The organism is Streptomyces sp. NPDC088147, assembly GCF_044741565.1.
GTDB lineage: Bacteria > Actinomycetota > Actinomycetes > Streptomycetales > Streptomycetaceae > Streptomyces.
Map to the genome: position 1 here is coordinate 1 of NZ_JBIUSY010000012.1, position 55,020 is coordinate 55,020.

At 71.0% G+C, this 55,020-nt stretch carries 54 protein-coding genes and 1 riboswitch (1 of these 55 only partly in view); of the genes, 29 read left to right on the top strand and 25 right to left on the bottom strand.

Annotated features, from left to right (window positions below; translation table 11 throughout):
* Window positions 1-118 precede the first annotated feature (118 nt).
* From ACIOGX_RS34425 to ACIOGX_RS34460, 8 genes are all read left to right on the top strand, one after another.
* Complete coding sequence (locus tag ACIOGX_RS34425; RefSeq protein ID WP_401918638.1) at window positions 119-763, top strand: HAD family hydrolase; 645 nt, start codon at window positions 119-121, stop codon at window positions 761-763.
* 99 nt (window positions 764-862) lie between these two features.
* A complete protein-coding gene (locus ACIOGX_RS34430; RefSeq protein ID WP_401918640.1) occupies window positions 863-2,089 on the top strand; it encodes an MFS transporter in 1,227 nt (408 codons plus the stop codon).
* Complete coding sequence (locus tag ACIOGX_RS34435; RefSeq protein ID WP_129773338.1) at window positions 2,058-3,230, top strand: acetoin utilization protein AcuC; 1,173 nt, start codon at window positions 2,058-2,060, stop codon at window positions 3,228-3,230. Before ACIOGX_RS34430 ends, ACIOGX_RS34435 begins: the two co-directional genes overlap by 32 nt.
* An 82-nt stretch (window positions 3,231-3,312) precedes the next feature.
* Window positions 3,313-4,128 (top strand): phosphatase, encoded by an 816-nt coding sequence (locus tag ACIOGX_RS34440; RefSeq protein ID WP_356516871.1) that lies wholly within the window; start codon window positions 3,313-3,315, stop codon window positions 4,126-4,128.
* A gap of 128 nt (window positions 4,129-4,256) precedes the next feature.
* Entirely contained in the window at window positions 4,257-4,469 is a 213-nt protein-coding gene (locus ACIOGX_RS34445) for a helix-turn-helix domain-containing protein (protein WP_014046653.1), read from the top strand.
* A 187-nt stretch (window positions 4,470-4,656) separates the two neighbouring features.
* Window positions 4,657-4,755, top strand: coding sequence for a 30S ribosomal protein bS22 (locus ACIOGX_RS34450; RefSeq protein ID WP_003948845.1), 99 nt, complete (start codon window positions 4,657-4,659; stop codon window positions 4,753-4,755).
* Window positions 4,756-4,916: 161 nt separating this feature from the next.
* Window positions 4,917-5,954, top strand: a complete 1,038-nt coding sequence (locus tag ACIOGX_RS34455) for an NAD-dependent epimerase/dehydratase family protein (protein WP_401918642.1) — start codon at window positions 4,917-4,919, stop codon at window positions 5,952-5,954.
* Window position 5,955: 1 nt separating this feature from the next.
* Window positions 5,956-7,059 carry a lysophospholipid acyltransferase family protein gene (locus ACIOGX_RS34460; RefSeq protein ID WP_401918644.1) on the top strand — a complete coding sequence of 368 codons (1,104 nt, stop codon included), beginning with the start codon at window positions 5,956-5,958 and terminating at the stop codon, window positions 7,057-7,059.
* Between the two features lie 86 nt (window positions 7,060-7,145).
* Here ACIOGX_RS34460 and ACIOGX_RS34465 read toward each other — a convergent pair whose 3' ends face one another.
* The 3 genes from ACIOGX_RS34465 to ACIOGX_RS34475 form a co-directional block, all read right to left on the bottom strand.
* Window positions 7,146-8,366 (bottom strand): DUF5667 domain-containing protein, encoded by a 1,221-nt coding sequence (locus ACIOGX_RS34465; protein ID WP_356516865.1) that lies wholly within the window; start codon window positions 8,364-8,366, stop codon window positions 7,146-7,148.
* 288 nt (window positions 8,367-8,654) lie between these two features.
* Complete coding sequence (locus ACIOGX_RS34470) at window positions 8,655-9,449, bottom strand: ECF subfamily RNA polymerase sigma factor, BldN family (RefSeq protein ID WP_356516863.1); 795 nt, start codon at window positions 9,447-9,449, stop codon at window positions 8,655-8,657.
* 376 nt (window positions 9,450-9,825) lie between these two features.
* On the bottom strand, window positions 9,826-10,767 hold the full coding sequence (locus ACIOGX_RS34475; protein ID WP_356516861.1) for an HAD-IB family hydrolase: 942 nt from the start codon (window positions 10,765-10,767) through the stop codon (window positions 9,826-9,828).
* Window positions 10,768-10,926: 159 nt separating this feature from the next.
* Here ACIOGX_RS34475 and ACIOGX_RS34480 point away from each other — a divergent pair, with 159 nt between their 5' ends.
* The 8 genes from ACIOGX_RS34480 to ACIOGX_RS34515 all read left to right on the top strand — a co-directional run bounded on the left by ACIOGX_RS34480 (window position 10,927) and on the right by ACIOGX_RS34515 (window position 20,132).
* Window positions 10,927-11,205: a glutaredoxin family protein gene (locus tag ACIOGX_RS34480; RefSeq protein ID WP_356516859.1), complete on the top strand. Its 279-nt coding sequence runs from the start codon at window positions 10,927-10,929 to the stop codon at window positions 11,203-11,205.
* Between the two features lie 367 nt (window positions 11,206-11,572).
* Complete coding sequence (locus ACIOGX_RS34485) at window positions 11,573-12,421, top strand: redox-sensing transcriptional repressor Rex (protein WP_383973345.1); 849 nt, start codon at window positions 11,573-11,575, stop codon at window positions 12,419-12,421.
* Entirely contained in the window at window positions 12,418-13,773 is a 1,356-nt protein-coding gene (locus tag ACIOGX_RS34490; protein ID WP_356516855.1) for a glutamyl-tRNA reductase, read from the top strand. The genes ACIOGX_RS34485 and ACIOGX_RS34490 overlap by 4 nt, the downstream gene beginning before the upstream one ends.
* The gene (gene hemC, locus ACIOGX_RS34495) at window positions 13,770-14,747 is read left to right on the top strand and encodes a hydroxymethylbilane synthase (protein WP_356516853.1); all 978 of its coding nucleotides are present in this window, start codon (window positions 13,770-13,772) and stop codon (window positions 14,745-14,747) included. Before ACIOGX_RS34490 ends, hemC begins: the two co-directional genes overlap by 4 nt.
* Window positions 14,744-16,402: a uroporphyrinogen-III synthase gene (locus ACIOGX_RS34500; protein WP_383973340.1), complete on the top strand. Its 1,659-nt coding sequence runs from the start codon at window positions 14,744-14,746 to the stop codon at window positions 16,400-16,402. Before hemC ends, ACIOGX_RS34500 begins: the two co-directional genes overlap by 4 nt.
* 396 nt (window positions 16,403-16,798) lie before the next feature.
* Window positions 16,799-17,788, top strand: coding sequence for a porphobilinogen synthase (gene hemB / locus ACIOGX_RS34505; protein WP_356516849.1), 990 nt, complete (start codon window positions 16,799-16,801; stop codon window positions 17,786-17,788).
* A 91-nt stretch (window positions 17,789-17,879) separates the two neighbouring features.
* Window positions 17,880-18,821, top strand: a complete 942-nt coding sequence (locus ACIOGX_RS34510; protein ID WP_356516899.1) for an STM4015 family protein — start codon at window positions 17,880-17,882, stop codon at window positions 18,819-18,821.
* 111 nt (window positions 18,822-18,932) lie between these two features.
* Window positions 18,933-20,132 carry a hypothetical protein gene (locus ACIOGX_RS34515; protein WP_401918649.1) on the top strand — a complete coding sequence of 400 codons (1,200 nt, stop codon included), beginning with the start codon at window positions 18,933-18,935 and terminating at the stop codon, window positions 20,130-20,132.
* 136 nt (window positions 20,133-20,268) lie between these two features.
* Here ACIOGX_RS34515 and ACIOGX_RS34520 read toward each other — a convergent pair whose 3' ends face one another.
* Window positions 20,269-21,009: a DUF4232 domain-containing protein gene (locus ACIOGX_RS34520; RefSeq protein ID WP_401918651.1), complete on the bottom strand. Its 741-nt coding sequence runs from the start codon at window positions 21,007-21,009 to the stop codon at window positions 20,269-20,271.
* A gap of 80 nt (window positions 21,010-21,089) precedes the next feature.
* On the bottom strand, window positions 21,090-21,221 hold the full coding sequence (locus ACIOGX_RS34525) for a hypothetical protein (RefSeq protein ID WP_401769048.1): 132 nt from the start codon (window positions 21,219-21,221) through the stop codon (window positions 21,090-21,092).
* 146 nt (window positions 21,222-21,367) lie between these two features.
* Between ACIOGX_RS34525 and ACIOGX_RS34530 the strand changes: the two genes are divergently transcribed.
* Complete coding sequence (locus tag ACIOGX_RS34530; RefSeq protein WP_401918653.1) at window positions 21,368-22,789, top strand: helix-turn-helix domain-containing protein; 1,422 nt, start codon at window positions 21,368-21,370, stop codon at window positions 22,787-22,789.
* A 28-nt stretch (window positions 22,790-22,817) separates the two neighbouring features.
* Here ACIOGX_RS34530 and ACIOGX_RS34535 read toward each other — a convergent pair whose 3' ends face one another.
* The 4 genes from ACIOGX_RS34535 to ACIOGX_RS34550 all read right to left on the bottom strand — a co-directional run bounded on the left by ACIOGX_RS34535 (window position 22,818) and on the right by ACIOGX_RS34550 (window position 25,603).
* A complete protein-coding gene (locus ACIOGX_RS34535) occupies window positions 22,818-23,612 on the bottom strand; it encodes an alpha/beta fold hydrolase (protein WP_401918655.1) in 795 nt (264 codons plus the stop codon).
* Window positions 23,613-23,652: 40 nt separating this feature from the next.
* Complete coding sequence (locus tag ACIOGX_RS34540; RefSeq protein ID WP_401918657.1) at window positions 23,653-24,453, bottom strand: rhamnogalacturonan acetylesterase; 801 nt, start codon at window positions 24,451-24,453, stop codon at window positions 23,653-23,655.
* Between the two features lie 86 nt (window positions 24,454-24,539).
* On the bottom strand, window positions 24,540-24,779 hold the full coding sequence (locus ACIOGX_RS34545; protein ID WP_382874900.1) for a DUF397 domain-containing protein: 240 nt from the start codon (window positions 24,777-24,779) through the stop codon (window positions 24,540-24,542).
* Window positions 24,776-25,603, bottom strand: a complete 828-nt coding sequence (locus ACIOGX_RS34550; protein ID WP_356516835.1) for a helix-turn-helix transcriptional regulator — start codon at window positions 25,601-25,603, stop codon at window positions 24,776-24,778. Before ACIOGX_RS34550 ends, ACIOGX_RS34545 begins: the two co-directional genes overlap by 4 nt.
* Before the next feature lie 113 nt (window positions 25,604-25,716).
* On the opposite strand from ACIOGX_RS34550, the gene ACIOGX_RS34555 reads away from it, so the two are divergent.
* Window positions 25,717-26,199 (top strand): ATP-binding protein, encoded by a 483-nt coding sequence (locus ACIOGX_RS34555; protein ID WP_401918659.1) that lies wholly within the window; start codon window positions 25,717-25,719, stop codon window positions 26,197-26,199.
* Window positions 26,200-26,373: 174 nt separating this feature from the next.
* On the opposite strand, the gene ACIOGX_RS34560 is transcribed toward ACIOGX_RS34555, so the two are convergent.
* The 4 genes from ACIOGX_RS34560 to ACIOGX_RS34575 form a co-directional block, all read right to left on the bottom strand.
* The gene (locus tag ACIOGX_RS34560) at window positions 26,374-27,456 is read right to left on the bottom strand and encodes a hypothetical protein (protein ID WP_356516831.1); all 1,083 of its coding nucleotides are present in this window, start codon (window positions 27,454-27,456) and stop codon (window positions 26,374-26,376) included.
* 208 nt (window positions 27,457-27,664) lie between these two features.
* Window positions 27,665-28,033, bottom strand: a complete 369-nt coding sequence (locus ACIOGX_RS34565; RefSeq protein WP_401918661.1) for a DUF952 domain-containing protein — start codon at window positions 28,031-28,033, stop codon at window positions 27,665-27,667.
* 332 nt (window positions 28,034-28,365) lie between these two features.
* Window positions 28,366-29,340 (bottom strand): helix-turn-helix domain-containing protein, encoded by a 975-nt coding sequence (locus ACIOGX_RS34570; protein ID WP_401918764.1) that lies wholly within the window; start codon window positions 29,338-29,340, stop codon window positions 28,366-28,368.
* Window positions 29,341-29,435: 95 nt separating this feature from the next.
* Window positions 29,436-30,374, bottom strand: a complete 939-nt coding sequence (locus ACIOGX_RS34575; protein ID WP_401918663.1) for an AraC family transcriptional regulator — start codon at window positions 30,372-30,374, stop codon at window positions 29,436-29,438.
* A 92-nt stretch (window positions 30,375-30,466) separates the two neighbouring features.
* Between ACIOGX_RS34575 and ACIOGX_RS34580 the strand changes: the two genes are divergently transcribed.
* From ACIOGX_RS34580 to ACIOGX_RS34595, 4 genes are all read left to right on the top strand, one after another.
* The gene (locus ACIOGX_RS34580; RefSeq protein ID WP_401918665.1) at window positions 30,467-31,318 is read left to right on the top strand and encodes an NAD(P)H-binding protein; all 852 of its coding nucleotides are present in this window, start codon (window positions 30,467-30,469) and stop codon (window positions 31,316-31,318) included.
* A 91-nt stretch (window positions 31,319-31,409) separates the two neighbouring features.
* Window positions 31,410-31,838 carry a pyridoxamine 5'-phosphate oxidase family protein gene (locus tag ACIOGX_RS34585; protein ID WP_356516822.1) on the top strand — a complete coding sequence of 143 codons (429 nt, stop codon included), beginning with the start codon at window positions 31,410-31,412 and terminating at the stop codon, window positions 31,836-31,838.
* 190 nt (window positions 31,839-32,028) lie between these two features.
* Window positions 32,029-32,535 (top strand): Dps family protein, encoded by a 507-nt coding sequence (locus tag ACIOGX_RS34590; RefSeq protein WP_401769024.1) that lies wholly within the window; start codon window positions 32,029-32,031, stop codon window positions 32,533-32,535.
* Window positions 32,536-32,774: 239 nt separating this feature from the next.
* Window positions 32,775-33,932, top strand: coding sequence for a lactonase family protein (locus ACIOGX_RS34595; RefSeq protein WP_401918667.1), 1,158 nt, complete (start codon window positions 32,775-32,777; stop codon window positions 33,930-33,932).
* 110 nt (window positions 33,933-34,042) lie between these two features.
* Here the strand turns inward: ACIOGX_RS34595 and ACIOGX_RS34600 are convergent, their stop codons facing one another.
* The gene (locus ACIOGX_RS34600) at window positions 34,043-35,179 is read right to left on the bottom strand and encodes a methyltransferase domain-containing protein (protein ID WP_401918669.1); all 1,137 of its coding nucleotides are present in this window, start codon (window positions 35,177-35,179) and stop codon (window positions 34,043-34,045) included.
* Between the two features lie 229 nt (window positions 35,180-35,408).
* Window positions 35,409-37,178: an arginine--tRNA ligase gene (argS, locus tag ACIOGX_RS34605; RefSeq protein WP_383973305.1), complete on the bottom strand. Its 1,770-nt coding sequence runs from the start codon at window positions 37,176-37,178 to the stop codon at window positions 35,409-35,411.
* Window positions 37,179-37,320: 142 nt separating this feature from the next.
* On the opposite strand from argS, the gene lysS reads away from it, so the two are divergent.
* Window positions 37,321-39,084, top strand: coding sequence for a lysine--tRNA ligase (gene lysS / locus ACIOGX_RS34610; RefSeq protein WP_387016013.1), 1,764 nt, complete (start codon window positions 37,321-37,323; stop codon window positions 39,082-39,084).
* A gap of 106 nt (window positions 39,085-39,190) precedes the next feature.
* Here the strand turns inward: lysS and ACIOGX_RS34615 are convergent, their stop codons facing one another.
* The 3 genes from ACIOGX_RS34615 to ACIOGX_RS34625 all read right to left on the bottom strand — a co-directional run bounded on the left by ACIOGX_RS34615 (window position 39,191) and on the right by ACIOGX_RS34625 (window position 42,606).
* Window positions 39,191-40,666 carry a DUF2637 domain-containing protein gene (locus ACIOGX_RS34615; RefSeq protein WP_401918672.1) on the bottom strand — a complete coding sequence of 492 codons (1,476 nt, stop codon included), beginning with the start codon at window positions 40,664-40,666 and terminating at the stop codon, window positions 39,191-39,193.
* Window positions 40,667-40,801: 135 nt separating this feature from the next.
* A complete protein-coding gene (locus ACIOGX_RS34620) occupies window positions 40,802-41,569 on the bottom strand; it encodes a DUF3558 domain-containing protein (RefSeq protein ID WP_401769011.1) in 768 nt (255 codons plus the stop codon).
* Window positions 41,570-41,697: 128 nt separating this feature from the next.
* On the bottom strand, window positions 41,698-42,606 hold the full coding sequence (locus ACIOGX_RS34625; protein WP_401918674.1) for a DUF3558 domain-containing protein: 909 nt from the start codon (window positions 42,604-42,606) through the stop codon (window positions 41,698-41,700).
* A 186-nt stretch (window positions 42,607-42,792) separates the two neighbouring features.
* Between ACIOGX_RS34625 and ACIOGX_RS34630 the strand changes: the two genes are divergently transcribed.
* A complete protein-coding gene (locus ACIOGX_RS34630; protein WP_383973295.1) occupies window positions 42,793-43,986 on the top strand; it encodes an RtcB family protein in 1,194 nt (397 codons plus the stop codon).
* A gap of 178 nt (window positions 43,987-44,164) precedes the next feature.
* On the opposite strand, the gene ACIOGX_RS34635 is transcribed toward ACIOGX_RS34630, so the two are convergent.
* Complete coding sequence (locus ACIOGX_RS34635) at window positions 44,165-44,938, bottom strand: SDR family NAD(P)-dependent oxidoreductase (RefSeq protein WP_356516897.1); 774 nt, start codon at window positions 44,936-44,938, stop codon at window positions 44,165-44,167.
* 204 nt (window positions 44,939-45,142) lie between these two features.
* On the opposite strand from ACIOGX_RS34635, the gene ACIOGX_RS34640 reads away from it, so the two are divergent.
* Entirely contained in the window at window positions 45,143-45,712 is a 570-nt protein-coding gene (locus ACIOGX_RS34640; protein WP_356516802.1) for a hypothetical protein, read from the top strand.
* Between the two features lie 129 nt (window positions 45,713-45,841).
* Here the strand turns inward: ACIOGX_RS34640 and ACIOGX_RS34645 are convergent, their stop codons facing one another.
* The 3 genes from ACIOGX_RS34645 to ACIOGX_RS34655 are packed head-to-tail and all read right to left on the bottom strand — an operon-like array spanning window position 45,842 to window position 48,130.
* Window positions 45,842-46,576 carry a Mut7-C RNAse domain-containing protein gene (locus tag ACIOGX_RS34645; protein ID WP_384765969.1) on the bottom strand — a complete coding sequence of 245 codons (735 nt, stop codon included), beginning with the start codon at window positions 46,574-46,576 and terminating at the stop codon, window positions 45,842-45,844.
* Complete coding sequence (locus ACIOGX_RS34650) at window positions 46,573-47,172, bottom strand: GNAT family N-acetyltransferase (RefSeq protein ID WP_401918677.1); 600 nt, start codon at window positions 47,170-47,172, stop codon at window positions 46,573-46,575. The genes ACIOGX_RS34645 and ACIOGX_RS34650 overlap by 4 nt, the downstream gene beginning before the upstream one ends.
* A 1-nt stretch (window position 47,173) precedes the next feature.
* On the bottom strand, window positions 47,174-48,130 hold the full coding sequence (locus ACIOGX_RS34655; RefSeq protein WP_401918679.1) for a DUF6597 domain-containing transcriptional factor: 957 nt from the start codon (window positions 48,128-48,130) through the stop codon (window positions 47,174-47,176).
* Window positions 48,131-48,192: 62 nt separating this feature from the next.
* On the opposite strand from ACIOGX_RS34655, the gene ACIOGX_RS34660 reads away from it, so the two are divergent.
* Complete coding sequence (locus ACIOGX_RS34660; RefSeq protein WP_356516794.1) at window positions 48,193-48,762, top strand: TIGR03086 family metal-binding protein; 570 nt, start codon at window positions 48,193-48,195, stop codon at window positions 48,760-48,762.
* Between the two features lie 78 nt (window positions 48,763-48,840).
* Here the strand turns inward: ACIOGX_RS34660 and ACIOGX_RS34665 are convergent, their stop codons facing one another.
* A complete protein-coding gene (locus ACIOGX_RS34665) occupies window positions 48,841-51,651 on the bottom strand; it encodes a SpoIIE family protein phosphatase (RefSeq protein ID WP_401768997.1) in 2,811 nt (936 codons plus the stop codon).
* 147 nt (window positions 51,652-51,798) lie between these two features.
* A complete protein-coding gene (locus ACIOGX_RS34670; protein ID WP_401918681.1) occupies window positions 51,799-52,557 on the bottom strand; it encodes a histidine phosphatase family protein in 759 nt (252 codons plus the stop codon).
* Window positions 52,558-52,682: 125 nt separating this feature from the next.
* Window positions 52,683-52,771, top strand: a riboswitch (cobalamin riboswitch).
* A gap of 61 nt (window positions 52,772-52,832) precedes the next feature.
* Here ACIOGX_RS34670 and ACIOGX_RS34675 point away from each other — a divergent pair.
* Window positions 52,833-53,066: a CbtB-domain containing protein gene (locus ACIOGX_RS34675; RefSeq protein ID WP_129773254.1), complete on the top strand. Its 234-nt coding sequence runs from the start codon at window positions 52,833-52,835 to the stop codon at window positions 53,064-53,066.
* A 21-nt stretch (window positions 53,067-53,087) separates the two neighbouring features.
* Window positions 53,088-53,909: a CbtA family protein gene (locus ACIOGX_RS34680; protein ID WP_401918683.1), complete on the top strand. Its 822-nt coding sequence runs from the start codon at window positions 53,088-53,090 to the stop codon at window positions 53,907-53,909.
* A gap of 280 nt (window positions 53,910-54,189) precedes the next feature.
* Here the strand turns inward: ACIOGX_RS34680 and ACIOGX_RS34685 are convergent, their stop codons facing one another.
* Entirely contained in the window at window positions 54,190-54,825 is a 636-nt protein-coding gene (locus ACIOGX_RS34685; RefSeq protein WP_401918685.1) for an NAD(P)-dependent oxidoreductase, read from the bottom strand.
* A gap of 79 nt (window positions 54,826-54,904) precedes the next feature.
* Between ACIOGX_RS34685 and ACIOGX_RS34690 the strand changes: the two genes are divergently transcribed.
* A protein-coding gene (locus ACIOGX_RS34690) for a TetR/AcrR family transcriptional regulator (RefSeq protein WP_401918687.1) crosses the window boundary here: on the top strand, window positions 54,905-55,020 show its start. 553 nt of this gene lie beyond the right edge of the window; 116 of the gene's 669 nt are visible here — the first part of the coding sequence; its start codon is at window positions 54,905-54,907; its stop codon lies beyond the right edge, outside the window.

The following is a 55,020-nucleotide window of genomic DNA, read 5'->3' on the forward strand; positions in this document are numbered from 1 at the left end:
GTACTGCAGGGGGGACCCTGTGGGAGAGTAGGACGCCGCCGAACAATTTTTGATGGGAATGCCCCGCACCTTTGGTGCGGGGCATTTCTGCGTTCCGGGGCCGGATTAGGCTGAGCGCATGCGCTATGAACTGGTCATTTTCGACAATGACGGTGTCCTGGTCGACAGCGAGCCGCTCTCCAACACCATCCTGGCCGCCTATCTCACCGAACTGGGCCATCCCACCTCCTACGAGGACTCCCTCCGGGACTACATGGGAGCCGCCGTTCATCGCGTCCACGACCTGGTGAAGGAGCGGACCGGTCAGCTTCTGCCCACGGACTTCGACGACACCCTGCACGCCCGTGTCTTCGCCGCCTTCGAGCGGGAGTTGGAGCCCGTCGACGGGGTGACCGAGGCGCTGGAGAAGCTGGCCGGTGACGGGGTGTCCTACTGTGTCGCCTCCTCCGGAAGCCATGAGCGGATCCGCGTCGGGCACCGGAAGACCGGGCTGAGCCGGTGGTTCGACGACAGCGTCATCTTCAGCGCGCAGGATGTCGGACGGGGCAAGCCGGCGCCCGACCTCTTCCTTCACGCCGCCGAACGCATGGGCGTGGCACCGGGCCGCTGTGCCGTCGTGGAGGACAGCCCCCTCGGGGTCCGGGCCGCCAGGGCCGCGGGCATGGACGTGTTCGCGTTCACGGCCATGACACCCGCCGACCAGCTCCCCGGCGCCACCGGTTACTTCGGCAGGATGGCGGAACTGCCGGGGTTGCTCGCCTGATCCGCTCCCTGGACCGGATCCGCCGGGGGATGCGTGGGGCGGGATCCATTGTGTGATCCGCCTACCCATGGGTAGAGGAGCGTCCTACGCTGTCCGGCCATGACAGACGCGCGGTTGCGGCACGGTCGGCTCTCCCTGGCGCTGAGCTTCTTCGTCCAGGGGGTGACCTTCGCCCTGCTCGTGACGCGTATCCCCGCCATCCAGGACCGGTACGGGATATCCGACGCGCTCCTCCCTGTGTTCCTCGCCGCTGTGCCGGTGCTCGCCGGCGTCGGCAGTGTCGTCACCGAGAAGCTGGTCGCGCGGGTACGGCCCGGGGTGGTGTTGCGCTGGGCGCAGCCCGTCGTACTGCTGGCGCTCCTCGGTGCCGGGGCCGGTGGCGAGGTGTGGCAGCTGGGCATCGCACTGGCGGCGTTCGGGCTGTCGGTCGGCGCGCTGGACGCGTCGATGAACATGCTCGGGGTGAGTCTTCAACGGGCGTACGGCCGGAGCATCATGCTCGGCTTCCATGCCGCGTACAGCCTCGGCGGAATCGCCGGGGCCTCGCTGGCCTGGGCCGGCGCGCACTGGGATCTGTCGCTGCTGGTGTCGTATCTCCCGGTGGTGGCCCTGCTGTTGCCGGCCGCGCTGATCGGCAGCCGTTGGTACGCCGACGCCGATTCCACCCCTTGCGGCGACCGTACGGACGCGGGCACGGAGGGGGCGGCGGGCGCCGCGGGCAGGCCGCCGGTCGCGTTCAAGCTGCTCCTGCCGCTCTGCCTCGTGATGGCCTTCGCGTACATCGGTGACTCCACCGTGTCGAACTGGAGCGCCAAGTACCTCCAGGACGTCCTCGGCAGCTCGGAGGAGCTGGCGACCGTTCCGTACAACGCCTATATGGTCACCACGCTGCTGGGGCGAGCGGTCGGGGATCTGGGGGTGCGGCGGTTCGGTCCCGTGGCCGTCGTGCGGTGCGGGTCGCTGCTCGCGGGGGCCGGGTTCGCGGTGGTGGCGCTGGCGTCCGGCGCCTGGGTGGGGATCCTCGGGTTCACGATGCTCGGGCTCGGGCTGTGCGTGATCGTTCCGCAGACTTTCGCGGCTGCCGGACGACTGTTTCCCGCCTCCAGCGACACGGCCGTGGCCCGGCTCAATATCTTCAACTACGTGGGGTTTCTGATCGGATCGCCGCTGGTGGGAGCACTTGGGGACCTGTGGAGCTACCGGGGCGCGATGCTCGTACCGATGGTGATGGTTTTGGTGACGCTCGCGTACGCCCACTCGTTCGGGACGGATCAGGACCGATACGGTGGCGGGCATGAGCGGCCGCGCACGGTTGATGTGGGATGACGCAGTAACGGGATACGACTTCGGGCCGAGCCATCCGATGGATCCCGTACGGCTCGTGCTGACCATGGGGTTGGTGCGGGCGTACGGACTGGACCGGGCGGCGGACGTGGTGGCCGCGCCGGCCGCCGGGGATTCGACGCTGCGCCTCGTCCACCAGCAGGAGTATGTGGACGCGGTACGGCGGGCTTCGCTGGATCCGCGCGCCGCCGACGGTTCGTACGGGCTCGGCACGCCGGACGATCCGGCCTTCGCGGGCATGCATGAGACGTCGGCGTTGATCGCCGGGCAGTCGGTCGGTGCGGCCGAGGCGGTGTGGCGCGGGGAGACCGCGCACGCCGTGAACTTCGCGGGCGGGCTGCACCACGCGATGCCCGGGGCGGCGTCCGGGTTCTGTATCTACAACGACGCGGCCCTGGCGATCGCGCGGCTCCTGGAGCTGGGCGCCGAGCGGGTCGCGTACATCGATGTGGACGTGCATCACGGGGACGGTGTCCAGACGGCGTTCTGGGAGGACCCCCGGGTGCTGACGGTGTCGCTGCACGAGCATCCGCGGACGCTCTTCCCGCAGACCGGCTGGGCGGAGGAGACCGGCGGGGGCGCGGGCGAGGGCAGTGCGGTGAATGTGGCGCTGCCCGCGGGGACGGGGGACGAGGGCTGGCTGCGGGCGTTCCACTCGGTGGTGCCCGAGCTGCTGGCGGACTTCCGGCCGCAGGTGCTGGTGACCCAGCACGGCGCGGACACGCATTTCGAGGATCCGCTGGCGCATCTCGCGGTGTCCCTCGACGCGCAGCGTGCGGTGCAGGCGTCCTGCCATGACCTGGTGCACGAGTACGTGGACGGCGGGCGGTGGGTCGCGCTGGGCGGCGGCGGTTACGCGGTCGTCGATGTGGTGCCCCGGTCCTGGACCCATCTGGTGGGGATCGCCGCGCACGCGCCGATCGATCCGCTGTCGGAGGTGCCGGAGTCCTGGCGGGACGAGGTGTACGCGCGGACGCGGCAGCTGGGTCCCGGGCGGATGACGGACGGGCGGACGCCGGCCTGGCAGCCGTGGGAGGCCGGGTACGATCCGGCGGACCGGCTGGACCAGGCGGTGCTGGCGACGCGCAAGGCGGTGTTCCCGCTGCGGGGGCTGCTGGCGTAGCGCCCGGCGGCTGTTACGCCAACTGTGCGGTGAATCAGGGGTTCCGGCCCGCGGGAGTGCCGTAAGCGGCAGGATCGGCCGGGTGTTGAGCACCGGAGCGCTGCGGGCGCATCTGCTGGCGGCCAGGCTGGCCGGACCCGTGGCCACCTCGCGGGAGGCGAGCCTGCGCAGCTACCGTCTCTTCGCCATACGCGATCCACGCGTGACGCTCGGACTCGATCCGGAATGGGCATGGAATGAGCAGGACTTGCTCAAGCTCATGGCCGACAAGTGTGGAGTTTCCGCCGATTCCGATCATGTGTCGGGTCCTGATGTCATCGATCCCGAGCGGACGCTGAGCGCGCTGGACGCGTTCGCCGGCCGGCTGGGCGCCGTGGCGGAGCGGCGGGCTCCGGTGCTGCTCGGGACGGGGCATCCGCATCGGCTGCTCGGTTTCTACGCGGAGCTGGCAGACGCTTTGTCGGCGGCGGGATGTCTCGTTCTCACTCCCGCGCAGGGGCGATGTGTCGACATAACGACCCGGTTCGGGGTACGTACGTACAACCTTGACTACGTACGGGGAGTCGCGCTGATGCGGGAGTCCGGCGTGCGATGCGCCGGGCGTGAGACCGGCGCGCACACCCATTCACCACTGCCGGTCCGGGTGGCTCTGGAGGGCGTGGCGGAGTCCGGCGGCCCGCTGCCCGAGCTGGTCGTGGGAGACCACGGATGGGTCTGCGGGGCAGGTCAGCTGGGGATTGAGGCCATCGGTCTCGCCGATACGGACGACCCCGCGCTGTTCGTCGGGGAAGCGGAGGGACGGGTGTCCGTGGCCGTTCCCCTCGATGACGCCGTGCGGTCTGATTACTACCGGCCGCTTACGCGCTATGTACTCAATCGAGCGTGTCTGTCACAGTAGGCGGCCGAAGGCTGCTCCTCTTCCCCACTCGCATCACCCGCCCCTAGTCTGGTGAGTGAGCGCACAGCGACGAAGAGTTACCGGAGGGGAAGCCGGTGGCCGTCGCGTGCGGAAGGTACAGGTGGGTCATGGCTGCTGGCAGCGAGAGGCCTCTCAACGAGGTCAAGTTCCTTACCGTGGCGGAAGTCGCCTCAGTGATGCGAGTGTCGAAGATGACCGTGTACCGCTTGGTGCACAGCGGTCATCTGCCGGCGATCCGGGTGGGCAGGTCATTCCGGGTTCCGGAGCAAGCGGTTCACGAGTACCTCCGCGAGTCATTTGTGGGGGTCGAGTCTGCGTGATGCCGAGACCGGTACGGCTCGTTCCCCGTCGCGGCGAGCGTCGTGGCGGGGTGCGTGGCGCCGGGAGAATCACCTCGGGTGTCCCTCGGATTACGTCCCTCACTCGGCGGCGGGTAGGCTAGGCCGACGTAGGTCGTGTGGGCCCAGACGCCCCGCACCGAGTAAAGAGAAGTGAGCGAGGGTAGTCGTGGGCTCTGTTATCAAGAAGCGGCGTAAGCGGATGGCCAAGAAGAAGCACCGCAAGCTGCTCAAGCGCACCCGCGTTCAGCGTCGCAACAAGAAGTAGCGGCAGCTGTTCGTGCATTCGCGGCCCTCCCACCGACATGGTGGGAGGGCCGCGGTGTTTGGCGGACAAAGAAATGGTGTGGCGCGCCGTACGGTCACCATCGCGCGATACCGACCGGATACGGTGGCGCCCACGCAGACTTTCAGGGGAAGGCGCTGATCTTGGGCAAGGTCGTGCTCGTGACAGGAGCGGCCCGTCAGCTCGGAGGCCGTTTCGTACGGCGCGTTCAGCGTGATTCCGAGGTGGACCGGGTCATCGCCGTGGACGCGGTCCCGCCCGCGCATCAGTTGGGCGAGGCGCGATTCGTCCGGGCGGATATCCGGCAGCCGGTGATCGCGCGGATCCTGGCCGAGCACGGAGTCGACACCGTCGTCCATCTGGATGTGACGGGCACTCCGCTGGGCTCCGGCGGGCGTACCGCCGTCAAGGAGACCAACGTCATCGGCACGATGCAGCTGCTCGGCGCCTGCCAGAAATCGCCGACGGTGAAGCGGCTGGTGGTCAAGTCCAGTACGAGTGTGTACGGTTCCGCGCCCCGCGATCCGGCGATCTTCACGGAGACCACGCCGCCCAAATCGCTGCCGAGCGGCGGCTTCGCCAAGGACGCGGTGGAGGTCGAGGGATATGTACGCGGCTTCGCGCGCCGCAGACCGGATGTGGCGGTCTGTGTGCTGCGCTTCGCGAACATCCTGGGGCCCGCGGCGGACACACCGCTCGCCGAGTATCTGTCGCTGCCCGTGCTGCCGACGGTCTTCGGCTATGACCCGCGGCTCCAGTTCGTGCACGAGGACGATGTGATCGACGTCCTGCTGATCGCCTCCGACGAGCCGCGGCGCGGGACGCTCAACAGCGGGACCTTCAATGTCGCCGGTGAGGGCGTGCTGCTGCTCTCGCAGTGCTCACGGCGGCTGGGGCGGCCCACGGTGCCCGTTCCGCTGCCCGCCGTGACCTGGGTCGGTACGGCGCTGCGCACGGTCGGGATGACGGACTTCGCGCCCGAACAGATCAGGCTGTTGACCCACGGCCGAGTGGTCAGCACGGACCAGCTGCGCGAGACACTGGGCTTTGTGCCCCGCTACACGACCGCGGAGGCCTTCGCGGACTTCGCGCGCGGCCGGGGTGCCGGGCTGCTGCCGCCGGAGACGGTGGCCCGTACCGTCGACCGGCTCTCCACTCTCGTCAGCAAGGAGCGCATCTGACATGGCCGATGCCAAGGTCATCCCCTTCGGTGATGAACCGAGGTCGAGGCGTGGATCCGCCGGCGGCCGGCGGCAGCACGCCAAGGACGGCGCCCCGAAGCGCTCGCAGGGAGCGGGGGCGGCGGCGGAACCGGGGCCGGAGGCGGGACCCGGCCCTGTACGCAAGCCGGGACCGCTGACGTCCGTACCGGAACTGGAGCTGGAACCGGAGGCGGAAGCGGAAGCGGAAGCGGAACGGGGATCGGAGCCGGAGCCGGAGCCCGCGGGCGGCTGGGAGCGGCGCCTCGCGGGCGGGCTGGCGTTTCTGCGCCGACGGGTCACCGGCGAGTACGACATCGACGAGTTCGGGTACGACCAGGAGCTCACCGACCAGGTCCTGATGTCGTTGATCCGGCCGCTGTACGAGAACTACTTCCGGGTCGAGGTGAAGGGCATCGAGAACATCCCGTCGGACGGCGGGGCGCTCGTGGTGGCCAATCACTCGGGGACGCTGCCGCTGGACGGGCTGATGATGCAGGTCGCCGTCCGGGACAACCATCCGGCGGACCGGCATCTGCGGCTGCTGGCGGCCGATCTGGTCTTCATGCTGCCCGTGGTCAACGAGCTGGCGCGGAAGGCCGGGCACACCCTGGCATGCGCGGAGGACGCCGAGATACTGCTCCAGCGCGGTGAGGTCGTCGGGGTGATGCCGGAGGGCTTCAAGGGGCTCGGCAAGCCGTTCGGCGACCGGTACAAGCTTCAGCGGTTCGGCCGGGGCGGGTTCGTGTCGACGGCGCTGCGCGCGGGCGTGCCGATCGTGCCGTGCTCGATCGTGGGCGCCGAGGAGATCTATCCGATGATCGGCAACTCGCGGACGCTGGCGCGGCTGCTGGGCGTGCCGTACTTCCCGATCACGCCGACGTTCCCGTGGCTGGGGCCGCTGGGCATGCTGCCGCTGCCGACGAAATGGACGATCCGGTTCGGTGAGCCGATCCCGACGGACGGCTATCCGCCGGAGGCGGCGGAGGATCCGATGCTGATGTTCAATCTGACGGATCAGGTGCGCGAGCAGATCCAGCACTCGCTCTACAAACTGCTGGTGCAGCGGCGGTCGGTGTTCTTCTGAGTGCCGTACAGGCACCCGAGGGCTCGCACGTATGAGGGGCGGTGCTCCGGTGGAGCACCGCCCCTCATCTGTACTGCCGCTGACGGTTACTGATCCGTGTCCTCGGCCTTGAAGCCGAGTCCGGGCAGCAGATCCGGCAGCAGCGGCGGGATCGTGACATCCGGTCCCGGACGGTCGGAGCTGTCCTGGTTCTCGGACGGGGACGGGGTGACGCTGCTCTGTGGCGGGTCGAGCAGGCCGCCCGTGCCGCCGAGCAGGCCCTCCTCGGGCGCGCTGTCCGAGTCCTGTCCCGACGGGTTGGGCTGGTCACTGGTGTGCGAGCCGCTTCCGCCGCCCTCGCTCGGTGCGGAGGGCGAGGGATGGCTCTGATGACCGGAGCCCGGGGAGTCGGGTGTGGAGCCGGGCCGGGTGGTTCCCGCGTGCTTCTCCGGCGGGCGCGGCAGCAGCGACTGGAGCGGAGCGACCTCTTCGTCTATGGCGTCGAAGACCGAACTGACCTCGTTGCCGACGTCCGTCAGCTGGACGGGCAGCCGTTCACGCAGCCCGTTCCAGGCCTGGCGGTGCGAGGAGGAGAACGACGAGAGGGTGGCGATCGGGCCGAGTGAGCCGTCCCGTTCGTATGCCTGATGGAGCAGGCGGTGGCCCTCGGTGACGTCGTGCTTCATCCCGCTCAGCGTGCGCCGGATCTCGGCCATGGATTCGTGGTCGAGCCGGCCGGAGCGGCCCCGCTCCATCAGTCGGCGGGTCTCGCTGAGCCTGGTCGAGGCGTGGTCCAGATACAGCTCGCCGCGGTCGGACTCGTCGTCCGCCAGATTGAGCTTGAAGTCCTCCATTCCTCGTTTCAGTCCGTACAGCGAGTCACCGGGCAGGGCGTCGGAGCTGGCGGCGGCGACACCACTGAAGGCGCCCGCCGCCACACCGACCGTGAGCCCGCCCGCCGCAAGGCCTTTGGACCAGCGGGATCTGGGGCGCAATCTCCGGAGGCGGGAAGCCCGGTGGGCACCCCGTCCGGACTTGCGCTGCTCCGGCACCGTAGGGCCCGGAGTCGCCCCCCCGGCGGCTGTGCCCTCCAGCAGCATGGCCTCCATGGCTGCCACGAGCTGTGCTCGTTGCACCACTTTGACCTCGGGGTCCAGCGTCGGTTTCGGCAGTTCACCGAGACCACTCGCCAGGGCCAACAGCCGCCCCTGTTCGGCCGGTTCGGCCGACTCGGCGGGCTGTTCGGCCGCCGCGCCCTGGACCGTCTGGTCTTCCAGGGCCTGGGCGAAGGCGTTCGCCCGCCGGTGTGCCGAAACGTTCGCGATCACTGGCGGCACCTCCTCTCGTCATGACGATCGACTCCCCTGGGGGTCCGGAAGGTTGCACGCCTTGAGCACATCCACACGATTGAGTGAGTGGCTGCGGGCATGGCGTGACCGCAGGGAGCCTGCATCCCGCACAACGAGCGTCGCGGCACATGGGTTACGCGCGAAGGATGATCGGACCAGCCCGTCATCGAGGCGTCACCGACTGTGAGTTGGGTCCGAGGTGGGGGGCGGACAGAGGGTGAACGGCGGCCGGCGAGAGGTGGGGGGCGGGTGGGGGGACAGCGACGGTCAGCGGGCGTCTTCGGGCAGGAGCCGGGCCAGTGTTCGTACGGCTCGGTACTGCAAGGTTTTGATCGCTCCTTCGTTCTTGCCCATGACGCGGGCCGTCTCGGCGACCGAGAGACCTTGCAGGAAGCGCAGTGTGACGCACTCCTGCTGCTGCGGGTTGAGTTTGCGTACGGCTTCGAGCAGCGCCGCGTTCGAGAGGGACTCCAGGACGGAGTCCTCCGGGCTGCGCTCCACCTCGTTGGCATCGAGCATTTCGCCCGTGGTCACTTCGAGACGGAAACGGCTCGATTTGAAGTGGTCCGCGACCAGGTTCCGGGCGATCGTGACCAGCCAGGCACCGAAATCGCGCCCTTGCCAGGTGAAGGTGGAGATCCGGCGCAGGGCGCGCAGGAACGTCTCGCTGGTGAGATCCTCGGCGGTCGCCTTTCCGCCCACGCGGTAGTAGATATAGCGATAGACGGTGTCGCTGTACTGGTCGTACAGCCGGCCGAAGGCCTCGGCCTCACCGGCCTGGGCGCGCTCGACGAGTTCCATCATGCGGGCGCTGTCGCTGTCGGCGGTGGGCCGACGGGCGGTGGTCGAGGCGGCGGCGCTGCTTCGGCTCCCCCGTCTGCCGACCGCCGCACCACCGCTCGCCAGGGCATAACAAGGACCGATAGGGCCGCTCACGGCAGGGGCCGGTGCGGCGAAGGCGGGGACGGCGTACGCGGTGGGGACGAAGCCGCGCAAGTGGTCGAGGACCGTTGCGCGCAGCGTAGCCAGGCCCGAGGCGTCAACCCCGACGTGTGGGTACACGGGACTCCCAGAGGCAGAGCTTCCATCACGTGCAGTGCGGGACCGTTCACTCGTCGTGGCGACGTGTGGGGTCCGGTATGCGTCTGAGGAGAATAACGCTTCGTACAGGCAGTGCTACACCCAGTTGCTCAAATCATCGATTACGTCGCTTCCATGACGCCTATGCGGCGTATCTAGTCGCACATCGTGACCATTTACTGATCGGATTGCGTCAAGATCTGTGTGCTCTCGTGATGGGTTGTGCCTGCGTGACGGATGTACGTACGGCCCCGCGGGGACTTCCGCAGGGCCGTACGTGTCGATTTGTCACCCGGCGGCGTGTCTCCGGGGCGTGTCTCTCGTTGCGGCCGGGTCGGACCGGGCCGGCGACGCAGAGTCAGCGGCGGCGGCGGTGCAGGGCGACCGCGGCCGCCGTGCCGCCCGCGAGGGCGCCCACTCCGGCCGCCGCCGGGATGCCGACCTTGGCCGCCTTGCGGCCGGTCCGGTAGTCGCGCAGCCGCCAGTCCAGCCGGCGCGCGTGCTTGCGGAGCTTGGTGTCCGGGTTGATGGCGTACGGGTGTCCGACCAGCGAGAGCATCGGGATGTCGTTGTGCGAGTCGCTGTACGCCGCGCAGCGGTCCAGGTCGAAGCCCTCGGCCGCGGCCAGGGCGCGGACGGCCTCGGCCTTCGCGGGGCCGTGCAGGGGTTCGCCGACGAGTTTGCCGGTGTAGACGCCGTCGATCGATTCGGCGACCGTGCCGAGGGCGCCGGTCAGGCCGAGCCGCCTGGCGATGATCGTCGCGGTCTCGACGGGCGCCGCCGTCACCAGCCAGACCTGCTGGCCCGCGTCCAGGTGGGCCTGGGCGAGGGCGCGGGTGCCGGGCCAGATCCGGTCGGCCATGTACTCGTCGTAGACCTCTTCGCCGATGGACATCAGCTCGGCGACCCGGTGGCCCTTGACGATGGACAGGGCGCTGTCGCGGGCGTCCTGCATGTGCTCGGGGTCCTCGACCCCGGCCAGCCGGAACCAGGTCTGCTGCCAGGCGAACCGGGCGAGCTCACGGCGCTGGAAGAACTTCCGCTTGTACAGGCCGCGGCCCAGATGGAAGATCGCGGCGCCCTGCATCACGGTGTTGTCGAGATCGAAGAAGGCGGCGGCGCGGTTGTCGCCGAAGACGGGGAAGTCGGGCACCTCGTCGGCCTTGGCGGCCTCGGCCTCCGACGCCGCGTGCGACTCCTGTGTGGACCTGAGTCCTGCCTCGGCTGCGGCCTCGCCTGCGAGCACGCTCCGTGCGGTGGCGGAGCGCTTACGGGGGGTGAGCCATCCCAGTGCGGCCATAGCGTGAGCATAGCCAGTCTGTTCGGTACTTCCCGACGTGTGGGGGTGCCGTGGAGTGAACTCTCCGCGGCCGGTGCGTTAATCCGCTGATCTTGTGATCCGGCCCCGGCTGTGGATGACCCGCGCCCCCGTCGGCGGCGCGGGCGGAGAATGGCCCGCATGAGTCCTCTGCTGCGACGTACGACAAAGAAGAAGGCGGCCGAGCGGATGGTGACGCTCGTCTCGAAACCCGGATGTCATCTCTGTGACGATGCCCGCTCCGTGATCGAAACGGTGTGCGCGGAGACCGGGGCATCATGGGAGGAAAAGGATATTACGCAGGACGAGGCGCTGCATCGCGCGTACTGGGAGCAGATTCCGGTGGTCCTGGTGGACGGGGAGCAGCACACGTTCTGGCGCGTCGACGCCGATCGGCTCCGTCGTGAACTGGGGGGCTGAAGGGAAAGACGGTTACCATCGTGGGCGCTTTGCTGGGTTTTCTCTGGTGATCATGCTCCGGGCCGCGAGGGTGGCCCCGAGGTGTTGCCGGGCGTCCGGGGATCGGTCCCGGGAGGGTTCAAGGGGAGCGGTCTCGGGGGCGTATTCGTGAGGAGTGTGTGCGGTTTTGCCCCCTTCGTGTGTGCAACGGGTTGACGCGGTGTGCGGTTCCACTCCCATGGGATCGACGCGCGTGACCCCGGTCACTTTGCTCGGACAAAGCGGACACAATCTTTGTGCACGCGTTCACAAAGACATAACCTGCATTCGACGGGGCGGTCCAGGGACATACGGCCGCCTGCAGCCTCGCTCATCCCGCAGGAGCACCGTGGCAACTGGCCGAACTCACCGACCGGCGACTCGTAGCCGAGGAATCCCCGAGGCCACCGTCGCCAGGCTTCCGCTGTATCTGCGGGCGCTGACCGCTCTGTCCGAGCGCTCGGTACCCACGGTCTCCTCCGAAGAGCTCGCGACCGCGGCCGGGGTCAACTCCGCCAAGCTGCGGAAGGACTTCTCCTACCTCGGCTCCTACGGGACCAGGGGTGTGGGCTACGACGTCGAGTATCTCGTCTACCAGATCTCCCGTGAGCTGGGGCTGACGCAGGACTGGCCGGTCGTCATCGTCGGTATCGGTAACCTCGGCGCCGCGCTCGCCAACTACGGCGGGTTCGCCTCCCGTGGGTTCCGGGTCGCCGCGCTGATAGACGCCGACCCCGCGATGGCGGGCAAGCCGGTCGCCGGGATGCCGGTCCAGCACACGGACGAGCTGGAGAAGATCATCACCGACAACGGCGTCTCGATCGGGGTCATCGCGACCCCCGCGGGCGCCGCCCAGCAGGTCTGCGAGCGGCTGGTCGCCGCCGGCGTGACCTCGATCCTCAACTTCGCGCCGACCGTGCTCTCCGTGCCGGAGGGCGTGGACGTGCGCAAGGTCGACCTCTCCATCGAGCTCCAGATCCTCGCCTTCCACGAGCAGCGCAAGGCCGGTGAGGGGGCCGCCGCCGAAGCGGCCCTGGCCGCCGAGCGCGGCAGCGCGGTGCGAGCGGTGGACGCGGTGGAGGCGGCCGCCGCGGAGACGAACGCCGCGGACGCGGACGTGGACGCTCCGGAGGCGGACAGCGCCGCCGCGAGCCGGAAGGGACCCGACGGGGACGTTCCCGCGGTGATGCCGGCATGAGTCTCCTGGTCGTCGGAGTGAGCCACCGCAGCGCACCCGTGAGTGTGCTGGAGCGGGCGTCCCTCACCACCGCCACACAGATCGAGCTGTTGCAGGACTCGCTCGCCGCCGAGCCCGCGACCGAGGCCGCGGTCCTCGCCACCTGCAACCGCATCGAGCTGTACGCCGACGTCGACAAGTTCCACGCCGGGGTCGCCGAGCTGTCCACGCTCCTCGCCCGGCACAGCGGCGTCGGCCTGGAGGAGCTCACTCCCTATCTCTATGTGCACTACGAGGACCGGGCCGTCCACCATCTCTTCTCGGTGGCCTGCGGGCTCGACTCGATGGTCGTCGGCGAGGGCCAGATCCTCGGCCAGATCAAGGACGCGCTGGCGCTGGGGCAGGAGCTGCACACCGCTGGCCGACTGCTCAACGACCTCTTCCAGCAGGCCCTGCGGGTCGGCAAGCGCGCCCACAGCGAGACCGGGATCGACCGGGCCGGGCAGTCCCTGGTCACCTTCGGCCTGGAGCAGCTCGCCGCCGGAGCCGCCGTGGACGCCTGGGCCAAGAAGAAGCGCGCGCTGGTGATCGGCGCGGGCTCGATGTCCTCGCTGGCGGCCGCGACGCTCGCGCGCGTCGGCATCGACGAGATAGTCATCGCCAACCGCACGGCCGCGCGCGCCGACCGACTCGTACAGATCCTGACCGAGCCCGGCTCGACGGGCGTCCTCGCCCGCGCGGTGGACATGAGCGCCCTCGCCGACGAGCTGCCCCACGCCGACGTGGTCGTGTCCTGCACGGGCGCGACCGGTCTGGTGCTGACCGCCGGCGCCGTCGAGGCGGCGCTGCACGGCCGCACCGGCCGGCTGGACCTGCTCGACCTCGCCATGCCCCGGGACATCGACGCCGCCGTGCACCGCCTCGGCGGGGTCCGGTTCGTGGACATCGAGTCGCTGGCCGAGGCGTCCGCCGACGCCCCCATGGCCGCCGACGTCGATCAGGTACGCACCATCGTCTCCGACGAGGTGGCGGCCTTCGGCGCCGCCCAGCGCGCCGCTCACATCACGCCGACCGTGGTCGCGCTGCGCGCCATGGCCGCCGACGTGGTGAGCAGCGAGGTCGCGCGCCTCGAAGGCAGGCTCCCCGGGCTGGACGACAAGCAGCGCGCCGAGATCACCAGGACCGTGCGCCGCGTCGTCGACAAACTCCTGCACGCGCCCACCGTGCGGGTCAAGCAGCTGGCAGGCGAGCCCGGCGGCGCCGGGTACGCGGACGCGCTGCGTGAACTCTTCGACCTCGACCCGCAGACGGTCGCCGCCGTCAGCCGGGCCGACCTGAATGACACCGACGGTGTAGGCAGAGGGCGAGTATGACCGAGAAGGTACTGAGGCCCGAGAAGCCGCTGAGGCTCGGAACCAGGCGCAGCAAGCTCGCCATGGCACAGTCCGGCCAGGTGGCGGACGCCGTGCGTGAGCTGAGCGGCCGGCCGGTGGAGCTGGTCGAGATCACCACGTACGGCGACACCTCCCGCGAACATCTCGCGCAGATCGGCGGCACGGGCGTCTTCGTCACCGCGCTGCGCGACGCGCTGCTGGCGGGCGAGGTCGACTTCGCCGTGCACTCCCTCAAGGATCTGCCGACGACCCAGCCCGACGATCTGACGCTGGCGGCCGTGCCGCGCCGCGAGGACCCCCGGGACGTGCTGATCGCGCGCGACGGACTGGCCTTCGGGGACCTGCCTGCGGGCGCCCGGGTCGGTACGGGGTCGCCGCGCCGCATGGCGCAGCTCAACGCGTACGCGCGCAATCACGGCCGCACCATCGAAACCGTACCGATCCGCGGGAACATCGACACGCGGATCGGCTATGTCAGCGGAGGGGAGCTCGACGCGGTCGTGCTCGCCGCCGCCGGGCTTCACCGCATCGGCCGGATCGGCGAGGTGACCGAGTTCCTGTCGGTCGACACGGTCCTGCCCGCCCCCGGCCAGGGGGCCCTTGCTGTCGAGTGCGCCGCGGTCAACGTGGACCTCGCCGCAGTGCTCGCCGAGCTCGACGACCCGTACACCCGGGCCGCCGTGACCGCCGAGCGTTCCCTGCTCGCCGCCCTGGAGGCCGGCTGTAGCGCACCCGTGGGTGCGTTGGCCGACCTGCTGGCCGACGGACAGGTTGTCAACGAAATGCGCCTGCGCGGCGTCGTCGGCACGACCGACGGCTCGACGCTGGTGCAGCTGTCCACCACCGGTCCCGTACCCACGTCGCACGGCGACGCCATCGCGCTCGGTCGCGAACTCGCGTCCGAGATGCTCGCCAAGGGTGCGGCCGGTCTTATGGGGGAGCGAGCACTTTGAGCCCCACCACCTCTGACCTTCCAGCCTGCTCCGCATCGGGGCACGTCACCTTCCTCGGTGCCGGACCCGGAGATCCGGGTCTGCTGACACTCCGCGCCGTCGAGGCGCTCGCGGGGGCGGATGTACTGATTGCCGAGCCTGATGTGCTCGAAGTCGTACGCGGCCACGCCAGGGCGGGTGTGCACACCCCTGCGCTGACGGTTGTTGACGATGTGTCAGCAGCCGCCGGGATCCCCGCGATCCGGGATGCGGCCAATCTTGTCATGGAGGCCGCGCGGGGCGGCAAGCGGGTCGTGCGTGCGGTCTCCGGTGACCCGGGGCTGGACGGCGACGCGGGCACGGAGATGCTCGCCTGTGCCACCGCGGGCATTCCCTTCGAAGTCGTCCCGGGCATCGCCGCCGCGGTCGGTGTGCCGGCGTACGCCGGGGTACCGCTGCGCGACGCACAGGGCACGGACGTACGGCTCGTGGACGCCAGGACCGCCAGCGAGCGGTGCTGGACCGAGGTCGGCGCGAGCGACGGCACGGTCGTCGTCTCCACCACCCTGGAGACGGTCGCGGGCGCCGCCGGTGAGCTGGTCGCGGCCGGCCGTAAGCCGGACACCCCGATGACGGTCACCGTCGCCGGTACGACGACCCGTCAGCGCACCTGGAACGCCACGCTCGGCACCATCGCGCAGGTCCTGAAGCAGGCGAAGGTGCTGCCCTCCCCGGAGGGGCACCAGCCGGTCATAGCCGTGGTCGGTGAGCGCAGTGCCGCCGCGCAGCGCGACCAGCTCGCGTGGTTCGAGTCCAAGCCCCTGTTCGGCTGGAAGGTGCTCGTTCCGCGGACGAAGGAGCAGGCCGCGTCGCTCTCCGACCAGCTCAGGTCGTACGGCGCGGTCCCGCACGAGGTCCCGACCATCGCGGTCGAGCCGCCCCGCACGCCCCAGCAGATGGAGCGCGCGGTCAAGGGCCTGGTCACCGGCCGCTACGAGTGGATCGCGTTCACCTCCGTCAACGCGGTGAAGGCGGTACGGGAGAAGTTCGAGGAGTACGGGCTCGACGCCCGTGCCTTCGCCGGGATCAAGGTCGCCGCGGTGGGCGAGCAGACCGCCGCGTCGCTCGTGGACTTCGGGGTGAAGCCCGATCTGGTGCCGTCCGGCGAGCAGTCGGCGGCCGGGCTGCTGGAGGACTGGCCGCCGTACGACCCGGTCTTCGACCCGATCGACCGGGTGTTCCTGCCGCGCGCGGACATCGCCACCGAGACGCTGGTGGCCGGGCTGATCGAGCTGGGCTGGGAGGTGGACGACGTCACCGCGTACCGCACGGTGCGCGCGTCGCCGCCGCCGGCCGAGACCCGCGAGGCGATCAAGGGCGGCGGCTTCGACGCGGTGCTCTTCACCTCGTCCTCGACCGTGCGGAACCTGGTCGGTATCGCGGGCAAGCCGCACAACGTGACGGTGATCGCGTGCATCGGCCCCGCGACGGCGAAGACCGCCGAGGAGCACGGGCTGCGCGTCGACGTCCTCTCGCCCGAGCCGTCGGTGCACAAGCTGGCCGAGGCGCTCGCCGCGTTCGGCACGCAGCGCCGCGAGGCGGCGAAGGAGGCGGGCGAAACGGTCACGCGGCCGAGCGAGCGCCGGCCGGGCAGCCGCAGGCGCCGTACGACCTGAGGGCCGTAGGACCTGAGGGGCGTACGGACCGGTGGAGTGTGGGGCCGGGTCGCCGAGGCGGCCGGGCCCCGCGGTCGTTCCCGGGCGCACATCGCCGGGCCTGCCTCTCCGGCGCCCTCGGTTGTCTGGGGCCTTCGGTTTCCGGCGCCCGTGGTTTCCGGGACCCTCGGTTTCCGGGACCGTCGGTTGTGCGGGTCTGCTTCCCGGCCCCGGCTCCGGCCCCTGCCCCGGCTCCGTGGCTGGTCCGGCCTGTCGGCGGGCTGTTCCGGCCGGGAGGCGGGGCGGTTTCCCGGTCGCCGTGTCGGTAAAGGGGCGGGGATGCCGGGTTTATGGTCGAAGGTGGTCCGACGGCCGGCCGGGCCCCGACGAAGCAGCAGACCCAAGAGGCGACTGACGATGACTGTGCACGGATCCTTCCCCGGCTCGCGGCCCCGGCGGCTGCGGGTGAACCCGGTGATGCGACGGATGGTGGCCGAGACCCGGCTGCACCCGGCGGATTTCATCCTTCCCGCGTTCGTACGCGAGGGCATCAGCCGGCCCGTTCCCATCTCCGCGATGCCCGGCGTCGTCCAGCACACGCTGGACACGCTGCGCAAGACGGCCGTGGAGGCGGCCTCGGCCGGTGTCTCCGGGATCATGCTCTTCGGCGTCCCCGAGGAGGAGAAGAAGGACGCGGCGGGTACGGCGGGCACGGACCCGGACGGCATCCTCCAGGCCGCTATCCGCGCGGTGCGCGAAGAGGTCGGGGACGACCTGGTGGTCATGTCCGACCTGTGCCTGGACGAGTTCACCGACCACGGCCACTGCGGGGTACTGGACGACCAGGGGCGGGTCGACAACGACGCGACCCTGGAGCGGTACGCCGAGATGGCCCAGGTCCAGGCCGACGCGGGCGCCCATGTGGTGGGCCCCAGCGGCATGATGGACGGCCAGATCGGTGTCGTGCGCGACGCGCTCGACACGATCGGCAGGGAGGACGTGTCGATCCTCGCGTACACCGTGAAGTACTCGTCGGCGTATTTCGGCCCCTTCCGGGAGGCCGTCGGCTCCTCGCTGAAGGGCGACCGCAAGACCTACCAGCAGGACCCGGCGAACGTCCGGGACTCCCTGCGCGAGCTGGCGCTCGACCTCCAAGAGGGCGCCGACATGGTGATGGTCAAGCCGGCGCTGCCGTATCTGGACATCCTGGCGCGCGTCGCGGCGGAGACGGACGTGCCGGTCGCCGCGTACCAGATCTCGGGCGAGTACTCGATGGTCGAGGCGGCGGCGGAGAAGGGCTGGATCGACCGTGACGCGGCGATCCTGGAGGCCCTGACCGGAATCAAGCGCGCGGGCGCGAACATGATCCTCACGTACTGGGCGACGGAGGTCGCGGGGAAGCTCTGATGTCGGAGGCTGCTGGTAGAACAAGGCGCACCGAAGCCGGACCCGAACACGGCTTCGGACCCATGAACTTCGGGAGCCCCCCTTGTCCTACGTGCGACACGTCGAGCATTTCCATGGCCTGCCCGTACTGACCGTCCCGCCGTACACCCCGGCCACGGAGCTGCCGGACGCGGACTCCGTCGCCTGGCGTCTCCACACCGGGCCGTACTCGTCCGACGAGGACTACGAGGACTACTGGGACCGCTTCACCAGCACGGTGGAGCTGGAGAAGGTACGGGCGCTGGTCCTCGGCCATGGCGCGCACTACCTGCCCGACCAGGCGCTCATCGACCTGAGTTCCCGGCTGTCCGGACTCGAAGCGCTCTTCCTCAACGACCTTGAGGACGACGAGGAGATGATCTCCTCGATCGGACAGCCGGATCTCGCTCCGCTCCTGGCGGCGTTCCCCGGGCTGCGGGAGCTGGCCGTCCGCGGCGGGGACGGGATGGACTTCCCCGTGACGGGGCACGCGGGGCTGCGGTCGCTGCGTATCGAGTCCGGCGGGCTGCCGCCCGAGGCGGCGGAGCACATCGCCGCCGCCGACCTGCCCTCGCTGGAGCGGATCGAGCTGTGGCTCGGCGACGACGGCTACGGGGGCGGCACCACCGTCGAGCAGCTCGCCCCGCTCCTCGCGGGTGAACGCAAGCCCGCGCTGCGTCACTTGGGCCTCCAGAACAGCCCCATCCAGGACGAGCTGGCCGCCGCGATCGCCTCCGCGCCGGTCGTGCCGCGGCTCACCTCGCTGAGCCTGTCCATGGGCACGCTCTCCGACGAGGGCGCGGAGGCGCTGCTCCACGGGCAGCCGCTCACCCATCTCAAGGAACTCGATCTTTCGCACCACTTCCTCAGCGAGGCCATGATGCTGCGGATATGGACGGCGCTGGAGCCCGCGGGGGTCCGGGTGAACCTGTACGGGAGGAACGACCGGTTCGACGACTGGGACGACGACGAGGAGTCCGGGGACGGCGGCCGGTACATCGCGGTGGCCGAATGACCGCCGCCACGGCCGATTCCCGCCGTACGGGGGCCTGTCGTCAACGCCCCGCGCACCCGAGCCCCTCCCGCTTGGGTTCCCGTTTCCGTTTCCGTTTCCGAAAGGTCCACGATGCCGAGCAGCCCTGAATCCCAGGACCCGGAGTACCTCCGGCTCACCCGTATCCCGATGGGGCGCGAGACCGCGTGGGTGAAGCCCGACCGGCAGGTGTCGTACGGACATGTCCTGTACGCGGCAGGCACGTTGGAGTGCTCGCCCGCCGCCATCGTGTCGAGGCTGACCGCGTTCGGGTTCGCGGACATCGAGCTTCCCGACGGCCCGCTGCCCCTCACCGCCGACCCGGTCGACGCTCTGCTGATCAAGGAGGAGGCGTACAACCTGTCGTGGCTCGGGCTCGGCGAGCCCGTGTCGCTGCGGCACATACTCGCGGCGGCGGGGCGGACGGGCCGGAGCCCCGCCCACGCCGCACGTCGGCTGACCGACTTCGGCTACGCGGTCCCGGCCGGCCATCCGCTGCCCGAAACCCCGGACACCCGCGACATCGTGCTGATCCGCAGGGAGCGCGGGAGCAAGGGAGAGTGGCTGGAGTGGGGCGCGCAGGTGCCCGCGCACCATGTGCTCAGCGCGGCGGGGGAGTTGGGATACAGCCCGCACGTGGCCGCCGAGCGTCTGGCCGGGCTCGGTATCCGGCTGCCCTACACCCCTGAGCCCGGGGACGAGCGGATCCTCAGGTACGGGGTCGGCCACCTGGCCTGGCCGTCCCGGTACTCCTCGGTGCCCAGCGGGCACATCCTCGACGTCGCACGGGAGACGGGCCGGCCGCAGGCGGCCATCGTCGCCCGGCTGGCGGAACTGGGCTGCGGAGTGGACGCGCCCGTGCCCGACGCCCCGGAGGCGGACGACTTCCTTCTCCTCAGCCAGGAACTCGACGGCCGCGCGCCCTGGCTGCCGGTGAACCGTGCCGTCGGGGTGCAGTTGCGGCACATCCTGCGCGCGTCCCTCGTGACGGGACGGACCCCGGCGGACATCACCGAGCGGCTGGCCACGCTGGGGCACGGGCTGCACGCCAACGCGAAGGTGCCCGCCGTCGCGGATCCGGAGGACATCCGGCTGCTGGAGACGGTCGACCGCTCGTTCCTCGACAACGTCCACCTCGAACACGTCCTGCGCAGCGCGAGTCTGACGGGGAGGAGCCCGGCGGACGTCGCGGCGCGGCTGACCGGCCTCGGCTACCGGCTGCCGGACGAGGTGGAGTACCCCGAGGTACGGAGTGCGCGTACGGGTACGGGTACGGGCGCGGTCGCGGCCTGACCTGGGCCTGACGCGTGGCCTGGCCTGGGGCCTGACGCGTGGCCTGACACATGGCCTGACGTGGGGCCTGGCCTGGGGCCCGTACCGCGCCGACAGGGCCCCTACCGTCGGGTAGGGGCCCTGTGGCATCAAGGGGTTACCAGGTGAGGGCGTCGGCCATCTCGTACTGCCAGTACGTCACGGACGTGTCGTCGGCGATGCGCGTCCCCGTGGGGAGCTTGAGCGGGCCGGCGGGGGAGCCCACCGAGCCCTGGTTGGCGCGTCCGATGAAGTGGACGGTCAGCTCCTTCGCCGGGATGTTCGGGTTTCCGTCACCGTTCAGGGAGATCGAGGCGTAGGCCGACTCTCCCGGGGCGAGCGTGACGACGGCCTGCGGCTTGCTCTCCTCGATGATCTGCGTGGCGGCCTGGGCCTCGTCGAAGCGCAGGGCGGGGGCGTAGTAGGCGTCGCAGTTCTTGCTGCCGGTGTTGGTGACCGTCAGGAGGAGGTGGTTGATCGGGCGGGTCACCTGACTGACCTTGACCTTGGTGTTGGCGCCGGTGCAGGTCGTGCGCTTGGCGGTGGTGCCGCTGCTGCTCTGGCTCTTGCTCTTGCTGCCGACGCTGCTGGCGTCGGCCTCGATCTTGCCGCCGGCCGTGGTGTTCGTGCCGTCGCCGGTCCCGTTGTCGCCGCCCGTGGTGCTGAGCTGGTTGGCGGGCGTCTGCTGCTTGTCGTCGCCCTGCGCCTGCTGCTTGGCCGACGGCGTGCTGAGCAACGCGGCGGCGGAGTCCTTCACGGCGCCGGAGGAGTTGTCGCCGCTCCCGCAGGCGGTGAGGGCGAGGGAGGCGACGAGAGCGGTGGCGGCGGCTGCGGCGGCGCGGTGGCGGATGTTACGCATGAGGTTGATCCCCGTTTCCATGAGATGAGGTGAAGTGAAGTGAGGCGAAGTGATGCGAAGTGAGGTGTCGACGGGTGTGGTCAGTGGCGATTGATGAGCATGAGCACGATCGCTGTCGAGGTGATCAGCACGACGACCGCCAACGCGTCGACCACGCTGATACGGAGTCGGATTCTGATGGCTGCTCCCCGTTCGGCTGGTGCTGCACTCACCTTGCGGGGTGGCCGGAAGCGGCCGCAATCGGCAAGGGAGAATGGGGGAAGCTGGAACGCTCACGCATACTCTGACCTGGGGGGACGAGGTTTCCCTGGAACGCGTTCCTGGAACGGACCAGCAGGAACGAGGAGGGGAACAGCGAGTGGCGACCACCGAGGCCGAGGCTTTCGCGGAACTGCTCAGGGGGTTGAAGGACCGCTCGGGGCGCAGTTACGGCGTCCTCGCCGGGAAGCTCCATGTGAGTACGTCCACGCTGCACCGCTACTGCAACGGGGACGCCGTGCCGACCGACTACGCGTCGGTGGAGCGGCTCGCGCGGCTGTGCGCGGCGAACGCCGAGGAAATGGTCGAGCTGCACCGGCGGTGGATCCTCGCGGACGAGGCGAGACGGCGGGGGCGATCGGCTCCGTCGGCTCCGTTGGCTCCGGCTCCGGCTCCGGCTCCGTCGGCCGAGGCCCCGTCGGCCGAGGCCCCGTCGGCCGAGGCTCCGGCCGAGTCCGCCCCGGCCGAGACCCCGGCCGAGGCCGCCCCCGGGCCTGAGCGCGGATCCGCACCCAGACCCGCACCCGCACCCGCCCCCGCTCCCGGACCGGAGCCGGCGCCTGGACTCGTGTCCGCACGCGAACCCGTGCCCGTCGCCGGGTCCCGTATCGCCCGGCTCCCCCGTACCAAACGCCTGCGTCTTCTTCTCGCCGCCGTGGCGGTCGTAGCGGTCGCCGTTCCCGCCATCGCCTACGGCAGCGGGGCCGTCGATTCGCCCGATGGCCATTCCGCCGCGTCCGAGGTGTCGGAGGCTCCGGGCCGGGGACTGGGGGAGAGCGTGTCGCCCTCCGCCTCCCCGGACGCCAAGGACAAGGAAAAGCCGCCCGCCTCGCCCTCCGTCTCCGCCTCCCGGAGCGCGAGCCCGTCCGACGCGCCCAGCGCGCCTACGAAGTCCACGGCGCCCGGCCCTGCCTCCGTCGGCGGGGTGCCGGTGTCGGTGGACACCCGGCCGTACGCCTTCGAGGACCCGTGCAGTCAGCACTACCTCATCGACAGCCCACCGGAGCAGGTCCCTCCGCCCCCCACCGAGCAGGACGCGCCCGGCTGGGTCAACGCGCTCGGAGGGGTGGCGAGCGGCGGTCAGTTCATCGAACTGACCGTGCAGGGCAAGAGCAGCGACACGGTCGTCCTGAACGCGCTGCGCGTGAAGATCGTGAAGACCGACGCCCCGCTCCCCTGGACCGACTACGCGATGGGCGTCGGCTGCGGCGGCAACGTCGGCACGAAGTCCTTCGCCGTCAACCTGGACGCGGCCCGGCCCAGCACCGTGCCCAAGGCCGGCCAGCGGGACTTCCCGTACAAGGTCAGCGAGTCGGACCCCGAGGTCTACTACGTCTCCGCCACCGCGACCGCGCGGGACGTCAGCTGGTACCTGGAGCTGGAGTGGACCAGCGGCGACCGGCGCGGCACGCTCCGCGTGGACGACAACGGAAAGCCCTTCCGTACGAGCGGGTCGGAGGGGCGTCCGTCGTACGACTACCCGCTGGGCGGCACCGAGTGGGGTGTGGCCGCGAAGGGCTGAGACGGGCCCTGGCCCTGGCCCCGCCCGGTTACCGCTCGGGCCCGGCCAGTGCCGCCGCGATCACCGCCGCCGGGTTGTCGCGGTAGACCGAGTGGCTCGCCCCCTCCACCGCCGTCCAGTGGAAGTCCGCCTTCGAAGAGCCGATGCGGTCGCCCTGGTCGGCGGTGAAGGCCGGGTTGTGGGCCGGATCGGCGGCGAGCACGGTCACGGGACCGGCGTACTCCGTCAGCTCCTTCTCGTACGACCACGGCGTGTTGTGCCGCAGAAAGCTCTCGGCGACGTACGGGCTGGTCCGGTGGGCCGCCTGGACCTTGAGGAAGATGTCCTCGGGGTGCCACTCCGGGTTCTTGCGGAGCAGTGACTCCTCGGTCGCCTTCAGCTCGGTGAGCGTGCCGCTCACGAACTCCTCGACCCTGCCCGAGACCGCGATGACGGGGTCGAGCAGGAGGAGACGCGACGCCCAGCCGGGCTCGGCGCTCGCCGCCGCGGTCGCCACGACACCGCCGAGGGAGTGCCCGACGACGAGATCCCACGCGCCGCCGCCCTCCGGGGTGAGCGCCAGTACGTCGGCGGCGAACGCCTCGATGTCGTACCGCCGCGTACGGGGCGCGAGGCCGTGACCGCGCTGATCGGGGGCGGTGACCGACCAGCCGGCCTCGGCCAGTTCGTCCGCCACACGCCACCAGCAGGCCGCCGCCGAGGTCAGCCCGTGGAGCAACAGGGCGCGCCGCGTCGCGTCGGGCCGTCCCCAGCGCATGAGGGGGAGCTGAACGACGGTGCGCGTGGCCAGGGCCGTTACAGGAGGGGTCTCTCGCTGATCCATTCCTCGATCTTCGCAGGGAACTCCGGGCTTCGGGCCGGATTCACACCGCGGTCGGCCTGACCTCGCCGGAGAGCGGCAGTCCGAGCCGGGCCACCCCCTGGGCCACCAGACGGGACATCTGGGTGGCGCCGTTCCGCTGGAAGTGGGTGTTGTCCTGGATGCCGTTCGGGAAGTTGGGGTACTGGCCCGGGTTCAGCCACAGGAAGACGTTCTTGGACGCCTCGATCCCGATCCCGTTCAGGTAGGTACGGCTGAGCGCGGACAGATCGACCAGGGGAACTCGCTCCTCCGCGGCCACGGCCTTGGCGGCGTTCACGTACTGGGGGAACGACAGGTTGAACTGCCCGGTGGACTCGTTGTACGAGCGCCGTGAGACGGGCGTGACCACGACGGGCGTCGCGCCCCGGGAGCGGGTCGCGCGGATGTAGTCGTTGCGCAGGTATTCCTTGTAGTCGGCGGGTGAGGTGTAGCGCTCGGGGTTGCCGGTGGTGGCGTCGTTGTGGCCGAACTGTACGAAGAGGTAGTCGCTCGGCTTGATGACGTCGTGGATGGCGGCGAGCCTGCCCTGCTCGATGAACGAACGTGAACTGCGACCGCCGATCGCGCGGTTGGCGACCGTGATGTTCGGCGTGAAGAAGCCGGGAAGCGTCTGACCCCAGCCCGCCTGCGGGTCATAGCCGGAGGTGTATGTCTGCGCCGTTGAGTCGCCGGCGATGTAGAGCGTGGCGACCGCGCGGGGCGCGGCGGACGCGGTGCCGGGGAGGCCGAGGGTGGCGGCGGTGCCGGCGCCGAGCGCGGCGGTGGTGCCGAGGAGGAAGCGCCTGCGGCTGGTGGGGGGCATCCGGGACTCCTGACGGGGGTGGGGGTGGTGCCGTCGTCAGCCGGAGGTCGCCGCAGAGAGCCGGAAGGTTGCCGGGGTGTGTGTGGTCAGTTGGCCGCGTACGCGGTGAAGGCGGCCCAGGCGGTGGGGGCGAGGGTGAGGGTGGGGCCTGTGGGGTTCTTGGAGTCGCGGATGTGGACGGCGTGGGGGCATGAGGCGACTTCGAGGCAGTCGCCGCCCTGTTCGGTGCTGTAGCTGGACTTGCGCCAGTCGTAGGCGACTTCGAGGCAATTGCCGCCCTGTTCGGTGCTGTAACTCGACTTGAACCACTGAAGCGCGGTGTTCATTGCTCTCCTAGAAGCTCGTCCAGCAGGTCCCGGGACTCCTCGGGGGTGAGGGCCTGCGATCGCAGCATCGCATATTTGCGGGACATGATGGACACGCTGTCTGGGTCGGAGACCCAGTGGCTGCCCTGCTGTGACTCGGCGTAGGCGAGATGCTGGTGGTCGGGGGTCTCCAGCAGTACGAAGGGGCCGCTGATCCCGGCGTGGTTCGTGCGGGCCAGAGGCAGGAACTGGATGGAAAGGCCGGGGAGTTCGGTGCATGTGCGCAGATGGTTCAGCTGGTCGCTGAAGACCTTTCGACCGCCGAGGGGGAAGCGGAGGACGGGTTCCCAGAGAACGAAGCTGAGTGTCGGAGGGACCTTGCGCTGAAGGATCTCCTGGCGCTCCATGCGAGCGGCGGTCTTGGTCTCGATCTCGTCCTCGTCGAACGCGGGAACGCGGGTGCCGAAGATTTCCCGTGTGTATGCCTCGGTCTGGAGCAGACCAGGGACCACTTGGTTCTCGAACGACGAGTGCGAGATCGCCTCGCGTTCGTGGTCCACGAACTGCTCCGCCCACAGCGGGAACTGGTCGATTGCCGGCATGTTGTCCACCCCGACCGACAACGCCCCCTTGGTGTCGAGGAGTTCGTCCAACATCGCCGCGAAGTCCGCCTTCAGCGGTCGCCTGCCCTGCTCGATCGACGCGATCGTCTCCTCGTCGGCGACGACCCGTTCACCGAGGGATCGCTGCGTATAGCCCGCCGCCCGGCGGAAGGTCGCCACTTGGGCGCCCAGCATCTTCATCGCCGAGGCGTTCTTCTTCCTCGGATGTTTCCTGGGATTCATGCCGGGCCAACTCCCCACGTGCGCGCGTACTTGATCCTGGGACAGCCCGTACAGAAGATCTGTACGGGGTCACCTGGTGCACGAGTTTAGTTACTCTCCGCGACTATCGCTCCATGAATGCGACAACTCGCCACTTTGTGCTCAGGGAGAGGTTCTTCCGCCGTGACCGGCGGTCCGTCCCCGCCGCCAGGAAGTTCACCCAACAAGCCCTCGTCGACTGGGACTTGACCGAAGGTTTCTCCGCCGACGACGTGTTGCTGTGCGTGAGTGAGCTGGCCACCAACGCGCTTCTGCACGGCGTACCGCCCGGCCGTGGGTTCCGGCTGTACCTCCAGTACACCGGTGACGTGCTCCGTATCGAGGTGCACGACAGCGGCCCCGGCGTTCCCCGGATCGTGGACTCGGCGGACGGCGAGGGCGGGCGGGGGCTGCTGCTCGTCGCGGCCTTCACCGACAGGTGGGGCGTGGGGGAGCGGAGCCCCGGCAAGGTGGTGTGGTGCGAGTTCGAGGTGCGGCGGGAGGAGGCCGACGAGACGACGCCCCCGGCGGTCACCCACCACGCCGAGGGCTGGCTCGGTCTTCTGCTGACCCGGTGATGACCTGACCTTGGCCATCTCCGCCGGTCAGAGCCTCGGCCTGTCGTGATCGGCGCGACGTCGGCAGTCGCCCGCACGACACCGCCGGGTGTCCCGTGACGTCGGGCATCCAGCGGTGTCGTGCGTGCGCCCCGGAGGCTTGGTCGAGCTTCGCGGTGTCCCGGGGGCGGCGTGTCAGTACGTGATGACTACGGCTCCGTTGCTGCCGCTCTTGCCGGCTGTGCCGTTTCCGCCGTCGTCACCGTACGCGCCTTCCGCGCCCGAGACGTCGGCTCCCCGGCCGCCGTCGCCGCCCTTGCCGCCGCTGCCGCCGTGTCCGCCGCGGCCGTAGCCGTGGTCGTTGGGGGTCTGGCCGCCCGCACCGCCTGCTCCGCCCTTGCCGCCCAGCTCGCCGATGCCGGCCTCGGCGTTGCCGGTCCTGCCGGTGGAACCCGCGCCGCCGCTCTTGCCCTTGGCGGCGTGTCCCTTGCCAGGAGCGGGCGGCTGCCCGGTGCATGACGCGTCCAAGCCGGCGAAGCCTCCTTGGCCGACGGAGCCGCTGACGCTCCCGCCGGATCCGTTACCCCCGCCGATCCCCAGGGCTTTGCCGCCGCCGCCCCACTCGCCGCCGTCAGCGGTGCCTGTCGTGCCCTCGCCCGGGGTTCCTCCCGAGGCGATGGACCTCGGGGAAAGGGCGGGGCCGGCGCCCGGTGAAGCGATGGGGGCGATGCCCGGGGGCAGTTCGACGAGAGTGTCCCCGCCGACGCCGCCTTTGGCGGTGCGGGTCCTGGCGTCGGTGCCGCTGGTGCCGCCGGATCCGGCGAGCAGACCGTACTCGCCGCCCTTGCCGCCGGAAGTACCGGCGGTGCCCGAGGTGCCCGCGCCGCCCTTGCCGACGATGATGCGCAACGGAAGGCCGGGATGGACCGCGATCTTGCAGGTGATGTGAACGCCCGCGCCGCCTCCACCGCCGCCCGCGCCGCCGCCTCCACCGCCGCCGGTGCCCCCGTGGCCCAGGCCGGTGGCATCCTGCCCGCCGGCCCCTCCGCCGCCTCCGCCACCGGCACCACCCGTGCCGCCGGACCCGCCGCCGCCCGCACCCCACATGTCGACGGTGAGCGTGTGGACTCCCTTCGGCACCCTCCACTCCTGGGCGCTTCCCGGCTTGGTGAAGGTGGCTGTGCCGCCTTGCGCGGCGGCCTGCGCGCCCGGTCCCAGAGCGAGGGAGGCGGCGAAGGGGATGACGGCGGCGGCGAGGGCCAGCCTCTGGTCGAGCATGGGTCTCCTTCTCAGAGCGAATAACGCGACTACCCTATGCACCTCCTCGGTTGCAGTACGTGATGGCGGTCGGTGTGCGAGTGGTGTACGGCGGATAAACCACTCGCAGGCGGGACGGTCGATTCCATGACGAGGACCACCGCGCGTCACAGATCGCAGGCCGTGTCCGGGCCGCGCGCGCGGCGGTGCGGTGGTGCGGTGGTGCCGGTCAGATCTCCACGTCCGTGTCCGTGAGCGCCACCGCCTCGCCGGTCTCGTCCCACGTGACCTGTTGTATCCCCGTCACCGCCGAGCGGTTGAGCGGGCCGTACACATGCGGGAACCGGGTGTCGTCCGGGACCCCGGGTGGCGCCTTCTCGGCCTGCTGCCAGACCAGCCGTGGCGTCAGCGACTCCTCGTCGATGAGCAGCGCCAGCAGGGGGCGGGGCGTGTCGCGGTAGAAGGCGTTGGCGATGGCCAGGGTGACCGGCTCGTCGGGGGAGCAGTGGATGAAGCCGTCGGTGGCGAGCGACGCGGGCGTATACGGCTGGTCCGGCTCGCGTCGCCAGTCGTCCAGCGGAAGCAGATGCATGATCATGCCCCCAGCCGTACCCGGTGGCCCGCCCGCACACGCTCGTCGCCCGGTGCTCTGGGGGTCGTAGGGGGCGTAGGGGTTTCTGAGAAGTCGGTGTCGGTGCGGGAGTCATCTGGGGCTCGGAGTCGAACAGCTGGCAAGGTCACACGGTGAAGCGGCTGGTGAATGTCGCCACCGGTGCCTGCCTGACCACGGACGACAAGTCCGAGTGGAATGCCGTCTGACTGTCAACACCGCGCCCCCTGCCCGGCCTTCACGGGCTGTGCGGGGGGTCTCGGTGTTCCGGCCTCCGTGGCCGCCGTCCACAGGGGAGACGGCGGCCACGCGAAAGCCGGCTACGCCGGGGAGTCGAGGGCCTGGCGGCGGTAGTCCCGGGGCGGGAGGTCGTAGGCGGCGCGGAAGGCGCGGGTGAAGGTGGCGTGGTCCGGGAAGCCCCAGCGGGCCGCGATCCGGTGGACGGCTACGGTCCGTAGCGCACGGTCGGCGAGGTCACGGCGGGCGCGTTCGAGGCGCTGCCCGCGGATCCAGGCCGTGACGGTGTCGTCGCGCGCGCGGAAGAGACGGTGCAGGTAGCTGACGGAGATGTGGTGGGCGGCGGCGATGGCGGCCGGCGACAGCTCGGGGTCGTGCAGATGCTGCTGTACGAACGCCTCGATGCGCAGGAGCAGGGCGCGCTGCCGGGAGCCGTCCGGCACGCGCGCGTCGGCGTCGAGGTGGTGGGCGAGTACCGCGGTCAGCAGGTCGAGGGCGACCGTACCCAGCCGGGGGGCGTCGGCCGGCCGGTAGGCGGCGGAGTCGGTGGTCAGGCTGGTGAGGAACTGGGTGAGGAGCGACCCCACGCCCTCGCGGCCCGGGAGCGGCACGGCGATCAGCCCCGCGCTCCGGTCCGCGGGCAGGGGCAGCAGCGCGCGCGGTACGAGGGCGTGTACGAGCGCGGCCGTCCCGCGGTCGGCGGCGATCCTCACGTCGAAGGGGCGGGAGCTGTCGTACAGCGCGAAGTCGTACGGTCCCAACTCCACCTCGTGGGCGCCCTGGACGACGCCGAGCCCGCCGCGCTGGGCGAAGACGACCGAGTACAGCTCGGGGTCGCACCGCCGGATCAGCCGCGGTGTGCGCTGTACGTCCGAGGGGGAGCAGGTCAGCTCGACGACGTTCACGGCCGCGAGGTCCAGCGCCCGCGCCGTGGCACTGAACCGCGCCCGTTCTCCGCTCTCCACCCGCATCGGGTACGGACTGCCGACCTGAAACGCGTTGAAGCGGGCCAGCCGCTCCGCCGGTGGAAGGTCATCGCTGTGAAAGACCGTCTGCATCATGGTGCCCCCCTCCCCTGGCGTCACCGTATCGGCTCGGGACGGCGCGCGGGCGGGACGAAGCATCCCCTTCCGCCTGGTGTGTGTCCCGCCGGCTACCGTGCGGCGCCCGCGCGCCGGAACTCGCTCGGGCTGACGCCCCGGGTCCGTTTGAACGCCACGCTGAACGCGAACGCGTCGGTGTAGCCCACGGTGCGGGCGATCTCGGCGACGGTCGCCGACTCGCGCTCGGTCAGCAGGTCCGCCGCGAGCGTCATGCGCCAGCGGGTGAGGTAGGTCAGCGGCGGTTCGCCGACCAGGCCGGCGAACCGCTTCGCCAGCGTGGAACGCGACACCCCGGTCCGGCCGGCCAGTGAGGAGACCGTCCAGGGGGCGGCCGGTTCGTCGTGCAGCAGGCGCAGCGCGTCGCCGACCACGGGGTCCCGCTGGGCGGCGTACCAGGCCGGGGGCTCGCCGCCGGGCCGGTCGAAGTACTCACGTACCGCGCAGACCAGCAACCAGTCCAGCAGCCGGTCCAGGACCACCTGCTGGCCCGGGGTGTCGGTGGCGACCTCGGCGGCGAGGTGGTCCAGTACGGCGTCGGCCCCGCCGTCGGAAGCGACGCGCAGCACGACGGGCAGCGCGTCCAGCAGCCTGCGGCTGATCTCGCCGCGCACCGGGTAGGCGCCGACGATCAGCGTGGTCGCGCCGTCGGCGGAGGCGCCGCAGCTGTCGTTCCAGCCGAGCCGGTGCCGGGTCCCGCCCTGTTCGGGCGTCGTGCAGTGCTCCCCGCACGGGATCGGGTCGGCCCGGGTGCCGACCTCGTCGACGAAGGTGAACGATCCGGGGCCGCGCACGATGAGCGTCTCCCCGGCGCGGAGGTGTTCGGGCGGGCGGTGCTCCGGCACGATCCAGCCCGACCCGCCGAGGACGGTGCACAGCGTCAGCGGCGCGCCGTCCACGAAGTGCAGCGCCCAGGGCGGGGACAGGGTCGAGCTGGCGAACAACGAGCCCTGGGCCCGCATCCCGCGGAAGAGGTCACCGAACGCGTCCATCCGACCGAGGTTAACCGAGGTGAGACGATGACAAAGGTGATCCGGCTTCTCGCCTATGGATTCGTCCAGGCGGGTGGCGTTGACTCGCTGCTATGAGCAACGACACCACCCTCGACACCACCCTCGTCCTCGGCGCCACCGGCAAGACCGGGCGGCGGGTCGCCGCCCGGTTGCGGCTGCACGGCACCACGCGGGTGCGCGCCGCCTCCCGGTCGAGCCGGACCCGCTTCGACTGGTCCGAGCCCGACGGCTGGGACGCGGTCCTGAAGGGCGTCACCGCCGTCTATGTGGTTCCGCCGTCCGTGCCGGGACCGGTGCATGAGTTCGTGGCGCGGGCCGAGGCCGCCGGTGTGCGGCGCCTGGTCCTGCTCTCCGGGCACGGCGTCGACGCCTGGGGCGAGTCCGCGTTCGGGCTGGACATGCGCTCGGCCGAGGACGCCGTACGCGGCTCGGCGCTGGAGTGGACCGTTCTGCGGCCGTCGAACTTCAACCAGAACTTCGACGAGGACCTGTTCCACGCCCCGCTGGTCGCGGGAGAGCTGGCGCTTCCGGCCGGTGCGGTCCCCGAGCCGTTCATCGACGTGGAGGACGTCGCCGACGCCGTGGCCGCGGTGCTGGCCGAGCCCGGCCGGCACGCCGGGCGGGTCTACGAGCTGACCGGGCCGCGCGCGCTGACCTTCGCCGAGGCCGTCGAACTGATCTCCCGGGCGTCCGGGCGGCCCATCGCCTACAAGCAGGTCTCCCCGGCCGAGTACAGCGCGGCGCTGGTCGAGGAGGGCTGGGGCGAGGACGACGCCCAACATCTCGCCGAGATGTTCGTGCTGATGGAGCGTGGGGTGGGCGCCGGTGCGACGGACGGCATCGCCACCGTGCTGGGGCGCGCGCCACGGACGTTCGAGGAGTACGTCGTGCGGGCCGCGGCGGCGGGGGCCTGGGGGTCCTGACCCTCACCACGGTCCTCCACCGTCATCGTCATCCTCCACCGTCATCGTCAGCCTCCGCCCTCCACCGTCACCGTCCTCTGAAAGGGCCGCCATGAGCACCGGCACCAGCTTCCTGACCGCCGAGGACCTGGAGTTCCTCGGACGTCCCCTGCACGGGTTCCTGTCCGTGGCCGGGGGGACGCAGCCGCCACAGCCCCGGCCCGTGTGGTTCGAGGCCACCGCGGAGGGGACGGTCCAGTTCTTCACGGAGCCGGACTCGCTGAAGGTACGGCGCCTGCGCCACGACCCCCGCGCCTCGATCGTCGTCGCGGCCCCGGTGGGTGAGCGCGAGCGCTGGGTGTCCGTCGCCGGACGCGTCACGGTGGAGGCCGACGGAGCGCGCGACCTGTGCTCCCGGCTCGCCGCCCGCTACTGGGACCTCGACGACCCGGCCCGCGCCGACGCCCTCGCCACGATGCTGGCCACCGAGCATCTGCGCGTCGTCATCCACCCGGAGACCGTGCGCCGCCTCACGTACTGACCGACCGGGCCCCGGGCGGGGACAGGGGGCGGGGGCAGGGACAGGGGGGCGGGGACAGGGCGGGGGCAGACGGACTAATGCCCGGTGGCGGCGGAATGGGACCTTCGTAAGGCTTGAGGACGTAGATCGACGGGCTTCCTGTTCCTCGTCGCAGGGGTCTGTCCTCCGGTGCTCTCGAAGGAGATACGTCATGCCCGCTTCCTCCGCCCCCGGGGGTTCCCGGCGTTCGGAGTCCGATGTGCCGGAGTTCACGGCCTCGGCGCAGCTTGCCCGAGCGTTGCAGCAGATCGTGGTGGATCTCGTCGAGCTGCATCTCCAGGGGAAGCAGGCGCACTGGAACGTGGTCGGGCACAACTTCCGTGACCTGCACCTCCAACTGGACGAGGTGGTCGACGACGCCCGGGAGTCGGCCGACACCATCGCCGAACGCATGCGCGCGCTGGAGGCCTGGCCGGACGGCCGCTCCGACACGGTGTCAGCGACCACCACGCTCCCGGCGTTCCCGCAGGGCGTGCAGAGCGTGCAGGCCGTCGTCGACCTCGTCACCGCGCGTCTGCGGGCCACCGTCGATACGCTGCGCACCCTCCATGACCAGGTCGACAGCGAGGATCCGTCCACGGCCGACCTGCTGCACTCGATCATCGACTCCCTGGAGAAGCACGCCTGGATGGTCAGCGCGGAGAACCGTTCCGCCTGACGCCGTTCCCGCCCGCCGCGGGTGCCGGACCGCGTGCCCGCTCGCCTGCCTGCCACCCTGCCTGCCTGCCACCGTTCGCCACCCTCGATCCATCCGGACGGGTTACCCGTTGGGCCACGGTCCGTCGGCGCGAGCCGCTCTTCCCCCACGATGACGGCGGAATGACGCTCTGCGCCGACCGTGGTGTACGCCTTCCTCACCGAAGTCGTGCCCGGCCGGCCCGACTCAGGAAAAGGCAGATGCCGACAACTACCCGCAGGTTCGCTCGTATCGTCAAGGTCGCCGTGACCGTGGCCCTCTCGACGGCCGCCTTCGCCGTGCCCGCCACCGCCGCCCCCACCAGCACCGCACCGCCCGCCGACCACCACGGCAAGGCGGTGTTCGTCCAGAACGACCGCGTCGAAGGCAACCAGGTGATCGCCTACAGCCGCGAGGCCGACGGTTCCCTGCACAAGCGTGCGGTGTACGGCACCGGCGGCAAGGGCGGCGTGCTCGGCGGCTCCGTCGTCGACCACCTCGCCTCGCAGGGATCGCTGACGTACGACTCTCAGCACAAGCTGCTGTACGCGGTCAACGCGGGCAGCAACACGGTCACGGTGTTCTCGGTCGACGGCGACCGGCTCCACCGTCAGCAGGTCATCGAGTCCGGGGGCGTGTTCCCGGTCAGCGTCACCGCGCACGGCGACCGTGTCTTCGTGCTCAACGCGCGCGAGGGCGGCTCCATCCAGGGCTTCCGGCTCAAGGAGGGCAAGCTGCACCGGGTCGCGGCCTGGCACCGCGCACTGCGCCTGAACACCGGCGCCGCGCCCGAGTTCACCCACACCCCGGGCCAGGTGGCCTTCACCCCCGAGGGATCGCAGCTCGTCGTCACCACCAAGCTGGGTGGCAACAGCATCGAGATCTTCCATCTCGACCGTGAGGGCGTGCTGTCGCACAAGCCCGTCGTGGACAGCAAGCCGGGCGCGCAGCCGTTCGGGCTGACCTTCGACGCGCAGAACCGGCTCGTCGTCGCCGACGGCGTGGAGGACGCCCTCCTGACGTTCCGTATCCACAAGGACGGCCGTACCACCCTGGTCGACGCGGCACCGACCGGCCAGCAGGCCAGCTGCTGGGTCTCCCGCACGGGCAGCCACTTCTTCGCGTCCAACGCGGGCAGCAACACCGTCACCCGCTTCCTCCAGAACCGCGAGGCGCGCCTCGAACGCCTGGGCAACACCCCCACGGGCACGGGCACGGTGGACTCGTCCATCACTCCCGACGGCCGCTTCCTCTACGTCCAGACCGGCGGCGCGGGCGCCGTGGACGCCTTCCGTATCCACGCGGACGGCTCGCTGACCAAGATCAGTACCACGAAGGTCCCGGACGGCGTCGGCGGCGAGGGCATCGTCGCGCTCTGACCCGGTAGTCGCGTACGACGTGTGACACACCGCCCGTTCCCGTTCACGCGGCCTCCCCTCGTGAACGGGAACGGGAACGGGCACGGGTGGCCGCCGCCGCAGGCGCGCCCCTACCGCCTCTCCGGGACCAGAGTGTCCGAGCTGTCGAGCCAGAGGCGCTGACCGGCAGCGTTCACGGTGAGGCCGTACCGGGTGCGGTCCGGCGATCCGGCGCTCCGCCACCAGGCGTACGCGGCCTCCACCTCACTCCAGAGCCCGCGGGGACCGTACTGACGACAGTCGTACTCCGCCGTATCGGGTACGTAGTCGACGCTGGCCCAGGAGCCGGTGGCATGGTCGGCGAGCCAGAGCGTGAACTCGCCGTCGGGTCCGTGCCCGACGCTGTACCGGCAGTCGGGGACCAGAATTCCCGCGGTGAAGGCGGCGTTCTCGTCGCCGAGTACGAGCCGGGGGTCGAGGCAGGTGCGCGTGGCCGTGGCCCGGTCCTGTTCTTTGACGGTGGCCATGACGTTCCGGTGGGGGCTCTCGCTCCTGTTCCACATGAAGGCGGAGTCGCCGATGACGGGGCCGCTCGCGGTGCGGTCACCGCCTGCGACGAGGCGCAGGAGGACGCCGTTGTACAGGCCGGTTCCCCATGGCAGCACGATCACCCCGCCGGGAGCGGTCTGCTCCACCAGGGGATACGGCACGGTATGGAGGGCGCAGGTGACGATGACACGGTCGTAGGGCGCGTACGAGGGACAGCCGAGCCCGCCGTCGCCCGTGATGACCGTGGGGGCGTAGCCGGCGGTCTTCAGGTTCGCGCGGGCGGTGTCCGCGACGCGGGGGTCCACCTCGATGGAGACCACGTGCCGGCCGCCGAGCCGTTCGCTGAGGAGAGCGGCGTTGTAGCCGGTGCCCGTGCCGATCTCCAGTGCCGTCTGCCCGTCGGTCACGGCGAGGGCGTCGAGCATGGTGGCGACGACGCGCGGCATGCTCGCAGAGCTGGAGGGGATGAGCGCCGTGTCATGGCCGTTGTCCTCGACTTGGGTGACGAGCGCCTGATCGTCGTGGACGAGCGCGTGCCAGCGGTCGGGGTCGGTGGCGCGGTCGAGCGGGTGATAGCCGTCGTCGCCGCGGATCCAGATCCGGTCCGGGATGAACGGCTCGCGGTCGACCCGGGTGAAGGCGGCGCGCCACGCGGGGGAGAGGTAGCCCCCTCGGGTCAGCTCCTCGATGAGGCCGACCCGAGGGCCTTCTCCGCTCATCAACTCTTCGGTGTCTCAGGTCGTTTCGGATCGGCCGGCGGAATCGGCTTGTCGGGTTTGTGTCCGTCGCTCTCGGCGGTGTCGGGCTTTCCGCTGTGGCTGCCGCCCATCGTCGTCTCCTTCGCTCGATGACATAACGTGCTGTCATCGGAAGCTACCGGAGCGCCAGGGGGCGAAGAAAGGGGCGCCATCGCTGTTCGCGATGGCGCCCCGTAGTGCGTACTGAGGGTTACAGGCGCTCGGGGGCGCGGATGCCCAGGAGTGCCAGGCCCTGCCGGAGCGTGCGGGCCGTGATGTCGCAGAGGAAGAGGCGGTTCTCGACCAGCTCCGCCGGGTTCTCGTCGCTCAGTACGTGGCACTGGTCGTAGAACGTCGTGAAGTGCGAGGCCAGTTGGTACAGGTACGCGGCGAGCTTGTGCGGTTCGTACGCCGACGCGACCTCCGCCAGCACCTCGCCGAACTGGTCCACGTGCAGGCCCAGCGCCCGCTCGGCCGGGGCCAGTGCCAGCTCCGGGTGGGCGGCCGGCTTCGCGTCGCCCGCCCGGCGCAGGATCGACTGGATACGGGCGTACGCGTACTGGATGTAGACGGACGTGTCGCCGTTCAGCGAGACCATCTGGTCCAGGTCGAACTTGTAGTCCCGGGCCGCGGACGTGGACAGGTCGGCGTACTTCACCGCGCCGATGCCCACCTGCCGGCCGCGCTCGGCGATCTCCTCCTCGCTGAGGTCCTTCGCCTTCTCCCGTACGACCGCCGTCGCCCGCTCGACCGCCTCCTCCAGCAGGTCCACCAGCCGTACCGTCTCGCCCTCGCGGGTCTTGAACGGCTTGCCGTCCTTGCCGAGGACCGTGCCGAACGCCAGCTGGACGGCGTCGACCTCGTCGTTCAGCCAGCCGGCCCGGCGGGCGGTCTCGAAGACCATCTTGAAGTGCAGCGACTGGCGCGCGTCGACCACGTACAGCAGGGTCGTCGCCGACAGGTTCCGCACCCGGTCGCGGATCGCGGAGAGGTCGGTGGCCGCGTAGCCGTAACCGCCGTTGGACTTCTGGACGATGAGCGGGACCCTGTTGCCGTCCGGGCCCTTCACGTCGTCGAAGAACACGCAGAGCGCGCCCTCGGAGCGGACCGCGACCCCGGACTCCTCCAGGAGCCGGCAGGTCTCCTCCAGCATGTCGTTGTAGCCGGACTCGCCGACGATGTCGGGGTCGCGGATCTCCATGTCCAGCTGGTTGAAGACCGAGTAGAAGTAGATCTTCGACTCGTCCACGAACCGCTGCCACAGGGCCAGCGTCTCCTTGTCACCGGCCTGGAGGTCCACCACCCGGTCCCGCGCGCGTGCCTTGAACTCCTCGTCGGAGTCGAAGAGCGTCCGCGACGCCTTGTAGAGCCGGTTGAGGGAGGACATCGCCTCCTCGCCGGAGGTGGCGGCGTCCGCGGAGCCCCTGTGGTCCAACTCGTGCGGGTGCTCGATCAGATACTGGATGAGCATGCCGAACTGGGTGCCCCAGTCGCCGATGTGATGGCGCCGGACCACCTTCTCGCCGGTGAACTCCAGGATCTCCACCATCGCCGCGCCGATCACGGCGGAGCGCAGATGTCCGACGTGCATCTCCTTGGCCACGTTCGGCTGCGCGTAGTCGATGACCGTCGTGCCCGGCTCCGGCTCGTACGGGACGCCGAGCCGGGTGTCCGCCGCGCGGGCCGCGAGGGTCTCGATGATCGCCCGGTCCGCGATCGTGATGTTGAGGAAGCCGGGTCCTGAGACCTCGATGTCCTTGATCACGCCATCGGCGGGGAGCGACGCGACGACCCGCGTCGCCAGCTCGCGCGGGTTGCCCTTGAGCCGCTTGGCGAGCGCCAGGAGACCATTGGCCTGGAAATCGGCCCGGTCGCTTCGGCGCAGCAGCGGGTTCGCGGGACCGGCCTCCGGCAGGGCTGCCGAGAGGGCGTCCGCGATGCGCTGATCGACGGTCGAAGCGAGGGAAGTGACCGAGGCCATGGGCTGGTGCCGTTCCTGTCGGGTACGGAGGGAAGTCCTGCCCAGTATCCCATGGTGTAACAAGCCATTTTCGCTCTCCCGGGGGGACCTGGGAGAATGGCAGCCGCCGGAATGTTTGGGCGTACGAGAAAGAAGTAAGGACGTGCCGATCGTGGCTCAGAGCACCGAGACCGACTGGGTCTCCCGTTTCGCGGACGATGTCATCGCCGAGTCGGAGCGACGTGCGCCTGGCAAACCGGTCGTCGTCGCGTCCGGACTCTCCCCCTCCGGCCCCATCCACCTGGGGAACCTCCGCGAGGTCATGACCCCGCACCTGGTCGCGGACGAGATCCGCAGGCGCGGTCACGAGGTCAGGCATCTGATCTCCTGGGACGACTACGACCGCTATCGCAAGGTTCCGGCCGGCGTTCCCGGTACGGACCCGTCCTGGGCCGAGCACATCGGCAAGCCGCTGACGTCCGTGCCCGCCCCGGCGGGGTCCGCGTACCCGAACTGGGCCGAGCACTTCAAGGCGGCGATGACCGAGGCGCTGGCCGAGCTGGGCGTCGAGTACGACGGCATCAGCCAGACCGAGCAGTACACCGCCGGGGCGTACCGCGCGCAGATCCTGCACGCGATGAAGCACCGCGCGGACATCGACGCGATCCTCGACCGCTACCGGACGAAGGACAAGCCGAAGAACAACGCTTCTCAGGGCCAGAAGCAGGGGCAGAAGCAGGGGCAGAAGCAGCCCGAGGAAGCCGAGCTGGAGGCCGCCGAGGGCTCGGGCGCGGCGGCCGAGGACGACGGCAGCGGCGGGGCCGCCGGCTACTTCCCGTACAAGCCCTTCTGCGGCGGCTGCGGCAAGGACCTCACCACCGTCACCGCGTACGACGACGAGACGACCGCGCTCACGTACACCTGCGCGGAGTGCGGCTTCTCCGAGACCGTCCTGCTCAGCGAGTTCAACCGCGGCAAGCTGGTCTGGAAGGTCGACTGGCCGATGCGCTGGGCGTACGAGGGCGTGATCTTCGAGCCGTCCGGGGTCGACCACTCCTCGCCCGGGTCCTCGTTCGTCGTCGGCGGGCAGATCGTGCGCGAGATCTTCGACGGCGTCCAGCCGATCGGCCCGATGTACGCCTTCGTCGGGATCTCCGGGATGGCGAAGATGTCGTCCAGCAAGGGCGGCGTGCCGACCCCGGCCGACGCGCTGAAGATCATGGAGGCGCCCCTGCTGCGCTGGCTCTACGCGCGCCGCAGGCCCAACCAGTCGTTCAAGATCGCCTTCGACCAGGAGATCCAGCGGCTCTACGACGAGTGGGACGCGCTGGAGCGCAAGGTCGCCGACGGCTCCGTCCTGCCGGCCGACGCCGCCGCGTACTCCCGCGCCACGAGCACGGCGGCCGGTGCGCTGCCGCGTACGCCGCACCCGCTGCCGTACCGCACGCTGGCCTCGGTCGTGGACATCACGGCCGGTGCCGAGGAGCAGACCCTGCGGATCCTCAGCGAACTGGACCCGGCCCGTCCGCTGGCCTCGCTGGACGAGGCGCGTCCCCGGCTGGACCGCGCACAGAACTGGATCACCAGCCAGGTCCCGGCCGAGGCGCGGACGATCGTGCGCGCCGAGCCCGACCGGGAGCTGCTCGACTCGCTCGACGCGCGCGGGCACGAGTCGCTGCGGCTGCTGCTGGAGGGCCTGGACAGCCACTGGTCGCTGGACGGGCTGACCACGCTCGTCTACGGCGTGCCCAAGGTCATGGAGGGGCTGGCCCCCGACGCCAAGCCCACGGCGGAACTGAAGACCGCCCAGCGGTCGTTCTTCGCGCTGCTCTACCGGCTGCTGGTCGGCCGGGACACCGGGCCGCGGCTGCCCACGCTGCTGCTGGCGGTGGGCGCCGACCGGGTGAGGAAGCTGCTCGGCGGCTGAGCCGGTGCGCGATCGCGGCCGGTGCCGCGTTCAGGGAGTCCGCTCGTTGCTCCGTGAACGCGGCGGCCGGGCCGTGGGGCGCGGGCGCGTGCTCGCCGGACAGGGCTCAGGCGATGTACTCGTCGTCCAGTTCCGACTGGTACCGGGAGCGGAAGTCCTTCAGATACGGGCGGAGCGAACTCTCGCTCAGCGGGCCGCCGGTGCGGCCGGTGATCCCGTACAGATCGACCAAGTACAGCCCGAACTGGCGGCCGTTGGGGTAGTCGCCGTGCTCGCTGATGTACTTGCGGAAGGCGTTGAAGTACGCCTCCTCGCGTGAGATGTCGTCGGGGAGCGCGGGAACGGGAAGTTCCTCGGGCTGCTCCTGGACGGGGGCGGCCTCGGCGTACTGGCGCTGTTCCGGGGCCTGTTGGGGGACCGGCTCCGGCTCCGGGGTCGCGTACGGACCCTCCACGCGCTGATTGGGCACCCCGCCGAGCGGGCGGCTGCGGCCGGGGCCGGCGGGGATCATCACCGGGGCGGCGGGGTCCGGGCCTTCGGCGTACGCGGGGTTGTACGCGCCCTCGTAGGCCGCCTCCTGCACCTGCGGGGCCGCGAACCAGGGGCTCGGCTGGGGTTGGGGCTGAGGCTCGGGCTGGGGCTGCTGCTGGGGGTGCGGCTGCTGTTGTTGCTGGGGGTCCTGCTCCTGCTTCCGCAGCTGCGGCGGGATCGGCTGCTGCTGTTGCGGCTGCTGTTGCGGCTGGGACTGGGGCTGGGACTGCTGAGGCTGCTGGGGCTGCGGTTCCGCCGTCTGCTCCGGGGACGGGGACAGGGACGGGGACGGGCTCGCCGCGGGTATCTCGGCCCGGCCCTGCGGGAGTTCGGCCACCGGGGGCGGAGGCGGCAGCAGCACCGGTTCGATCCCGGCGGCGGCCAGCCCCGACGGCGCGGTGTCGGCGAGCGGTACGCCGTACTTCGCGAGCCGGAGCGGCATCAGCGCCTCGACCGGCGCCTTCCGGCGCCAGTTGCGGCCGTACCGCGCCTGAAGACGCGACTGGTAGATGAGCCTGTCCTGTTCGAGCTTGATGACCTGCTCGTACGAACGCAGCTCCCACAGCTTCATCCGGCGCCACAGCTTGAAGGTGGGCACCGGCGAGAGCAGCCAGCGGGTGAGCCGTACGCCCTCCATGTGCTTGTCGGCGGTGATGTCCGCGATCCGGCCGACCGCGTGGCGCGCCGCCTCGACGGAGACGATGAAGAGGAGCGGGATCACGGCGTGCATCCCGACGCCCAGCGGGTCCGGCCAGGCGGCGGCGCCGTTGAAGGCGATCGTCGCGGTCGTCAGCAGCCACGCCGACTGGCGCAGCAGCGGGAACGGGATCCGCATCCAGGTCAGGAGGAGGTCGAGCGCCAGCAGGACGCAGATGCCCGCGTCGATACCGATCGGGAAGACCAGGGAGAAACGCCCGAAGCCCTTGGCCTCGGCGAGTTCGCGCACGGCGGCGTAGGACCCCGCGAATCCGATCGCGGCGATGATCACCGCTCCGAACACCACGATCCCGATGAGAATCCGGTGCGTGCGTGTGAGCTGCATCGCGGCCACCCGCGATCTCCTCCCGTATTCGGCCTCTATGGGGCGTCAGGTACTCGACAACAATCACTCGACGCCCCGACACCCGGCGGGCACAGCCTGGCACATGTGTGCGGAGGGCGTTGCGCGGGGAGCGGAAGCAGGCCCTCAGGACGCGGCTTTGGAGCTCTCCCCGGCGGCCGGCGCGTCACCGGAACCGGCCGGCGCGTCCTCGGAACCGGCGGTGACGGCCGCCACGGCTTCCCTGGCCGCCTTCTCCGCGTTCTTCGTCAGATCGGCGGGGCTGGGCGACTTCGCGCCCGCGTACCCCGCGCCGTTGTAGGTGAGGGTGACGACGACGTTCTCCGCGCGGGCCACGACGGTCGCGTACGCGAAGTCCTCGTCGGTCTTCTTGAGGGTGTACGTGACCAGCGTCGCCTGGTCGCCGACGCCGGCCGTGGCGACGGACTTGAGGCTCTTGGCGCCCGCCGTGCCCTGGGCCCCGGCGACCTCCTTCGCGTAGTACTCGCCGGCGCGCTTGGCGCCGCTGCCGAGCGTGGCGTCGGAGTCGTACCGCATGAGGGAGACGTCGAGCCAGCGGTACTGCGAGCCCTTGACGCCCTTGTCCTCCAGACCGTTCCAGGAGCAGCTGCCGCGGGTGTCGATGTCGCTGGACTTGCCCGACGTACCGCCCTTGGTCTTGACCTTGGGAACGAGCGAGCCGACCGTCTTCGCGCCGATCGTGGCGCAGGCGTCGGGGAGCCCGCTGTACTTGGCCGGCGTGACCGTCGGGGACGGCGCGGTGCTCGGGCTCGACGAGGAGCCGTCGGCGTCGGTCTTGTCGCCGGAGTCGGACGAGCAGCCGGCGACGACGAGCATCACCGGAACGGCTGCGCAGGCGAGTATGCGGGTGAGTCGCGAGGCTGAACGGTGCATGGTTCCTTCAGTCGGTCGGTTGTCGTACGGTCCGATCGGCCACGGTAACCGCCGAGCCGGGTCCGCGGGCTCCCGGAGCGGGAGTCCGGGCCCCGCGCGCCCGGGGCGGGCGGCGGGGACGGGGGCGGCTACTCGTTGAGCTGCTCGGCGAGCGTCCGGGCCAGTTCCCGCGCCTTGTCCTGTAGTTCTCTGCTGTCGGGGACCACGGTGGGGTGGGCCGGCTGCTCGGTGTACCGGACGGTCACGATCACGTTCGATGTGCGGAACACCACGCTCACCGTGCGCTGCTGAGCAGCCGCGCCGGAGCGGGCGAGGACATCGTCCAGGAAGGCGGCGTCACCGAGATTCTCCAGGACGCGGGGTTCGAGGCCGTCGGGGGTCGTGCCGTCGGAGGGCGTGCCGTCGGGGGTGGTCGTGCCCGAGCCGGAGGCGGAGCCGGACGGGGTACCCGAAGGGGAGCCGGTCTCTCCGGTCTGTGTGCTCGTACCGGAGTCCGAGCCCGTACCCGCGTCCGTACCCGCGTCCGTACCCGCGCCGGAACCCGTCGCGGAGGGCATGCCGCCCGGCGCACCGGGAGCCGTGGCCGCGGGCAGCCCCGCGGCCGTCTCCGCCTTCGCGTAGACCTCCTGCGCCCGGTCGGCGTCGCTCACGGCCGGGTCGTACGACACGACGCGTTCGAGGTCGATCATCAGCTGGTTCGACGCGTCGGGGGAGGCGGCCTTCCAGGCGCACCCGACGCGGCGGTCGGTGTCGTATGTCACAGCGGCCGTGCCCTCGTACACCTTCGCCCGCTGGTCCTCGGGGAGCGAGGCGACGCCGGGCAGCAGATCCTTGAGCATGGAGCGCGGCACGGAGCCGCAGGGCTCGCGGAGCGTGCGGTACTTGCCGGGCTGGGCGGCGGTGGCGGTGGTGGGGCCGCCCGGCTTGGTGTCGGTGGTGGTGCCGTCCGCGCCACCGCCCCCCGAGCAGCCGGCGACGACCGCCACGAGGAGCGCCGCCAGGCCGGGTACGTACGCCTTGCGCGCCTTTGGCTGCACGGTCCCGGGCTCCCTTCTGTACGGGGTTCCGCGCGGGGCTCCGCGCGAAAACTGCTTGCCGCCGTATGACGGTCGATGGACACAATGTCTATCGCACGCAACGCCGTCGATGCTGGTCGGCCGTCTCTTTTGACGGCCCTGGTTCCGGCTTTTGCGTTATAGGACTTTCGGGGGAATTGAGGGGTTATGTCGTATGTAGAGATGCCTGGTGCGAAGGTACCGATCCGGATGTGGGCGGATCCCGCGACGGTCGAGGAGGGCGCCATGCAGCAGCTCCGGAATGTCGCCACCCTGCCCTGGATCAAGGGCCTCGCCGTGATGCCGGACGTGCACTACGGCAAGGGCGCGACGGTCGGCTCGGTGATCGCGATGCACGGTGCGGTCTGCCCGGCGGCGGTGGGGGTGGACATCGGGTGCGGGATGTCGGCGGTGAAGACGTCCCTGACGGCGAACGATCTGCCGGGTGACCTGTCCCGGCTGCGCTCCAAGATCGAGCAGGCGATCCCGGTGGGGCGCGGCATGCACGACGAGGCGGTGGACCCGGGGCGGATGCACGGGTTCGCCACGGCGGGGTGGGCGGATTTCTGGGAGCGGTTCGACGGAGTCGCCGATTCGGTCAAATTCCGTCAGGAACGCGCCACGAAGCAGATGGGAACGCTCGGCTCGGGCAACCACTTCATTGAGTTCTGTCTGGACGAGTCGGATTCGGTCTGGCTGATGCTCCACTCCGGATCGCGGAACATCGGCAAGGAACTGGCCGACCACCACATCGGCGAGGCCCAGAGGCTGCCGCACAACCAGGGGCTGATCGACCGGGACCTGGCCGTCTTCATCGCGGACACCCCGCAGATGGCGGCGTACCGGAACGATCTCTTCTGGGCGCAGGAGTACGCGAAGTACAACCGCGCGATCATGATGGGGCTCTTCCAGGACGTGGTCCGCAAGGAGTTCAAGAAGGCCCGGGTGACCTTCGACCCGGTCATCTCCTGCCACCACAACTACGTGGCGGAGGAGCGGTACGAGGGCATGGACCTGCTGGTCACGCGCAAGGGCGCGATCCGTGCGGGCAGCGGCGACTTCGGCATCATCCCGGGCTCCATGGGCACGGGTTCGTACATCGTGAAGGGCCTGGGGAACGAGGCGTCGTTCAACTCGGCCTCGCACGGCGCGGGCCGGAGGATGAGCCGCAACGCCGCCAAGCGCCGGTTCTCGACGCGGGACCTGGAGGAGCAGACGCGGGGCGTGGAGTGCCGCAAGGACTCCGGTGTCGTGGACGAGATCCCCGCCGCGTACAAGCCGATCGAGCAGGTCATCGAGCAGCAGCGGGATCTGGTGCAGGTGGTGGCGAAGCTGAAGCAGGTCATCTGCGTGAAGGGCTGAGCGGCCCGGACCCGGGCGGCCGTGACCGTCCCGACGGCCCAGGGGCCCGCCTCCCGGAACGGCGACCGGCCCCCGGCCCCCCGGCCCCCGGCTCTCCGGCCCCCGGCTCTCCGGCCCCCCTCGGCTCTCCGGCCGGGGGGCCGGACCGCTCGGATCTCCCTGGACCGGCCAGGGGCCGTCACAGCTCGCGGTGGACCTTGGAGTTGGACGCCTGGGCGCGGGGGCGTACCACGAGGAGGTCGATGTTGACATGGCTCGGGCGGGTGACCGCCCAGGTGATGGTGTCGGCGACGTCGTCGGCCGTGAGCGGTTCCGCGACCCCCGCGTAGACCTTCGCGGCCTTCTCGGTGTCGCCGTGGAAGCGGGTGGTGGCGAACTCCTCGGTCCTGACCATGCCGGGGGCGATCTCGATCACCCGGACCGGCGTGCCGACGATCTCCAGGCGGAGGGTCTCGGCGAGGACGTGGGATCCGTGCTTGGCCGCGACATAGCCCGCGCCGCCCTCGTACGTGCCGTGGCCCGCGGTGGAGGAGACGACCAGGACCGTGCCGTCGCCGCTCGCGGTGAGGGCGGGGAGCAGCGCCTGGGTGACGTTGAGCGTGCCGAGGACGTTCGTCTCGTACATCCGGCGCCAGTCCACGGGGTCGCCGGTGGCCACCGGGTCGGCGCCCAGGGCGCCCCCGGCGTTGTTGATCAGGACGTTCACGGAGGGGAAGCGGCCCAGCTCGGCGGCGAAGGCGTCGACGGCCGGGCGGTCGGTGACATCGAGGGTGTACGCGGTGGCGTGCTGCCCGGCGGCTGTCAGTTCGGCGGCGAGCGCCTCGATGCGGTCCTTGCGGCGGGCGGTGACGATGACGTGGTAGCCGGCGGCCGCGAGTTGGCGTGCGGTGGCGGCGCCGATGCCGCTGCTCGCTCCGGTGATGACGGCGATGGGGGTCCCCGCGGCGGTCATGACGTACTCCTCGCGCGTGTGATCGATGATCGAGTCGGACACGGCCAGGATAGGCAGGGTGTGTCGGCGCGTGCCCGTGGTGTCCGGAGCGCGGACCTCCGTGCTGTCAGGGGGGTCGCGGACCGCGTGTCATGTGGGTGACCGGGGGCGCGCCGGGCCTCTGGGTGGCCCGCTTCGCGGTGTGATGATCGGTATGTTCCCGCCATGGGTGTCAAGCGCAGGGCGTGGCTGGTGGCGGTGTCGGTCGTCGCGGCAGTGGTGACGGTGACGGGTGCGGGGTCCGACGTCGGGGCCGGGACCGGTGCCGGGGCGGGTGCCGAGACGGGGGCCGGTGCCGGGAGCGGGACTGGTGACGGTGCCGGGACTGTTGGTTTCCGGGGTGCTGTCGCGCCGGAGGCCGATCTCTCGCACCACGGGCATGTGTCGCTGTGGAGCCAGCAGCTGACGGTCCGCTTCGAGTCCGAGAACCACGGTCCGTCCGGGCTCGCGGACGCGACCGTCCGGCTGACCTTCTCGGTGGCTCTCGCGGCCGGCCAGAGCCTGCCGTCGAACTGTGTACGGAGCGGAGACCGGGTGGTGCTGTGCCGTACGGGGCCGCTGCGGGCGGTCGGCCGGAGCCAGGAGACCGTTCTCGACCTGAAGGCGGCGGGGCGGCCCGTCGAGGCGGTCGTGGAGATCGACACCGCCTGGAACGGCGGCGCGAGCGACCCGAACCCCGAGAACCACCGGCACCGGGTGCTGGCCCCGGCCACCGGAGACCCGTACGCCTTCTGACCGCCTGACCGCCTGACCGCCTGACCGCCTGACCGCCTGACCGCCTGACCGCGTGAGCCGCGTGAGCCGCGTGAGCCGCCTGAGCGCCTGACCGCGTGAATCGCCTGACCGCCCCGGGATCCGCGGGAGCTACGCGGCGGCGTCGCCGAATTCCCGTACCGCGTCCTCGACGATCGCCGCGAGCCTCGCGTGGTGCGCGCCGCGCCAGTACACCCGGCCGCAGGCCGTGCACTGGGCGAAGACGTCGTACGAACGCTGGGTGCCGTGCTCCAGCCGCTCCTGGACGGACTCCTTGTCGGCCGGGCCCAGGCCGCCGTTGCAGGCGGTACAGCGGGTCCATGGCGCGAGGGCGGGGGCGAAGCGTTCCAGGACGTCCCGGAGCTGGTCCTCGGGGCGGTCGCTGTAGATGTACGCCCCGGCCCAGAGCTCGCGGCGCCGCAGCAGCCCGCGGTCCCGGGACAGCATCACCCGGCGCTCGGTGGCGGAGAGGGTGGCCAGGGCGGGATCGCCGAGGTCCTCGTTCTCGTACGCCGCGTCGATGCCGAGCAGCCGCAGCCGTCGCGCGAGCGTGCCGAGATGGACGTCGAGCAGGAAGCGCAGGGGAGCGCCCGGCACCCGCTGGGGGCGGCTCACGGCCCGTACCTCGACGGATTCGCCCGCGGCGGGGATGTGCGAGACGGGCACCTCACGGCCGTCCACGAGCAGCGCTCCGGCCTCGGTGAGCGGGACACCGAGCGATTCGACGGTGTGACCGAGCGTGGACGCGCCGTCGGTGAGGAGGGACGTACGTCCATGACGCCGCTCGGCGGGAACGAACAGGCGCAGCCCGGGGGCGAATTCGATCTGGATCTCCGGTCCGTTCACGTCGTCAGGATGCCACCGGACGCGGGGGGCGGGCCAGGACTTTCCCGGTCGTCGGCGCCCGGCGTCAGATCCAGCCGCCAGTCGTTGGCGCGCATCAGACGCCCCTTCGGGTACTCGACCTCGCACTCGCCCCGGAGGGAGAACCCCACCCGGCGGCACAGCGCGTTCGACGGGCGGTTGTCGACGGACGGGAAGGCGTGCAGATAGCGGTACCTGTGCTCGGCGCGCGCCTTCGCCACGACGGCCGCCGCTGCCGCCGCCGCGATGCCGCGCCCCTGGTGGGCGGGGAGCACCCCCCAGCCCGTCTCGTACACCTGCTGTCCCTGCCAGGTCTGCTCCCAGAACCCGATCGTGCCGACGGCCTCGCCGGACGGCGGCAGCACGATCCGGAACATGCGGCCCCGGCCCGTCAGGTCCGCGCTCAGGTCGACGTACCGCCGGTGCCGCGTGAGCAGCTGTTCGTCGGTCTCGGGGCCGCCCAGGTGGCTCATCAGCTCCGGCGCGTTCATGGCGCGGAGCAGGCCGAGATCGCCCTCGGACCAGGGATCCAGCCGTACTCCCGGTGGTGCGCTCTGTGTGTCAGGCGTGTCAGGCATGTCAGGCACTGTAGGGCGGGGGTCTGACATCGGGGCGTCCGCCTGCTCGCGGTCCGCGTCCGGCTGCTCGCGGTCCGGCGTATGCCGTCGGCGGGACCCCGACCGTCGCCGTGAAGTCCCGTACGAGATGGGCCTGATCGCTGTAGCCGAGTTCGGCGGCCAGCTCCGCCCAATCCACGTCCACGTCCGCGTCCGCGTCCGCCTCGGCGCTTGCGCCCGCGCCCGCACTCGCATCCGCGCCCGCGCCCGCACTCGTTCCGGACTCCGCGCGCTCCAGGGCCTCGTGGATGCGGTAGCGCAGGATCACCCACTTCGGACCCACCCCCACGTACGTGGCGAAGAGCCGTTGCAGCGAGCGCACCGACAGCCCTTCCGCCTCGGCGAGCGGGGCCACGCGCCGGATCGTACGGTCCGTACGGATCCGGTCGGCGAGCGCCATGGCGTGCGCCGCCTGCGGGTCCCGGCGCGGGCCCACGCCCAGCAGATACGCGTCGAGCGCGGCCACCCGCGCGTCCTCCGTGGCGTCCGGCGGGCCGAGCACCGCCGCGATGTCCGCCTCGGTCGCCGGCATGGCCTCGGCGATCGGCACGCGCCGCCCCGTCCACTCCGACACGGGCCACCGCGGTGCGAACGGGCGGAAGCCGCCGGGCCTGAACTGCACCCCGCACACCCGGCCGCGCCCTTCCAGCTTCTGGGTGAACAGCTCCAGGCCGATGCCCGCGACCTCGGCGAAGGCCGGGCTGTCCGGTCCGGGGCCGAACCGCTGGAACACGACATTGACCGAGGGGTGCGGCACGACATGGGAGGCGTAGGGCTGTTCGAGATCCCAGTCGATCAGCCAGTAGTGCTCCAGATACGGCCGCAGGGCCGGAGCGGGCTCGCGGCGCCGGAACCGTACCCGCGCGAAGAGCCCGGGGGCGTCGACGATGCCCCGGGTGTCACGCCGCGGTCCTGCCATGTACGGATCCTATGTCGCGTTTCTTCAAGACGCCGGAGGCGCCGATTCCTACGATCACGACCATGAACGACACGATCAGCAAGCTGCTGGAGGTGGCGGCCGACCGTACCGTCACCGTCGTCCGGAACATCACCGACGACCAGCTCACCGCCCCGACCCCGTGCGCGGAGTACGACGTGCACGCCCTCGTCGACCATCTCTTCCAGGTCATCGTGAACTTCCAGGCACTGGCCGCCAAGGAGGACTCCGACTTCGGCGCCGCCCCCGAGCATCTGACGGGTGCGTGGCGCGACCGGTTCGCCGACGAGACCGTACGGCTCATCGCGGCCTGGGGCGCGCCCGGCGCCGAGGAGGGCACCTCAGGGGCGCTGGGGATGCCGGCCAGGACGGTCGGCGCGATGGTGGTGGGCGACCTCGCCGTGCACGGGTGGGATCTGGCGCGGGCCACGGGACAGCCGTACGAGCCGGACGCGGCGCTCGTCGGGATGCTCGGGCCGGAGTTCGGGGCGCTGGCTCCGACGGCGCGGAAGATGGGGGTGTTCGGGGAGCCCGTGGCGGTGGCCGAGGACGCGGGCCCGTTCGAGGCGCTGCTGGCCGCGACGGGACGGGATCCGGGCTGGAGCCGCTCGTAGCCCGTGCGCGGCATCAGCGCTGCGTGCCGGCGCTCCGTGCCGGCTCTCCGTATCGGCGCTCCGTGCCGGCGCTCAGTGTCAGCCGTCCGTGGCGGGTCCGTCGTCCGACGGCAGCGCCTGCTCGGCCCAGATGACCTTGCCCTCCGCGGTGTAGCGGGTGCCCCAGCGTTCGGTGAACTGCGCGACGAGGAACAGGCCCCGGCCCCCCTCGTCGGTGGCCTTCGCGTACCTGAGGTGCGGCGAGGTGCTGCTGAAGTCGGAGACCTCGCAGATCAGGGTGCGGTCGCGGAGGAGCCGCACCCTGACCGGGCCGAGGGCGTAGCGGATGGCGTTGGTGATCAGCTCGCTGAGGATCAGCTCGGTCGAGTACGCCACCTCCTCCAGCCCCCAGTCCGTCAGCTGCCGGGCCACGGCGGCGCGCAGCCGGGACACCTCCGAGGGATGGGAGGGCACCTCCCACTCCGCGATCCGGTCGGGGTCGAGCACGCGGGTCCGGGCGACGATGAGCGCGATGTCGTCGCTCGGGCGGTTGGGCAGGAGTGCTTCCAGCACCGCGGAGCAGGTCTCCTCGGGGTCCCGGTGCGGATGGGACAGCGCGGCGCGCAGCAGATGGAGTCCTTCGTCGATCTCCCGGTCGCGGTCCTCGATGAGCCCGTCGGTGTACAGCACCAGATGGCTGTGCTCGGGCAGCCGCACCTCCACCGTCTCGAACGGCAGCCCGCCGAGCCCCAGCGGAGTCCCGGCCGGCAGATCGAGGAACTCCACGCTGCCGTCCGTGCCGACCAGCGCGGGCGGCGGATGGCCGGCGCGGGCCATGGAACACAGCCGCGTGACCGGATCGTAGATCGCGTAGAGGCAGGTCGCGCCCGTGATCACGGCGCCGCCGCCCGCGATGCCCTCGTCATGGTCGATGCGGGTGATCAGATCGTCCAGGTGGGTGAGGATCTCGTCGGGCGGCAGGTCGAGCGTCGAGAAGTTGTGGACCGCCGTACGCAGCCGGCCCATCGTCGCCGCCGCGAGCAGGCCGTGTCCGACGACATCACCCACCACCAGGGCCACGCGGGCGCCGGGCAGCGGGATGACATCGAACCAGTCGCCGCCCACCCCCGACTCCGCGGGCAGATACCGGTAGGCGACGTCGAGGGCGTTCTGATCCGGCAGGACCTGGGGGAGCAGGCTGCGCTGGAGCGTCTCCGCCATGTTGTGCTCGCGGGTGTAGCGGCGTGCGTTGTCGATACAGACCGACGCGTGGTTGGCCAGCTCCTCGGCGAGGGACACGTCCTCGTCCTCGAAGGGCTCCGGCCGCTCCGAACGCCAGAAATTGACGACCCCGAGGAGCACGCCCCGCGCGCGCAGCGGGCTCGTGACGAGGGAGTGGATGCCGTACGCCATGACCCGGGCGGTGTGCTCGGGGTCCTGGGCCTGCCAGCCGGCCGACACGCCGAGATCGGGCTCGACGGTTCCGCGCCCGCTCCGCAGGCTTCGTGCCTGGGGTGTGGACGCGCGGAACGTGAACCGCTCGCCCAGCGGGTAGAGGGGGTGGTCGTCGCGGATACCGACCACCGCCGTACGGCGGAGTTCGGAGACGGCGGTGACCCCCGCGGGGTCCTCACCGCGCAGCATGGTCTCCGCCAGGTCGACGGTGACGAAGTCCGCGAACCGCGGGACCGCCACCCGCGCCAGCTCCTCGGCGGTCCGGGTCACATCGAGGGTGGTGCCGATCTCCACGCCCGCGTCGTACAGCAGCTTGAGGCGCTTCTGCGCCACCTCCGCCCGGCCCGTGAGCACGCGCAGCTCGGTGGAGTCGCGGAGGGTGGCCACGCTGCCCGGCGGGCCTCCGTCACGATCCGTGGAGCGGTTGTTCACCGCGATCAGCCGCTCTCCGGTCGCCAGCACCTCGTCGCTGGCGGCGCGTCCCGAGGCCAGCAGATCGGCCATCTGCGGATCCAGGCCGAGATCGGTGACGGCGCGGCCCTCGGGTCGCGGGGGCAGATCGAGGAGGCGGTGCGCCTCGTCGTTGGCGAGCACCAGCCGGCCGTCGCCGTCGAGGATGAGCACCCCTTCGCGTACGACGTGCAGGACCGCGTCGTGGTGCTCGTACATACGCGCCATCTCGACGGGCTCCAGCCCGTGGGTCTGGCGGCGCAGCCGGCCGCTCACCAGCGCCGTGCCACCGGTGGCGAGGGCGAGTGACGCGGCGGCGGCGGCCAGGACGATCGGGACCTCGCGGTTGGCGAGGCTGTTCACCTTGTTGATGGTGATCCCGGCCGACACGAGGCCGGCCACCTTTCCGTTCGCGTCCTTGACGGGGGTCACCGCCCGCACGGAGGGGCCGAGGGTCCCCGGCACGGTCTCGGTGATGGTGCGGCCCTTGAGCGACGGGCCGATGGTGCCGATGAAGTGCTCCCCGATGCGCGCGGGGTTGGGGTGCGTGAGCCGGATGCCCTTCGTGTTCAGTACGACGACGAAGTCGACCATGGAGGCCTTGCGGACCGCTTCGGCCCGTGGCTGGAGGATCGCGCTGGGGTCGGGGGCCCGCAGAGCGGGCGCGATTCCCGGCGAGTTCGCGAACGCGGTGGCGACGGAGAGGCAGCGGTTGCGCGCCTCTTGTTCGGTGTCGTGCCGGGACACCAGGAGGAGTGAGACCAGCGAGGACCCGATGAGCAGCAGCACGATCACCAGTTGCAGGATGAAGACCTGTCCGGCGAGCGTGCGGACGTTCAGCCATGACGGACGACGCCACCCCTGCGGCCACCGCGGGGCCCGGCGCTGGATCCATCGTCGCGACCCGCCTGCCGTGCGCGGGTGCTCACGCCGCCGACTCCGTGGGCGCCGGCCGGAGCGGGCAGACAAGGCCCGAGCCCAGGATCGACCCATATGTCGGGCCATGTACCTATACCTACACCGCCGGTCTTCACAAGGCGAATGGGCGTGCGCCCGTTGACCGGTGCCGGGTCCCGGGTCCCGGGTGCCGGGTCCCGGCATGTTCGGCGGGAGGCGCCGGGTCTTGCGGGATGTCGTGGCCCGGTGGGTGTCTCAGGAGGCGGCGCTGTGGAGGGGCCGGCCGCTGAGCAGGTTCCAGCGGCCGGCCCGCCCGCTGAGTTCGGTGGCGGTGAGGGGGCGTACGTCGATACGCCAGAAGGCCGCGGGGGGTGCGCCCAGGGCGTGGACCGCGCAGGCGCGGACGATGTCCGGTTCGACGACGGCTATGAGGCGGCTCCCGGGCGTGCCGTTCCCGGGCGTGCCGTTCTCGCCTGTTCTCTTTCCGGCCGTGCTCTTCCCGGTTGTGCCGTTCTCGTCTGTGCTCTTCCCGGTTGCGCCGCCGTCGGCCGGTGTGCCGTCGCCGTCGCCGAGGGTGTCGAGCCAGTGGGCGGTGCGGGCGAGCAGCTCCAGCAGGGATTCGCCGCCGTGCGGGGCGGACGCCGGGTCCGAGAGCCAGGAGGCCAGCGCGGCCGGTTCCGCGGCGGCCACTTCGTCGAGGGTCCTGCCCTGCCAGCGGCCCATCGCGCAGGGGGCGAGCGCGGGCAGCGTCCGCGCGTCCAGGCCGAGGGCCCCGGCGGTGCGACGGCAGCGGGGGGAGAGGGAGACGTACGCGGTGGCGGTGGCGGGGAAGTGCTCCCGTACGGCCTCGGCCTGCCGCAGCCCGAGGGCGTCCAGCTCGTCGCCGCCGGGTGGGGTCATTGTTTCGCCGCCCGGTCCGGTGCCCGTCGCGGCCGGCTCATCGGTGTGCGGGAAGCGGGCCTCGCGCAGGGCCGCGTTCATGGCCGGTGAGATGAGCATGAGGCGGGTGGTCATACGGTCCTCGCTGCCTGGTTCTGGCTCGGTGCGGCCGGGTCGGCCGCACCGGGGCCGGGAGGGAGGTCCCCTTGGCCGGTCTGCCGTATCGCGGTACGTTCACGTCGCAATCACGACGGCGGAACGGAAGTCCGGTGGGAATCCGGCACGGTCGCGCCACTGTAAGCCGGGCGCCGGCCGCGTACCGCGCGGCGGGGGCCCCGGTGAGTCAGACCCGGAAGCCGTCGTTCGAGCTCCACTGAATGGGACGCGAGTTCCCGCAAGGAGGTTGTGCCATGGCTCAGTCCATAGCGCCCCCGACCGTTACGTCCACCGGTGCCACCGGTACCGCTGTCACCCCGCTCCCGCTCCGCGCGGTGCTGCCGTGGGCGGTGTTCGTGGGCACCCTGATGCTGGTGCTGCTGTACTTCGTCGGCGCGGAGCAGGGCGCCACGTCGGTGTTCTCCGGCGCGGAGGTGCACGAGTGGGTGCACGACGGCCGTCATCTCCTCGGCTTCCCCTGCCACTGACGACCGACGGAGATCACGCACATGCACGCGTCCACCGTCAGAAACCTCCTGGTCCGCGGCATGATCGCGGGCCTGCTCGCCGGACTCTGCGCGTTCGTGCTGGCCTACGTGGCGGGTGAGCCCTCGGTACGGGACTCCATCGCCCAGGAGGAGGCCCGTTCCGCGCCCGCGCATCAGCACGGCGGGGAAGACCCTCAGCAAGGCGCGGCAGAAGAGGAGGAGGAAGAGCTGGTCAGCCGGCCGGTGCAGTCGACCTTCGGGCTGGCCACCGGGGTCCTGGTGTACGGGGTGGCCCTGGGGGGTATCGCCTCGCTGGTCTTCGCCGGCTGCCTCGGCAGGATCGGCCGCTTCGGTCCGAGGGCGACCGCGGCCCTGCTCGCGGGGGCCGCCTTCGTCACCGTCTATCTGGTGCCGTTCCTGAAGTATCCGGCGGCCCCGCCCGCGGTCGGCAACCCGGACACCATCGGTAAGCGCACCACGCTGTTCTTCCTGATGATCCTGCTGAGCGTCCTGCTGGCCGTCGTCGCGGTCATCGCGGGACGACGGCTCGCGCCGCGTCTGGGCAACTGGAACGCGGCGGTCGTCGCCGGTGGCGGTTACGCCGTCGCCGTGGTGGTGGCCTGTCTTGTCCTGCCCGGCAACGCCGACGCCGTTCCGGCCTCTTTCCCGGCTGCTCTGCTCTGGGAATTCCGGCTGGCGTCGATCGGCGTACAGGCGCTGCTGTGGACGGCCTTCGGGCTGATCTTCGGGGCGCTGGCGGAGAGGGCGCTCCGGCCGAGGCAGGCCGCGGAGGCGGCGGCAGCGGCCGACGGCGCTGCCAGGTCGGTGCGTACCGCCGGCTGAAGCGGCGCCCGCGGCGTCATCGGCGGAACCATCGGCCGGGTCATCGGCTGAACCGGGGACCGGCCCGCGCGTGACGCGCGGGCCGGTCCCGGGTCGTTGGTGGGTCGTTGGTGCGGCTTCGGGCTTCAGGCTTCAGGCTTCAGGCTTCGGGCTTCCGGTTTCCGCTTTCCGGTCGGCCGCCGCCGGTCGCCGGTCGCCGGTCGCCGGTCGCCGGGCTCCGGTCGGCCGCCGCGCTGGTCATCGGCGCGCGCGCCCGCCCGCCCGGCCGCCCGGCTGTCCGTCAGTCGCTGACGCCGATCGCGTGTCCGAACGTCTCCCGGTCCGTGACGAAGTCCAGCATGGCGCGGGCCACGTCCGCGCGGGCGATCGCGTTGGCGGCCGGGCCCGCCTCCACGGCGTGCCGGTAGGTGCCCCTGCCGTCGGCGTCCGTCAGCCGGGGCGGCCGTACCGACGTCCAGTCGAGCCCGCTGTCGCGCAGGATCGTCTCCATCAGTTCGAGATCGGTGTACAGCTCCTTGAGCGCCAGCCACATCCCGGGCAGCAGCACCCGCCGCGCCAGCCACGGCTGACCGGCCCCCGAGCGGTTCAGCGGCGCCGCGCTCACCACGACGATCCGCCGTACGCCGGTCGCGGCCATCGCCTCGGTCGCCGCCCGTGCCGAGGCCGACGCGGGCTTGAGCGGGTCGTGCCGGCCTGCCTGGCCCATCCCCGACAGCACCGCGTCGGCCCCGTCGACGACCGCGGTCAGGGAGGCCGCGTCGAGGGCGTCGGCGCGTACGACCGTCAGGCTCTCGTGCTCCGTCGTCAGTTTGGCCGGGTCCCGTACCGCGGCCGCAACCTTGTGTCCGTCCGCGAGGGCGTGGCGGACGAGCTGCCGTCCGACGCCGCCCGTGGCTCCCAGCACAGCGATTTTCATAACCCCTCCAGGGGTGAGTGAACGCTTACCACCCATAGTGGGTGAGCGCTCACCCACTTGTCAAAGTAGGCTGACGGGCATGACGGGTACGGGTACGAACCGAGAACCGGCCGCGCCGCCCCTGACCGGCGGCGCCCTGACGCGCTCGCGGATCCTCGACGCCGCCGCGCGGCTGATGGGCACGGTGGGGCTGAC

Excerpts from the sequence above, each read along its gene's own strand:
- ACIOGX_RS34575 (WP_401918663.1), bottom strand. The coding sequence starts at position 30,374 with ATGGACGCGTTCGGTGACCTCTTCCGCGGGATGCGGGCCCAGGGCTCG.
- ACIOGX_RS34585 (WP_356516822.1), top strand. The coding sequence starts at position 31,410 with ATGAGCACCGGCACCAGCTTCCTGACCGCCGAGGACCTGGAGTTCCTC.
- ACIOGX_RS34680 (WP_401918683.1), top strand. The coding sequence starts at position 53,088 with ATGCACGCGTCCACCGTCAGAAACCTCCTGGTCCGCGGCATGATCGCG.
- ACIOGX_RS34600 (WP_401918669.1), bottom strand. The coding sequence starts at position 35,179 with ATGAGCGGAGAAGGCCCTCGGGTCGGCCTCATCGAGGAGCTGACCCGA.
- ACIOGX_RS34565 (WP_401918661.1), bottom strand. The coding sequence starts at position 28,033 with ATGATCATGCATCTGCTTCCGCTGGACGACTGGCGACGCGAGCCGGAC.
- ACIOGX_RS34545 (WP_382874900.1), bottom strand. The coding sequence starts at position 24,779 with ATGAACACCGCGCTTCAGTGGTTCAAGTCGAGTTACAGCACCGAACAG.
- ACIOGX_RS34675 (WP_129773254.1), top strand. The coding sequence starts at position 52,833 with ATGGCTCAGTCCATAGCGCCCCCGACCGTTACGTCCACCGGTGCCACC.
- ACIOGX_RS34430 (WP_401918640.1), top strand. The coding sequence starts at position 863 with ATGACAGACGCGCGGTTGCGGCACGGTCGGCTCTCCCTGGCGCTGAGC.
- ACIOGX_RS34670 (WP_401918681.1), bottom strand. The coding sequence starts at position 52,557 with ATGACCACCCGCCTCATGCTCATCTCACCGGCCATGAACGCGGCCCTG.
- ACIOGX_RS34580 (WP_401918665.1), top strand. The coding sequence starts at position 30,467 with ATGAGCAACGACACCACCCTCGACACCACCCTCGTCCTCGGCGCCACC.
- ACIOGX_RS34490 (WP_356516855.1), top strand. The coding sequence starts at position 12,418 with ATGAGTCTCCTGGTCGTCGGAGTGAGCCACCGCAGCGCACCCGTGAGT.
- ACIOGX_RS34665 (WP_401768997.1), bottom strand. The coding sequence starts at position 51,651 with ATGGCCCGACATATGGGTCGATCCTGGGCTCGGGCCTTGTCTGCCCGC.
- ACIOGX_RS34555 (WP_401918659.1), top strand. The coding sequence starts at position 25,717 with ATGAATGCGACAACTCGCCACTTTGTGCTCAGGGAGAGGTTCTTCCGC.
- ACIOGX_RS34535 (WP_401918655.1), bottom strand. The coding sequence starts at position 23,612 with ATGGATCAGCGAGAGACCCCTCCTGTAACGGCCCTGGCCACGCGCACC.
- ACIOGX_RS34655 (WP_401918679.1), bottom strand. The coding sequence starts at position 48,130 with ATGGCAGGACCGCGGCGTGACACCCGGGGCATCGTCGACGCCCCCGGG.
- ACIOGX_RS34660 (WP_356516794.1), top strand. The coding sequence starts at position 48,193 with ATGAACGACACGATCAGCAAGCTGCTGGAGGTGGCGGCCGACCGTACC.
- ACIOGX_RS34425 (WP_401918638.1), top strand. The coding sequence starts at position 119 with ATGCGCTATGAACTGGTCATTTTCGACAATGACGGTGTCCTGGTCGAC.
- ACIOGX_RS34475 (WP_356516861.1), bottom strand. The coding sequence starts at position 10,767 with ATGGCCGCACTGGGATGGCTCACCCCCCGTAAGCGCTCCGCCACCGCA.
- ACIOGX_RS34520 (WP_401918651.1), bottom strand. The coding sequence starts at position 21,009 with ATGCGTAACATCCGCCACCGCGCCGCCGCAGCCGCCGCCACCGCTCTC.
- ACIOGX_RS34650 (WP_401918677.1), bottom strand. The coding sequence starts at position 47,172 with ATGCCTGACACGCCTGACACACAGAGCGCACCACCGGGAGTACGGCTG.
- ACIOGX_RS34630 (WP_383973295.1), top strand. The coding sequence starts at position 42,793 with ATGTCGTATGTAGAGATGCCTGGTGCGAAGGTACCGATCCGGATGTGG.
- ACIOGX_RS34640 (WP_356516802.1), top strand. The coding sequence starts at position 45,143 with ATGGGTGTCAAGCGCAGGGCGTGGCTGGTGGCGGTGTCGGTCGTCGCG.
- ACIOGX_RS34595 (WP_401918667.1), top strand. The coding sequence starts at position 32,775 with ATGCCGACAACTACCCGCAGGTTCGCTCGTATCGTCAAGGTCGCCGTG.
- ACIOGX_RS34435 (WP_129773338.1), top strand. The coding sequence starts at position 2,058 with ATGAGCGGCCGCGCACGGTTGATGTGGGATGACGCAGTAACGGGATAC.
- ACIOGX_RS34590 (WP_401769024.1), top strand. The coding sequence starts at position 32,029 with ATGCCCGCTTCCTCCGCCCCCGGGGGTTCCCGGCGTTCGGAGTCCGAT.
- ACIOGX_RS34635 (WP_356516897.1), bottom strand. The coding sequence starts at position 44,938 with ATGACCGCCGCGGGGACCCCCATCGCCGTCATCACCGGAGCGAGCAGC.
- ACIOGX_RS34445 (WP_014046653.1), top strand. The coding sequence starts at position 4,257 with ATGGCTGCTGGCAGCGAGAGGCCTCTCAACGAGGTCAAGTTCCTTACC.
- ACIOGX_RS34460 (WP_401918644.1), top strand. The coding sequence starts at position 5,956 with ATGGCCGATGCCAAGGTCATCCCCTTCGGTGATGAACCGAGGTCGAGG.
- ACIOGX_RS34550 (WP_356516835.1), bottom strand. The coding sequence starts at position 25,603 with ATGAATCCCAGGAAACATCCGAGGAAGAAGAACGCCTCGGCGATGAAG.
- hemB (WP_356516849.1), top strand. The coding sequence starts at position 16,799 with ATGACTGTGCACGGATCCTTCCCCGGCTCGCGGCCCCGGCGGCTGCGG.
- argS (WP_383973305.1), bottom strand. The coding sequence starts at position 37,178 with ATGGCCTCGGTCACTTCCCTCGCTTCGACCGTCGATCAGCGCATCGCG.
- ACIOGX_RS34570 (WP_401918764.1), bottom strand. The coding sequence starts at position 29,340 with ATGCAGACGGTCTTTCACAGCGATGACCTTCCACCGGCGGAGCGGCTG.
- hemC (WP_356516853.1), top strand. The coding sequence starts at position 13,770 with ATGACCGAGAAGGTACTGAGGCCCGAGAAGCCGCTGAGGCTCGGAACC.
- ACIOGX_RS34560 (WP_356516831.1), bottom strand. The coding sequence starts at position 27,456 with ATGCTCGACCAGAGGCTGGCCCTCGCCGCCGCCGTCATCCCCTTCGCC.
- ACIOGX_RS34685 (WP_401918685.1), bottom strand. The coding sequence starts at position 54,825 with ATGAAAATCGCTGTGCTGGGAGCCACGGGCGGCGTCGGACGGCAGCTC.
- ACIOGX_RS34515 (WP_401918649.1), top strand. The coding sequence starts at position 18,933 with ATGCCGAGCAGCCCTGAATCCCAGGACCCGGAGTACCTCCGGCTCACC.
- ACIOGX_RS34480 (WP_356516859.1), top strand. The coding sequence starts at position 10,927 with ATGAGTCCTCTGCTGCGACGTACGACAAAGAAGAAGGCGGCCGAGCGG.
- ACIOGX_RS34540 (WP_401918657.1), bottom strand. The coding sequence starts at position 24,453 with ATGCCCCCCACCAGCCGCAGGCGCTTCCTCCTCGGCACCACCGCCGCG.
- ACIOGX_RS34620 (WP_401769011.1), bottom strand. The coding sequence starts at position 41,569 with ATGCACCGTTCAGCCTCGCGACTCACCCGCATACTCGCCTGCGCAGCC.